This is a genomic window from Pyxidicoccus sp. MSG2 (assembly GCF_026626705.1).
Classification (GTDB): Bacteria; Myxococcota; Myxococcia; order Myxococcales; family Myxococcaceae; genus Myxococcus.
The window spans coordinates 5,108,228-5,165,898 of sequence record NZ_JAPNKC010000001.1; the positions used below are offsets into that span (position 1 = coordinate 5,108,228).

Sequence of the window (57,671 nt, forward strand, 5' to 3'; positions counted from 1 at the left end):
CCGAGGTGGCAGAGACACACGGCGCGGCGTACCGCCAGCTCCCGCGCGGAAAGCCCGGGGCCCGCGCCTTCGATGAGGCCGAGCACACGCTCGTACCGGCGGAACGAGAACAGCACATCGAGCAGCTCGAAGTCCTTCTCGTCCCGCAGCGCCGACAGCGCCACGACGTCCTTCGCCCAGGAGCGATAGATGGACAGGGACAACGGCCAGAGCACGCGCCGACGCGACCTGCGGAGCCAGGCGCGATTGTCGAAGAGGTCCATCCCGCCCAGCCTACCGCTTCGAGACTTCGTGCGACGCCACCCAGCGGCGGGCCTCGTCCAAATCCCTCCGGGCGTACTGGCCGAGCTGCGTGTAGCCCTCCACGGCCTGCTGGGCCAGCGTCATGGCGCGGGGCCGCTCCGCGGGCTTCACCTTCCACAGCGCCTGCGCGAGCGCGAAGCGCAGCCACGAGGACTCCGCGTCGCTCCACCCCAGCGGGGCCAGCACGCGCGCTGCCTCCTCCAGTTCCTTCAGCGCACGGTCGGGCTTGTTCAGCGCCAGCAGCGTCAGGCCCAGGCCCGTGCGCGGGTGGACGGTGGCGGCGTGCTCCGCGCCCAGCGTGCGCACCTTGCGCGCGAGCGCGGCGGTCAGCATCGGCAGTGCCTCGCGGGGACGCTTGCGGTGCAGGAGCAGCAGGCGCCCCACGTCCTCCTCCATCGTGTGCAGCGCCAGGTCCTCCGGCGGGAGCACCTTGCGCTGGAGGGCCAGTCCTTCCTGGTAGTGCGCCAGCGCCGCGTCCTCGCGCTCCAGGCGCTCCTCCGCGTCGGCGAGCGCACGCAGCGCCTCGATGGACTCCAGGCTCTCCGGGCCGAAGACGCGGCGCATTCCCTCCAGCGCCTGGCCGTGGAGCGCCAGGGCCTTGTCCGGCTCACCCGTCAGCTCGTGGATGGTGGCCAGGTCGTTGAGCATCAGCAGCGTCTGCCGGTTGTCCGGGCCGAGCGTGTCCCGCCGCAGCGCGTACGAGCGCTCCATCCACTGGAGGGCCTCTTTGTAGCGGCCCTGCTCCTTCGCGACGATGCCCAGGTTGGCGAGCGTGGAAGCCAGCAGCGGATGCTGGGGGCCCAGCCGCTCCTCGGTGATGGCGAGCGCGCGCTGGTAGAGCGGCATGGCCTCGTCGTAGCGGGCCTGCCGCACGCGGGCCATGCCCAGGTTGTTGAGCACCTTGGCGGTGTCCACGTGGGTGGGGCCCAGCACGCGCTCGCGCAGGGCCAGGGCGCGCGTGTAGTGCGTCACCGCCAGCTCGTAGTTGTCCTCACGGAAGGCGAGGATGCCCTCGTGGCTGGCCAGCTTTCCCTCCAGCTCGGGCGAGCCACCCATGCGCTCCAGCAGCGAGTGGGCCAGGCGGGCCCAGAGGTGCGCCTCGGAGAACCAGTCACGCTCGCTGCTGAGACCGCCCACCAGGTCCGTGGCCACCTGCACGGCGACCTCGTCGTGACGGCCAGCGGTGGCGGCGGCCATGGCGTCCGTCCACGCAGTCATGGAGTCGTCGGTGTGGCTCAGCCGCTGGTGCGCCCAGCCGAGGACGTGGAGGGCCTCGGCCTCCAGCGGGCGGTAACCGAGTGCACGCGCCGCGTCCGCGGCAGCCTTCGCGGCGGGGAGCGCTGGCTGGTAGCGGCCCGAGTCCAGCAACGCCTGCGCCTTCGCGAGGTCCCCGCGCACGGCCTCCACCTTCGCGCGCAGGGCCGGGTCCTCCGCGAGTGGCACCGGGGCAGCCAGCGCCTCCACGTTGGCGCAGCCGGACACGCTTCGCAGCGCATCCACCGCCTCCGTGCTGCGCTTCACCAGGTCCGCGTCCGCGCGCGTGAGCTCCGCGGTGAGCGCGTCCACGGCGCGCAGGCGGCGGTCCAGGCACGCCATGCGCAGCGCGAGGTGTGCCTCGGGCTGCGCACCGCTGACGCGCGTGGCCTCGCACGCCTGCTGGTGCATGGTGCTCCACTGCGTGCCGTACGCATCCAGCGCCTTCGCCACCTGCGTGAAGGCCCCATCCGCGCCCGGGGCGCCGCTGCCGGTGAAGGCCTTCTCCACGGCGGCCCGCTGCGACGGGCTCCACACGTGGGCGAACAACTCGGGCGCACCGACGCACGGCTGCGCTTGCGGCTTCGACACCGTCACCGCGACGCCCGCGGCCAGCGCCACCCCCCCGAGCACCGCCGCCGCACCGCCCAGCCACTTGCGGCGCGCGGCGGACGGGTCCTTGCCGAGCGCGTCCAGCAGCGCGTCCATGGAGGGGAAGCGTGCCTCGGGCGACACGGAGAGTCCGCGCACCAGCAGGCGGTGCACCCAGCCAGGCACGTTGGGGTGCGCGGGCGGCGCCAGGTCGGGACGCTCTGCGACGATGGCGCCTTCCTTCGCGCGCGCGGTGTCGAGCAGCGTGACGGCCATGCGCCGCAGCGTGCCCTCCTCGAAGGGGCGCTTTCCGGCGAGCGCCTCGTACACGGAGACGCAGTAGCTGAACTGGTCCGAGCGCGCATCCGCGGGCCGCCCCGCGTACTGCTCCGGAGCCATGTACGCGGGCGTGCCCACCATGGCGCCGGTGACGGTGAGGGGCGCGTCCTCGCCGGGAGGCAGCGCGTCCGGCACGGGGACGGTGGGCGCCTCGGAGGCATCGCTCTCGCGTGCGATGCCGAAGTCCGTCACCCAGACGCCGCCCTCGGTGCCGAGGAGGACGTTGTCCGGCTTGAAGTCGCGGTGCACGAGCCCGGCCGCATGCGCGGCGGCGAGTCCGCGTCCCATGGACAGACAGATGGGCAGCACCTGGCGGAAGGGACGCGGGCCCTTCTTCAGCCACTGGCGCAGGTTGCCGCCATCCACCTTCGCCATGGCGAGGAAGACGCGCCCGTCATGCGTGCCCACGTCGTGCACGGTGAGCACGTTGGGATGGGACAGGCGGGCCATGGACTGCGCCTCGCGCATCAGCCGCAGCGCGCGCGTGTCGCGGGACTCGCCGGGGAGCTGGCGCTCGTGGAGCACCTTGATGGCCACGGTGCGGCGGAGCTCGGGGTCGAACGCCTCGAAGACCTCGCCCATGCCGCCACGGCCGAGACGTGACAGGAGCACGTAGCGGCCCACGCGCGTGTGGTGCAGCGGCGTGCCGCCCGTGGTGTGTGAGCCGTCATCGCGGCCACCCGTGCCGTAGCCCGCTGCCGGGGGATGGCCGTCGTCCGAACGGCCCGTGCCATCCTGTCTGCCCGTGCCTTGACCCGCGGCCAGGGGATGACCGTCGTCCGAGCGGCCCGCGCCGTCCTGTCCACCCGTGTCGGGGTGACCGGTGCCGTAGCCACCCGCGTCCGCGTGGCCCTGCTCCGTTTCCTGAGTATCCCGCGAGTTCGAGGTCATCGGGTTCATCCTATCCCGAGGTCTGGGAGGGCTCCGAAAGGGGCCCCGGCGGCGACGTTGGCGGTGGACGCTCGGTCTGCCGGCGGGCAGCCGAGGCGGCGCGAACGTTGTCGCAGGCAAGGTCCACGGTCCGAGAACGCACGGGCCCGCCGGGTACTCAATCAAGGCGCGGAAAGAGGCTGCCTCGTTCGGGCGGCGCCCCAGCGGAGACGACAAGGGCCGGGCCCCAGGAGAGGTCCAGCCCATCGTCTTCCGACGTCAAAGTCAGAGGGAGCCCAGCTGTATCAGCACCAGGTGCTCAATGCCTTGCGGCAGTCACGGCAGGTGGGCCTGGCACCCGGCAGGGAGTGGCGAGGAGACCCGGGCGCCGCCCGGGTCAGGTGCTCGCCGGAGGATGGCTGTCAGTCAGCGCAGAGGTTGCCGCAATGGGGCGGAGTATCACCGTAGCCGAGACAGCACGTCTGACCGTACGGGAGACATGGAGTCGAGTCGGGCCAGGAGCAAGGACGGACGCACGTAGTGCCGACGCACACCCAGCCAGGAGAACACGGGTTGAGCCTGCACGAGGGCAGTTCATCCTCCCGGGACACGAACGGGTCATCCATCTCTGGCTCGGCGGCGACGCCGCAGCCCGTAAGCATCGTTCCTACCGCCAACATCACCCAAACAAGCTTATGCATGCATGGCTCCCCGTGAATGTCGCGAGTTCTGCGAGGGGCACACTAGTAGCTCGGCACAGAGGTTTTGAAGGGTTCAGGCGGCAGCGGCGGCGGCCGCCTGGGCCTGGGGGTACGCGCGCCCGAGTTTGGTGCGGGCGCCCTCGACCGTGAAGCGCCAGCGGACCCGAGCCCGCTCCTTGTTTCGCATCCGCTCCCATCGGGCCACCTCCCGCTTCAGGGTGGCCTTGTTGGCAATTCGTCTGTCCAAGCATTGGCGGTTGAGCACGCCTATTTCAATCTCCACCATGTTCAGCCAGCTGGCGTGTTTGGGGACGAAGTGGAACTCCAGCTTCTTCAGAATCCTCCTGGCCTCCTGCGGCGGGAAGGCTTCGTAGAGGGCGCCGGGGCTGTGCGTGGAAAGGTTGTCGAGCACCACTCGGATGGTTTCTGCCTCCGGGTAGTGCACGTCCACCAGCGCGCGCATTTGCGCCGCGAAGTCCTTGGCGGTCCGCTGGTCTGAGACTTCGACGTGGCGCCAGGGACGGTGCACGTCCAGAAAGACGAAGAGGTTGGCCGTCCCGTTGCGCTGGTACTCGTAGTCGTAACGGCGGGGCTTGCCGGGCATGGCCGGCAGGGGCGTACGGACTTCTCCAATCAGCTGGGTGGGCGTCTCGTCGAAGCACACCACCGGCCTCTTGGCGTCTGGTGGCTCGGCGTAGAGTTCCAGCACGTCCTCCATTCGGGCGACGTACTCGGCGTCCACTTTCGGAATGCACCACATGCGCTGCTGCCAGGGCTTGAGTTCGCTCTCCTCCAGCCGTCGTCGGACCGTTTCCCGCGACAGCTCCTCGTGCTCGGTCAGCCGCACCAGCTCATCGGCCAGCAACTGGAGCGTCCACCGCGCACGCCCCTTCGGTGGACTCGAGCAGGCGGTGGCCACCAGCAGCGCCTCCTGCTTGCCCGTCAGCTTGCGCGAGGCCCCCGGCCGCTGCCTCTCGTGCAGGGCGTGCTCCACGCCTCCTTCTACAAACCGCCGCTTGACTCGGTACACTGTCGAGGCGCCCACCCGGACACTCCTGGCGATCTGCTCGTCGGTGACTCCGGCATGGGTTGCCAGCAGAATCTGCGCACGCTTGACGTGGCGCACCCGCTCCGTACCGCCACTCACCAGGGCCTCCAACTCTGACTTCTCCTCGGCGGCCAGGGTGACGAGGTAACGTACATTCATGCGCTCCGACTCCGTGAAAGGGGGAGTCGGACTACCTCGCTGCCGCCGTGTCGATTCCCTCCGCCGCCCCGCCCTTTACCGAGCTTCAAGGCCAATACCTGGCCTTCATCTACGCCTACACCAAGCTCAACCGGCGCCCTCCCGCGGAGGCCGACATGCAGCGCTATTTCGGCACCACTCCGCCCACCGTTCACCGCATGGTGCTGGAGCTTGAACGCCGAGGGCTCATCCGGCGCAGCGCCGGACAGGCCCGCAGCATCGAACTGCTGCTGGCCCCGGAACGCCTGCCCGTCCTCCGCTGAGCAGGTCCAAGGCCAATCGGTCAGAACCTCTGTGCCGAGGTACTAGTCGAGGTGGCCTCAGAAGCGACAAGCGCATGAGGTGGCAAAGTCCCTCAACTCAATATCAATAGGATGGGTGCAAGGACGGAAGCGCCCTCGGGACAAGTGTTCTTCATCAGGGTCGAGACAGGGCCAACGTTCCTTCCACCACGCGGGCGCCCGGGCGCCACCCGCGGCCTGCCTCAGGCCGGGACGAGCGGCTCCCCGGCGGAATGAACGTTCCTTCCGTGAACGCCAGCTCCGGCACAGACAGCCTGCATCCGCGTCCTGCGACCTCAGGCCGGGAGGCCCTGCGCCTGACGGATCTCCTCCCAGAGCGCCCCGTGGTGCTGCTTCAGGTACGCGAGGATGGCGCCGATGGGCGTGCCCACGTTGACCCAGGCCGTCTTGCGCCCCTGGTACTCCACGTCATCCACGTCCACCGAGGCGCGGTGGAGGGCGACGACGCGCCACGCATCATCGAGCACTGGAGAGCCCGAGGAGCCCTGCTCGGTGTCGGTGAAGTAGCGCAGCTCGGTGGTTCCCACGTGGGTGACGAGGTTGTTGCGACAGGCAATCATCTTCGGCCGGCCACGCGGGTGCTGGATGATGTTGACCGGGCTGTGCTTCTCCACGGGCTCGGTGCGCAGCGGGAGGAACCGCCGGGCCGTCTGCGGTGCCGCGAGCCGCAGCAGCGCGAAGTCGAGCGCCTTGTCCACGGCCTCCAGCTTCGTCACCTTCGACTCGTCGACGGGCGCGGTGGTGTGGTCGTAGTCGAACTCGAGCACCGTCCCGCCGGCCTGCAGGTCCAGGTCCGAGCGCGGCGCGTCCGCCTCTCCATCAATCCGCGCGTTGACGACGTGGTGGTTGGTGAGCACGAGGTCCGGCGTCACCAGCCACGCGGTGCCCATGACCCGATACGGGTCGCCATTGGAGAGAGCGCGCTTCGTCCCCGAGTCGTAGCGGGGCACGAGGGCCCGCGCGACACAGCGCCCCGCGCTCTGTCCTCCGAGGAGGAAGCCGAAGGGCAGCATGTCGTTCTCATGGACGATGCGCTCCTTCCGCTCGGGAAGTTGCTCGCGGGCGATGACGGGGCCCGCGGGCACATGGCTGGTGATGGCCGCGAGGGTGTTGGTGAAGGTCTTCGCCGCGGGAGTCGGGCCGGCGAAGGTCGCGGCGTTGCGCAGCCATGAGGCCATGGGCACGCTGCCGTCCGTCAGCTCCGGCGTGGTGTTGAGCTTGTCCAGCGTGAGCTTGAGCTGGGCGATGGGGTGCGGGACGTAGGGAATCGTCCCGACGAAGTACGGATTCATCCCGCTCAGGAGCGCCTGGAGTGACGCCGGATTCGCCAGGTTGGCCTTGATGGCCTCCTGCATCAGCGCGTCGAGCTGCTCATCGGTGAGGAGCTTGGAGAGCGTCTTCATGTCAGGTCCTCCTCAGGACATCAGCTCCAGCAGGAAGCCCAGGGGGCCGAAGCTCATGCCCTCTGGCGGCTTGAGGGTGGGGCCTGCTTCCCCCTGGAATGCACTCCGGTACGGCCCTGCCATCACCTCCGGGGACAGCAGTCGCGCCAGCGGCTCGGCGATGGCAGCGCCGCGCTCCGCTCCTGAGGAAGTCACCAGGACGCGAGGCCCTCTCGGAGAGGCAGCCACCACCGGTACCACCGGCCCGGCGGCATCCCAGAAGTCACGCACCAGGCGCGCAATGCGGCTCCAGTTCTCGAGCTCCGCCATCATCGAGCGCAGTGTTCCGAACGACTCACCGGGCTGCATCGACAGTTCCTCGCGCAGCAGGTCCAGCGCGCGCAGGAAGAGCCGAGGCGCCTTATGCAGGTCATCCGTCGACAGCCGCAACAGCAGACCCGCCAGCTTCTTCGCCACATCCAGGTGGAACGAAGTGCCGTTGCCGCGCATCCGCCAGAGCTGCACGCTGGCCATCAGGGGCAGGACGCGCGCGGGCTCGCAGACGCGCTCCGCCGCGTATCGGTCCGCGTCCTCCAGGAGTTTCACCGCGCCGGGCAGTTCCTGGCGGGCGGCGACCAGCAGCGCCCTCAGCAGGAGCAGCTTCAACACGATGACGGAGTCCGCGGCCCAGCCCGCGCTGTCGAGCCCCTCCTCGATGAGCCGCTCCGCCTCGTCCCGATGTCCCAGCAGGATGTGCACGCGGGCCTCGATGACGTAGAGCACGCTGCCCGGAGTCCGCTCCCGCCGCTCACGCAGGACTTCGAGCGCCCACTGTGGCTCGCCCTTGAGCAGCAGGTCCTTGAGCCTGCGGACCACGTGCCGCTCCCAGTCCACGAGCTGGGCCTGCTCCCAGACCTTCTTCGGCAGGTCCACGCCCAGGAAGGAGCAGGCGTAGGCCTGGACCTCGGCGGGCAGTTCCTCCAGCGACGAGCGCAGGTACGGCTCCACGCCCGGCATCCACCGGGGGTCGATTTCCTCGCGTGACTGGCCACAGGCCATGCGGTGATACAGCTCCTCGGCGCGGCTCACGACGTCTTGCTGTTGCGCGTAGTAACGCACCGCCTCGTCATGAATGGCGGCGACCTTCGCGGGTTGGTCCACGCGCAGCGGCTCCAGCATCACGCGGCGCACGTCGGGCCGGTGATACAGCGCGCCGTCGGGCCCGAGCGAGACGAGGGACACCTCCCGCTGGAGCTGCTCGAACAGCGCCAGGGCCTGTTCGAACGTCAGCTCCCCGAGCCCGCATGGCTCGGCGAGCACCTCCTGGATGACCTCGGGCGTGAGCCGGCGGACGATGAGCCCCGGGTGCGCGAGCTTGCGCACCGTGGGGTCATGCACGTGCTCCAGCACGCGCCGGTAGAGCTGTCCCTGGACCACGGCCTCGCGCGCGGCGAAGAAGAAGAGCCTCCGCGTCTTCAGGTTGCGCAGTCCCCCTGCCTCGGCGCCCTCCTTGCGCGCGACCTCCGCCGCCAGCTTCAGGCTGAGCGGGTTGCCACCCACCTGCGCATGGAGCCCCCGGCGAAGCGCCTCATCACCCACGCCGCTCGCTTCGAGCAGCGACAGGGCGGAGGCCTCGTCCAGCTCCTTGAGGACCAGCTCCGTGGCCTTCAGTCGGGGCTCCGGTGCCCGGCCCGACAGGACGACCCGTAGCTGGGGATAGCCGCGGCGGAGCACCCCGAGCAATTGCTCCAGCTCCCGAATCAGGTCCGTGCTCCGGTACTGGACCTCCTCGAAGGTGTCGAGCAGCAGGAGGAAGGGCCCGCCCTGCTCCGCCCAGCGGTTCAGCACCTGCGTCATCAGCAGCGCCCCGAACTCCTCCGCCAGGGGAACCCAGATGTCACGGGCGCTCCTGCGCGTCCCGTCCGTCCTGCGCTGGCGCTCCTCGCCCAACGCCTTGCGGCACCGGGCCTCGAAGGCGGAGAGCGCCTCCAGTGAGTCCGGGTACTGCAGGGCGAGCTGACGGCTGGCCTCCAGCAACAGCGTCGCGGGCTTGTCGAGGCTGAGCTGGGGATTGTCGAAGTCGAGATAGGCGAACGGGACGGCGCTGTGGTGCTCCAGCACGAACCGGGCGAGCAGCGCCGACTTGCCCATGCCTCCAGGTCCATGGATGAGCAGGGTGGTGCCGTCCCCCATTCCCACGATGCGCCGCGCGTAACTCGACAGCGTCTTGGTCACGGACGAGTCCAGGACGCCCACGTGGACACGGAGCGTCTCCAGCTCGTCCTGACGTCCACGGAAGGTGTCCCCCGCCAGCTTCCGGAAGGGCGCCAGCAGGCGGGCATTCGCCAGGCGCTGGCTCAGGATGGCCTCCAGCCGGGTGGTGCGCTCCGGCCCTTCCACCTGGGGCCCCAGCCAGCGCACCACCTGGAGCAGGCGCGTCACGCGGTCCACATCCTCCGGAGGGACGGGAAGCTTGTCGGTGAGCTTGACCTTGGAGTTGAGCTTGAGAGACGACCACGTGAACTCCATTTCAGGCAGCGGCCCTGTCTCCAGATAGCGCGAGATGAGCTCCTGCAACGGGTCTGGCGCTTCCACGGGGTTGCAGCGGAGGGCTTCCCGCAGCGCGAAGTGCGAACCCAGCCGTGCGATGGCCTCACGTCGTACAGGCTCCTTCAACATCCAACGCGCGGGGCTGGCTGTCCCCGTCACCACCTCGCAGTCGTTCATCAGCCATCGGAGCGCGCCGCCCGGCCCCACCGCTCTGCTCATGGGCTGCAGCGTCTGCGGGTCGAACGTGCTCAGCACGCACGCCGCCATCCGGTAGCTCCACCGCTCCAGAGGAACCTCCTCCTCCGCGGCCTCCTCCTGGAGCGCCTGGAGCATCGCGCGCCGACGCGCCACCTCCTGCCGCGACAGCGGTTCGCTAGAGCTCACGCGTCACCTCCAGGACTGCCTTCGCCACGGCGGCCTGCCACTGCTCGTCGGCGGGCGTCACGGTGAGCTTCGAGAAGACCTTCGCCACGGCCTTGTCGATGTTGTCCTGCGAGGGGTCCGGGTGGACGCGCAGGAAGAACTTCTCCACGTCCGGCTTCTGGATGGAGTCCAGGTTGTCTTCGTCGAAGCCGTAGGGCAGGTCCGCGAGCAACTCCTTGTCGTAGTCGATGAGCACGAGGCGCCCGTCGACATGGTGGAGGTTCGACGTCAGGGCATCCGCCAGGAAGTAGATGAACGCATGCGTCTCCCGGGGCGCATTCCGGAGCCCATCCAGGAAGAGGCAGAAGGCCATGGAGCGCCGGCCCAGCTCATTGATGACCCAGGTGGCCAGGTCATGCGCCCTCCGGTTGTCCGAGCTGTGCTGCGCGGGCATCTGACCCACGTTGCCGTCCACCACGGCCACGATGCCGCGAGCCACCTCGTCCGGCGTGTAGCTCTCCGGCTGCCCCCCTACGGTGGAGAACCACACCGGCGCGAAGCCCGAGCACGCGGCCTTGAGGTGGGTGACATACAGCTTGGAGTACGACTTGCCGGACTTCGGGCGCCCGTTGACCACGAGCAACCGCCGCGTGGGGTTGCGCGCGACGAAGTCCTGGAGCACCTGCCGGAAGTTCCACCGGTTGATGAAGGGCTTGCGCATGAGCAGGCACTGCCCATACGGGTCCGTCTGGACGAGGGTGTCCTTCTTCTTCCGCAGGTCCGCCAGGATGGCCGCCACCTCCGGGTAGATGCGCAGCTCTGGCCGGTCCAGCAGCTTGAGCAGCAGCGGCTGGGGCCCGCTCAGGCCGTCCTTCTCACAGAACCGGAGCAGCTCCTCTATCTGCTCCTTGTTCGTGAGCACGGTGTTGAGGCTGTCCCGGAGGTCATTGCCCATCCACGCGCCAATGAGGGCAAGTGCGTGGCCACCGGTCAGTTCCTGGATGCGTCGGAAGACGACATCCCGCTGCGTGGGTTCCAGGAGCAACATGCCGTCCGTTCCTCCCTACCTGCCATCCACGACGACCTTCGTGGGCTCCGGCAGCGTCTGCTTGAAGAGGAGCTCCTTCTTGCCGTCCCCGTCCCCGAGGACGGTGAGCACCACCGGCTCCTTGCTCACGTCCACGGTGGCCAGCTCCAGCTTCACGAACACCGCGCCGTCCTGCGCCGCCACGCCGCGCGTCCAGCCCAGCACCTTCTCACCCTGGCGCACCTGCAGCTCCACGGGCGTGTGCGGCTTCAGCGCCGAGCCGAGCGCCTCCAGCGTCAGCCTCCCATTCGGCGTGAAGGAGAACGCCGTGCCCAGCGAGGGCTCCGGACGCGCGACGGGCACGGGCGCAACGAGGCCGGTCAGCACATGGACGCCCGCGTCCTTCTCCGCGACGGCCGTGCCCTGGCCCCGCGTGTACGTCGCCAACTCCCACGGACCGTCCTTCGCTTCCAGCTTCGCCACCTCCAGCGTCAGCTCACCGGTGCCATCCGCCTTCACCGTCTGCGAGCCCTCCAGCAGCACCGCCTGCGGCGCGCCCTGCTTGCGAATCCTCGCGCCGAAGACGTCACCGGGCTTCATCGCGGTGGCCTTCAGCACGGCGCTCAGCTTCCCGCTGGCATCCCGTGTGTAGCTCGTCGCCACCTGTGCCACCGGCGCGCTGGAGAACAGCGCCCCCAGCGCCGGGGCCGCACCGGCGAACGCCAACGCCGCCGCGAAGCAGGCCGAGGCGTACTTGAGCTGCCCGCTGCGCTCCGTCGCCCGCTCCTCGAGCGCCTTGAGCATGCTGCTCGGGCTGTCCGGGTTGAAGGTCTTCAGGGCCGGCGTCTTCATGCGCGCGGCGGACGCCATGCTGAGGCCCAGCAACGCCAGGGCAATGGTGAAGAAGAACTGCGAGCCCGCCTTCACCTGGTCGTGCACGGTGTACGCGTAGAAGCCCACCAGCGTGGTGAAGAAGGCCGTGCCTCCGAAGAGCCACGTGCCGAAGGCCTCCAGCCGCTCGGCGGACTTCTGGGGCTCGAACAGGGCCCGCAGCTTGTCGAGCGCCGCGGCCTCCGTGTCGAGGATGGGGCGGCCCTTCATCTCCGCCTCCGTCCGCCGGAGGTCGAACATCTGCCGCGTCTTGCAGTACGGGCAGATGACGTCGACATCGAGGATGCGCGGCTTCGCGGGAGCCTGGGCACGCGCCTCCGCCTCCGGGTCAAAGACTTCCAGGACGGAGGCAGCCGTCTTGCCCGCCGCCACGGTGACCAGCTCGGTCAGGTCCGGACTCGGACAGGTGCTCGTTGCACACAGCCACTTCGTCGTCATGCCAGGCCCCCCAGGTCGGCGCGCGCGACAGCATAGCCGCGCGCGACATCCGAGCGCACATGGAGGGGCCCTGCCAACGAGTCACGCGTGCCCCAGCGGTGCGACTCCTTGCGGCACGGCGTTGAAACAGCCCGGCTCCGGCGGGATGCCGTCCCGCGCCGTCACCGGCCAGGCCCCCCGGCGCTTCTTCCGCGCCACAGAGCATTGCGGACGCTCACGCCCGCGCCAGTTGCTCCCGCACCAGCGCGCGCAGCACGTCCGCGGCCAGCGGCTTGAGCAGGCACCGCCCCGGCGGCAGGCTCTCCAGGAACGCGCGGGCCTCCGGAGTGAAGGCCCCTCCGGTGATGAACACGACGCGCTCGCGCTGGTCCGGCGCCACCTCGGAGAGCTGGTGGAAGAAGGCCTCGCCGCTCATCTCCGGCATCATCACGTCACACAGCATCAGGTCGAACCGCTCGCCCTGGGACAGGCGGTCCAGCGCCTCGCGGGCGCTCGACGTGCTCTCCGCCGCGAACTCGTTCGCCAAGAGCCGGGCCACGCCGCGCGCCACCAGCGGCTCGTCGTCCACCACCAGGAGCCGCGCCTTCGCCTTCTTCGACGCCACCACGCCCTGCTCCAGCGCCCGGACCGCCTGCACCTCCACCCCGGCGTCCGCGGGCGCGGGCGGCAGCACCACGCGGAAGCGCGTGCCCTTCCCCACCTGGCTCTCCACCTGGATGTCGCCCCCGAGCACGCTGACGATGCCGTGGCAGATGGACAGCCCCAGCCCCGTGCCCACGCCCACCGGCTTCGTGGTGAAGAACGGGTCGAAGATGCGCTCCAGGTGCTCCGGGGCGATACCGGCCCCCGTGTCCGCCACCTCCACCACCGCGCGCCCCTGCAAGTCCGTGAAGGTGGTGAGGACAATCTCGTTGCGCTCCACCTGCCCGTCCGGAATCGCCTGCGCGGCGTTGACCAGCAGGTTGAGGAACACCTGCCCCAGCCGCGCCTCGTTGGCCACCACCAGCGGCACGTCTCCCAATTCGCGGCGCACGCGCGCCCGGTGGCGCACCTCGTTGGCGCAGATGGACAGCGCGCTCTCCAGCACGGGTCGCACGTCCAGCGGACGCGTGGACTCCTCGTCGCCGCGGCTGAACGTCTTCAAGTCCCGGACGATGTGGCGCACCCGGCCCGCGCCCTCGCTCGCGTCGCGCAGCGCCTCCGCCAGCCCCTGCAGCGTCGACACCGGCACCTGCGCCGTCTCACCCCGCGAGGCCTCCAGCAGCGGCTCCAGGCGCTCCAGCACGAACTGCTGGTTGCCGATGACGTAGGACAGCGGGTTGTTGATTTCGTGCGCCACGCCGGCCGCCAGCGTGCCCACGCCGGACATCCGGTCCGACAGCCGCAGGCGCTCCTCCATGCGCCGCGCCTCCGTCACGTCGCGCGCCACGGAGACCACCGCCGGGTGTCCCCCGAAGCGCAGCACCACCCCGCCCACCTGCGCGAGCGCCACCGTGCCGTCCCGGCGCATCACCCGCGCCAGCCGCTCCGGGAGCACCGCGCCCTGACGCACCGCCTGCATCCGCTCGCGCCACTGGGGATGCTCCTCCTTGGGCAGGTGGTCGAAGACGGAGTGTCCGACCGAGTCCTCCAGCCGCTCGTAGCCCATCAACTCCAGCGACGCCTGGTTGGCGTACACCGCGCGGTCGTCCTGGTACACGGTGAGGGCGATGGGCAGCCGCTCGATGAGCAACCGCAGGCTGCGCTCTCCCTCGGCGGACGTGTCCAGCGCCGTCTTCAGCTCCGAGTTGGCGGTCGCCAGTTCCTTCGTGCGCTCCTCCACGCGCTCGCTCAGCTCAATCGCCCGCGCGCGCAGCCGACCCACGCGCCAGCGGTAGGTGCCCAGCGCTCCGCCCACCAGCGCCAGCCCCACCGTGAAGAGGAAGCCCGGGGACTCGAAGAAGCGCGCGGGCCGGTGCAGCAGCACGCCCGTCTCCACCGGGCCCCAGCGCCGGTCCGCGGCTTCGGCCTGCACGCGGAAGCGGTACTCCCCCGGGGGCAGGTTCGTGTAGTACGCCACGCGCCGGTCTCCGGCCTCCACCCAGCCCGAGTCGAACCCCTCCAGCCAGTAGCGGTAGCGCACCTTCTCCGGCGCCACGAAGGTGAGCGCCGCCCAGTGCAGCTCCACGTCCAGCACCCCCGGCGGCAGCCCCTTCTCCGGGTCCACCACCTGCCCGCGAGACAGCACCTGGGTGATGTGCAGCGGCGGGGGGATGCGGGGCCGGGGCTCGGCGGAGGCGGGGACGCGCACCGCGCCCATCACCGTGGGGAACCACAATTCCCCCGTGCGGGTGCGCAGGCTGGCGGCATTCGAGTAGCTGTTGCACTCGATGCTGCGCATCCCCTCCGAGCGCCCATACGTCACCGTATGGACGCGCTCGGCGCGGCCGGCGAAGAAGTCCGCGAGCTCGCTCTTGGGCACGCGGTAGAGGCCGCGGTTGCTGCCCATCCACAGGTGGCCGCGGTGGTCATCCACCACGGACAGCAGGTTGTTGACGAGCAGCCCGTCCCGCCCGCGCGCCACCTTCACGCCCTCTGCATTCACGCGTGCGAGCCCGTCGTCGGTGGCCGCCCACAGCGTGGACGGGTCGTCCGCGTCCAGCACCAGCCCGCTCACGTCCCGCCCCGCCAGCACGCGCTCCGGGCCCGCCTTGCGCACCACGCCACTGGCGTCGAGGAAGTCCAGCCCCGAGGCCGAGCCCAGCCACAGCCCGCCCCCGGGCGCCTCGCGGATGTTGGTGACGGTGTCCTTGGACAACCCGTCCTCCGTGGTGAAGACGCGCCAGTGGCCCTCGAAGAGGCGGGCCAGCCCTCCTCGCGTGCCGAACCACAGGGCGCCTTCGCGGTCCTCGAAGAGGGAGTAGACGATGTTGCTCGGCAGCCCGTCCTGGGTGGTGAGCAGCTCGAAGTGGCCGTCGCGGAAGCGGCTCGCCCCCACGCTGGTGGCGAGCCACAGCGTGCCCGCGCGGTCCTGGAGGATGTCGAGGATGCGGCCCTGGGGGAGCCCTTCCGCCGCGCCATAGCGGGTGAGCTGCCCGTCCTTCCACCGGTGGAGCACGCCTCCGGAGGTGCCAATCCACACCGCGCCCTCGCGGTCCTCGTACACGCTCCAGACGAAGTCGTCGGCGAGCCCCTCGGGCGTGCCCACCACGTCCAGCTCGGGGCGGCGCAACTGATGGAGGCTGGCGGAGAAGGTGCCCACCCACAGGCTGCCCTCGGTGTCCTCGAGGAAGGCCACCACGCCCGCGTTGGGCGTCACGGCCTGGGTCGGCGTGTACTTGCCGCGCTTCAGGCGCCCGAAGCCCGCCGTCTCCGTGCCCACCCACAGCCCGCCGTGGCGCGACACGCGCAGGGCGGTGATGCGGGCGGGGACCTCGGGCGGCCCGGGCTCGAAGCCTCCCTCGGTGGTGCGGCGCCACAGCCCGTTGGTATGCGTGCCCACCCAGAGCGTGCCGTCGGCGTCCACGGTGAGCGCCGTCACGTGGTCCAGCGGGCCGGGCGGACTCACGCGCTCGGCGGAGTCCTCGCGCACGTGCCACAGGCCGGCCGTGCGGGTGCCCACCCACATCCCCATCTTCGACGGCACCAGCGAGCTGACATCCAGGTTGGCGAGCGCCGGCACGAAGGTCAGTGGGCGGTCCGCTCCCAGGCGCGCGAGGCCATGGTCCGTGCCCACCCACAGCGTGCCGTCCGGGGTGCGCTCCAGCGCGGAGACGCGATCTCCGCCCTGCCCGGGGCGGGTGGGCAGGTGGGTGATGCGTCCCTCGGAGAGGCGCACCAATCCGCAGCCGGCGGTGCCCGCCCACAGCGTGCCGTCCGGCACGGTGGCCAGGGCCATGACCTCCTCGCACGGCATGCCGGCGGCCTGGTCCAGCACCGTCCAGGTGCGCCCGTCGAAGCGGGCGAGGCCCTCCTGGGTGCCGACGAAGAGGTGGCCGTCGGGCGCCTGGGCCAGGGCGAGTGCGGAGCTCTGCGGGAGCCCGTCGTCCAGGCCCCACACGCGGTGCAGCGCCCCGACGAGCGGCACGTCGGGCTCCTGGGCGCGGGACGTCCCCGCCAGGAGCAGCGTGAGCACGGCGAGCGCCATGAGGTGACGCGGCGTCACCGTCGACCTGTGTTGCGCGGACAAAGAAGAAGCCCCCGGGGAGAAACGGGGGGGTGAGCCTACATCAATCCGGGGGTGGCCAGCCGCCCCCCCACCGTTCGAAGTGATGGACCCATCGAGTCAGGCTCCACCCGTCGCACGCGGAGTGTTAAGAAGGGCCCCCCGCAAGGAGCGTCATGCCCGTCCTCGCCATCGGAAACATCGAGAAGGTCCGTGCGCTCGCGGCCAACGCCCGCGTGCTGTTGCTGGGCGGGGCGCGCGCCTCCGCCTCCAGCCGCGTCACCGCGTACGAGCCGGGCTCCAACAAGGTGCTGTGGAGCACCGAATTGCCCTCCGCAGTGCTCGCCCTCGCCCTCTCCGGCGAGCGCTGGGCCGCCGCCGGTGCCGACGGCACCCTGCACTTCGGCACCCTCTCCGACGGCAAGACGCCCTTCCAGCTCCACGGCGTCCACCCCGGCGGCGCCACCGCGCTCGCGTCCAGCGCGGACGGGAAGAAGCTCTTCAGCGCCGGCCTGGACGGCACCGTGCGCGCCTGGGACTGGGAGTCCACGCGCAAGCTGAACGAGTGGAAGGCGTCGCCCCAGCCGCTACGCGCGGTGGCGGTGGACCCGTCCGGCACGTACGTGGCGTGTGGCGGCGATGACGGCGTGGTGCGCTCCTTCACCGTGGCCACCGGCGCCCGGCGCGACATGCCCGGCCACGAGGGCGCCGTGCGCGCGCTCACCTTCACCCCGCGCGACGGGCGCCTCGTCTCCGGTGGCGACGATGGGAAGCTGCGCATCTGGTACCTCGTCGGCGCGGTGGAGTTCGAGGTGCGCGGCGACAAGGACTCCGGCCATGCCGGCTCCGTGCTCGCCCTGCTCTTCCCGCCCACGCCCGCCGCCGAGCCCGGCGGTGACGAGCCCGCCGACCGCATCTGGTCCGCTGGCAGCGACGGCAAGGTCAAGGCGTGGCGCCTGGACGAGCGCCGCAAGCCGCGCACGCTGGAGGTGGGCAGCAAGGCGGTGAACGCCCTCACCTTCGTGCCGGCGCAGGGCCGGCAGGCGAAGTCGACGCTGGGCTCCGTCTTCGCGGCCGGAGAGGACCGCCGCACGCACCGCTACGGCGTGGCGGTGGACGGCAAGCCTGGCGACGACCACGACTCCTACCAGCATGGCTTCGACCTGCTGACGGAGTCCCTCAAGGCCGGCCGTCCCAAGCGCGAGGCGTCGGTGCGCGAGGCCGCCGCGCTGGACGAGGCCGAGGCGCTCGACTTCGTCCTCCAGGTGCTCGGCTCGGACAAGGAGGCGGAGGTGCGCCGGCTGGCCGCGCAGGAGCTGGCCGCCAAGGGCCGCACCGCCGCGCGCCCGAAGCTGCGCGAGCGCCTCAACGACGACCACCCCATGGTGCGCAAGGCCGCGCTGGCCGCGCTCCAGACGCTGGAGACCGAGTCGCCCCTGGCCGCCCCGCGCGCCGCGCTGGACTCGCGCTTCGCGGACATCCGCGTCTCCGGCCTGGAGACGCTCGCGCTCCTGGGCGGCACGTCCCCGCTGGTGCCGGGCCTCATCGCCGGAAAGCTCGCGGACGGCGAGGCCGCCGTGGGGCTGGCCGCGCTGGACGCCCTCACCGAAGTCACCCCGGGCGGCAGCACCGAGCCCCTGCGCACCGCCTTCGAGCGTGGCCCCGCGCACCTCAAGGTGGAGGTGCTCATCCGCGCCGCCGGGGCCGGCCTGCTGGGCCATGCACAGCTCCAGCCGCTGGCCGCTCGCGCGCTGGACGACTCCGACACGGACGTGCGCCGCGTGGCCTTCACGGTGCGCGTGCTGGAGCGCCGCGCCCTGGCCCACGCGTTGGAGTCGCGCGACGAGGACTTCGCCCGCGCCACCCGCGACGTGGCCCGCCGGATCGCCCAGCGTGCGCGCCGTGCCCAGGGTGTCGCAGCCAACGCGCCGCTCACCGACGCGGAGGTGCAGGCCGCTCGCGACGCGCTGCCCGCACAGGGCACCGTCGGTGGCGCGCTCGTCGAGTCGGATTTGGAGCCACTGCTCGCCGCCATGGCCTGCCGCACGGCGGACACGGCGGTGCGGGGCGCGCGCGGCCTGGCGCAGCTCGGCGATGGCCGGGCGCTGGGCGCGCTGCTCCAGCTCTCCCGTGAGCCGGAGTCCGCCATCCGCCGCCAGGCCGCCACCTCGCTCCAGGCGCTGCAGGACGCCCGGGCCCGTGAGCGGCTGGTGTGGATGCTGGACGACGCGGACGCGGACGTGCGCGCCGCCGCGCTGGACGCGGTGGTGGCGCTCGACGTGGAGGCGCCCCTGTCCGCCGCCGAGGCCGCGCTGCGCTCCGGCCACGAGGACGTGCGCGTGCGCGGCCTCGACAGGCTGGTGAAGCTGGGCACGGCGACGCAGGGCGCGGAGCCGCTGCTCGGAGACGCGCTGGAGGACGAGTCCGCCAAGGTGCGCGGCGAGGCCTTCCGCACGCTGTGGGCGTGGAACGAGAAGGTGCCCGAGAAGGCGCTGGACCGCGCGCTGTCCGGCCGCTTCCCGGACCTGCGCAACCGCGCGGTGGAGGTGCTCTCCCAGCGCGGCACCGAGGGCTGGGCGCTGGAGCGCCTGCGCAAGTCGGTGGAGGACCGCGACGCGGGCGTTGCCACCGCCGCGTACGAAGCGTGGGTGAAGCTGGCTGGCAAGGAGAAGCCGGAGCCGCACCTCGCGGCGCTCGCGTCCACGCATGCCGCCCTGCGGATTGCCGGCGCGAAGGGCTCCGTCCACGCGCCCGTGGAGACGCTGCGCTCGCCGCTGCTGAAGCTGGTGCAGGACGAGAATGTCGATGTCGCCGTCGCCGCACTGGAGGCGCTCGACAAGCTGGTGCCGAACGAGAATGGCCCGCTGCTGGCGGGCATCGCCTCGGCCGCCCTCTACGTGCGCGTGCGCGCCGCGGAATTGCTGGCCCCGCGCGGCGCCGAGGACATCATCGAGCCGATGCGGGTCCTGATTACGGACAAGGACCTGGAGCGCCTCTACCCGCCCGCGTTCCTCAACCCGCTGCGCTACCGCGCCTCGCGCGCGCTGGCCTCGCTGGGCTCGCGGCGGCTGCTCAACTTCTTCGCCACCGTGCTGGTGCCGCACGAACTGAGCGACATCCAGGAGCAGGGCGCCCGCGGCCTCGCCACCGCCAGTCGCCGGGGTGACGAGGGCTACCTGCTGGACGCGCTGGGGCACGCCAACGTGGCGGTGCGCTCGTGGGCCGCGGACGGCCTGTCCCGCCTGGGCGACGCGCGCGCCCTGCCGGTGCTCACCGGCAACCTGCGCAATGACCACCTGCCGATTCGGCTCGGCGCCATCCTCTCCTTCGCGGCCCTGGGCCCCGACGGCGACGGTGGCCTGCTGCACGGCCTGGAGGACCGCGCCCGCGAGGTGCAGGAGATGGTGTTCGCCATCGTCCTTGCCCGGGACTTGCGCGCCAACCGCCGGGGCGAGCCGCCCGACCTGCTCACCAGCGCCCTCTCCAGCGGCAGGCCGGAGGTGCGCTACGCCGCGGCCCGCGCGCTGGAATTGCGCACGGAGGCGGACGCGTCGCGCGGCCACCTGGTGGAGGCCCTGCTGCCGCCGCGCCCGGAGAAGGCCGGCGACATGAAGGAGTGGCCCGCCGAGGAGGACCGCGCCAAGCGCATGGTCGGCCTCGCCGAGGCCCTCTCCAGCGACCAGCCCGAGCAGCGCTACGCGGCGGCCCAGGTGCTGCTGCTGCGCAACAAGCCGCTCGACTACTTCCGCGAGGCGCAGAAGGTGGCCCGCCCGCGCACGCTGGAGGCCCCGTGGAAGCCGGAGACGGCGCCCACCACCTCGCCCGTGTCGGCCACGCCCGCGAAGAGCTGGCTGCGGCGCCTCTTCTCGGCGGTGAAGCCGGGAGTGCCGGGCGCCTCGCCCGAGGCGGCCACCAGCGCGGAGCGGCAGCACCTGCGCCGGCTCGCCTTCGGCGCCTACGTGGGCCTGCTGCGGCAGGTGTCCGCGGGCGACGACGAGGGCCACCGCGTGCGCCGCGACGCCGTGGACCGCGTGGTGAAGCTCACGCAGGAGGGCTACGCCGGCACCCCCGCCGCCGTGGCCGCCCTGCTGCGCGCCCTGGAAGACCCGCACCAGCTCGTCCGCAAGGCGGCGCTCGCGGGACTCAAGGAGCTGTACCCCGCCGGCAGCGACGAGCCGCTGTCGCTCGCCCTGGCCTCGCTGTCCCCGGACGTGGCCCGCGCCGCGCTGGATGAGCTGACGGAGCGAGGCGACGTCGCGAAGCCGCGCATCGCCGCCGCGCTCAACTCGCCGCTGGCGGACGTGCGCCGCTACGCCTTCGAGCTGCTGGAGAAGCTCAGCCCGCCCGGCAGCCTGGAGCCGCTGCTGGCCGCGCTGGGCAGCGAGCACGCGGACCTGCGCGTCGGGGTGATTGAGCGGCTGGCCGGTGCCAACGACTCGCGCGTCACCGAGGCGCTGGGCCGGGCCATGGCCAGCGAGCACGAGGATTTGCGCCTGCGCGCCTCGGAGCTGCTGGCGTGGCGCGGGGATGACCGCGCGGTGGAGGTGCTCGCCGCCTTCCTGCGCTCGGAGAACGTGGCCGCCGCGAAGCGCTCGGTGGAGGCCCTGGCCCGGCTGGCCACGCCCGCCGCCGTGGGCGCCCTGGCCGCTCGGCTCGCGGCCGCTCCGGACGCCAACGAGCGGCAGCGACTGGTGGTGGCGCTCGGCAACACGCACCGCGCGGAGGCCCTGGACGTGCTGGCCCGCCGCTGCCTGGAGGACGAGTCCGCCGCCGTGCGCGCCGCCTGCGTCACCGCCGCGATGAACGTGGCCGGCGTGGACGTGAAGAAGCGCGACGCGGCGCTGGCCGTGCGCTTCCTGCGCCAGGCGGTGAAGAGCCAGGACGCGGCGGTGCGGCAGGCCGCCGTGAAGGAGCTGGAGCACGGCGCCGAGGCCGGCCAGTCCGAGGTGCTGGTGGGCCTCTTCGCCGACCGCGACGTCACCGTGCGCGCGGAAGCGGTGGCCCGCTACGCGAAGCGCGTCATCGAGCACGGCGCCAGCGTGGAGCCCCTGGAGGAGGTGCTGCGCGGCGGCGCCCGCGAGCTGATGCTGCCCGCCGCCGAGGGCGTGGCGCACCAGGGCCGTGCCAGCGCGCTGCGGCCCCTGCTCCTGTACGCCCGCGCCGGCGAGGACGGGCAGCGCGAGCGCGCCCTGCTGGCCCTGGGCACGCTGGGCGACGCGCGCGCCCTCTCCGAGCTGGAGACGGTGGCCGCGGGTGGCACGCCGGAGGCTCCGACCGAGCCCTCCATGGTGGCCGCCGCGATTGAGGGCCTGGGCCGCCTCGCCGCGAAGCTGCCGGACGGAGAGGACCGCCGCCGCGTCGAGGAGAAGGTGGAGACCGTCGCCGTCGAGGGCACCTCCCTGGACCTGCAGCAGGCCGGCATCCGGGGTCTGCGCGCCATCGGCGGTGAGCGGGCTCGCGTGAAGCTGGAGGCGCTGCTCGGCGACCCGGACACGGACACGGACGTACGGACCACGGCGGCGCAGGAACTGGCGAAGCTGAAGGACCCGGAGGCGGAGACCGCCCTCGCCCTCGCGCTGGACGACGACGAGGAGGACGTGCGCAAGGAGGCGCGCAAGGCGCTCGACGTGCTCTTCCCGAACGAGCGCACGCGGGTGGAGTTCCACGCCGTGGCCAGCCGCTACTCGGACGTCTCCGAGCCGGCGGCCGCGTACCTCTCCGACGAGGGCGACCCGGCGCTGCTGGTGCCCCGACTGGCCACGCTCTCCAACGTGGCCCTGCGCCTGAGGCTGCGGCGGGGGCTCGCCCGGCGCGGCGCCCTGCCCGTGCCCGAAACGGTGGCGCTGCTCGGAAACGACAAGCCGGAGGCCCGCGAAGAGGCGGCGTCCCTGGTGGGCACGTGGACGGGTGAGGCGCGAGAGACGGGCAAGGTGGACGTGGCCGCGGTGTCCCGCGCGGTGGTGACGGCCGAGCGCCGCACCGCCACCGAGTGGGCCGCGGCGCCCGCGCCCAGGCGCAAGCCGCTGTCCGCCGCGTGGGAGCGGCTCCTGTGGGCCGGCTCCCGCCTGGGGGCCTCCACCCTCTTCGACTCCGCGCGCACCATCCTCCAGGGTGGTGAGGCCGGAGCCCCCGCCCGCGTCCGGCAGGAGGCCGCGCGCGTCCTCGGTCGGCTGGGCACGCCAGGCGGCACGCTCCAGTCCGCCGCCGTGCTCTCCGACAAGGAGCGCACCGCCGCGGCGGAGACCCTCCGCGCTGCGCTGAGCGACCCGGACGCCCAGGTGCGCGCCGCGGCGGCTGCCGCGCTGGCGAAGCTCGCCCCCGAGCGCGCCACCACGTGGGCGCTGGAGGTGAAGCCCTTCGACCCGGTGGCCCTGGGCCCCACGGGTGTGAAGCCGACGCCGGACGCGCTCACCACCTCCGAGGGCCGCCGCCTCACCGTGCCCGCGCTGCTGGGTACGAAGGCCGTGGAGCCGCTGCTGGCCCTGGCCCGGAGCACGAAGGCCGACGTGAAGCAGGACGCCTGGGCCGCGCTGGGCCGGGCGGGTGGTGACGACGCGGCGAAGCTGCTGCACGATGCCGCCTTCGACAACTCGCAACCCGTGGACGTGCGCAAGGCCGCATGGCGCGCCCACAAACGTGCACGCCGCGCCGCCGAGCGCACCCGGAAGGAAGGGACTCCGTCGTGACGACCGCCACCCGTCATCCCGTCGAGCTGCGCTACGCCACCGCGAGCGACGTGGAGGCCGCGCCGGACGCCTCGCGCGTGCTGCTCTCCCTGGAGGGCTCGCGCGGCACCGTGGGCGTGCGCGGCCGCGTGAAGGACTCCGCCCTCTTCCGCGACGCGCTCGCCGCCACCTTCGGCATCCTCTCCTCGGACTTGCGCTACCGGGGCAAGGACCGCACCGCGTACCTCGCGTACCTCATGAAGCAGGGGAAGCGGGCCAGCGCGCAAATCTGGGAGGCGCAGAAGGCCTTCCTCGACAACGCGCTGGAGGGTGAGGAGAAGAAGGACGCGGTGCTGGACCCCGTCCTCACCGTGGACCCGGACAGCGTGTCGCTCGAGGTCTTCTCCCGCGACGAGAGCGCCTACGCGCGCCTGTCCTTCGACAACGCCCTCTTCGACGGCCGCGAGGCCGCGCACGGCTCCACCTTCCTGGACGTGCCCCCGGAGCTGCCCGCCCGCCTCGACCGGCTGCGCACCTACGTGCCCGTGTCGCTGGAGGCCCACGTCGCCCTGCCCGCGCGTCCCTCGCAGCCCGCGCGTGAGCCGCGCAACGTGGAGGTACCGCACGCGTGGCTGCGCGGCTTCCTCCAGGTGCAGTCCGCCGCCACGCTGCCGGCGAGCACCTGCCAGCTTGCGCCCGTGGACCTCTACAACCTCCTCTTCGCGCTGCGCACCCGCAAGGCGAAGAAGGCCCCGCGCGCGCTGCGCTTCGAGCTCGTCCCCGGCGCCCCGCCCCGGCTGGTGCTGGAGCCGTGGGAGCTGGTGCTGGAGGCCCACGGCGGCACGTACACGGGCAGCGCCCCCGCGGTGGTGCGCACCTTCGGCCGCCAGCGCCTCGCCGCGCTCGCGCGCCTGCTGCCCCATGCGCACTCGGTGCGGGTGCAGCTCCTGGGGCCCGGCCTGCCGGTGTTCTGGGTCATCGACATGGGCGCGGCCACGCTGACGCTCGGCCTCACGGGCTGGACGGAGAGCGGCTGGTCCTCCGCCGCCGCCTTCGACGCCCTCATGCCCCGCGCGGTGCCGGACGGGCTCGCGGAGAAGCTGCGCAACCGGCTGCGCGCGGAAGGGCCTCTGTCCTTCGAGACGCTCGTCGCCAACGCCGGCGCGCCCAAGGAATCCGTGCGCGCCGCGCTCCAGTTGGAGTGCCTGCGCGGGCGCGTCCTCTTCGACGTGGCCCGGGGCGAGTACCGCCCGCGCGAGCTGATGCCCACCCCGGTGGACGAGGCCGTCATCCGCTACGGCAGCGAGCTCGAGGCGCGCGCCCACCGCCTGCTGGAAGGCGCGGGCGAGGTGAAGCTGACCAAGGTGCACGAAGTCGTGGGCGAAGGCACCCGCATCCACGGCGAAGTGGTGGACCGCGAGGCCGTGCGCAGCTTCTTCCCCAGCTTCATGCTGGACGTGGAGGGCCGCCTGCGCGAGGCCAACTGCGGCTGCCCGCACCACCGCCGCTCCGGCGTTCGCGAGGGCCCCTGCGAGCACCTGCTCGCGCTGCGCCTGGCGTACTCTCGCCGCCGCGCGGAGGAGGAGGCGCTTCGCCAGACGCCGGAGGGCCGCAAGCTCATCCGCGCGGAGACGCGTTCCTACGTGCGCCGCGACGCGGAGAGTGGCCTCGAAACCGTGTACCGCGTGTCCCTGGACGGGCAGGTGGTGGCGGTGGAGTGGGGCCCGCGCACTGGCGAGTCGCGTCACCAGCGGCTCTGGTTCGACTCGGATGCAGAGGCGCGCGGGGCCTATTTCTCGCGCCTGGAGAAGTTGGCGGCTGAAGGCTACATCGACGCGGCCTCGGCCTTGGTGTAAACCCCCTATTCACGGCCCGGCTGCCTCAGCGGCGGCCGGCAGGACTGGAGCGACGGAACGACGACGAGATGCGCTTCACGCGCGAGCAGCCGAGAGAGGTCTGGAGTGCATCAGCCTGAGCGCCTCGAGCGCGGGAGCGGTGTTGCGCCGCTCCGGTTGGAATGCAGGACACTCTCCGCAAGGTAGCCTGTTCTTGGCTCTCTCACTCCTAGGCACTGCGCCCGGGGTGGGTAGCTGAGCCAACGACGCGAACGCCGTTTACCCACCCCGGGCGCAGTGCCTAGGAGTGGAGAGCCGGTGAGGCTACCGTGCCCCAGGTAAGATGGTGGTGCTTTCCCGGCCTCCCTCGACTGCTCGCGCCACGTCCCGTCCGATGCCGCCGCGCCCGCCCAAGGTGCTGACATGACCGCCAGGCTGGAGTCGTTCGTCCCCGCAGCTTCGCCGCAGGCCGTCCCCACCCCCGCGCCCTCGGCCCCCGCCGCCAACGCCGTCTCCCAGCGCGAGGTCCGCCGCGCCGCCCACGAGGCGCTCCTCCTTCGCGCCAAGGCGATTGAAGAGTCCGGCGGCGCCGACTCCTGGGTACAGAGCCAGCTCGTCTCCAAGGGCATCGCCGTCAGCGACCTCGACTTCTCCAAGGCGTCGGAGAAGGAGAAGACGGCCTGGAAGGAGAAGAAGAAGGCCGAGGCCACCGAGCGCCGCGCCCTGGAGCGCCAGGCCCACGAGGCGTGGAAGGCCACCCACGTCGGCCACCTGGGCGCGGGCGTGCACTGGGAAGAGGACGCCGGAGCCGACAAGTTCGACGTCGCGGACCGCGAGGAGCGCGCGAAGGCGAACGGCCTGGCGGAGCTGGGCTCGGCGGAGGCGCTGGCGAAGGCGCTGGGGCTGAGCGTGTCCAAGCTGCGCTGGTTCGCGTTCCACCGCGAGGTGGACACGGCCACGCACTACATCAGCTGGAAGATTCCGAAGCGCGACGGCGGCTCGCGCACGATTACGTCACCCAAGCCGGAGCTGAAGGCAGCGCAGCGCTGGGTGCTGGCGAACGTGGTGGAGCGGCTGCCGGTGCACGGCGCGGCCCACGGCTTCATCGCGGGGCGCTCCATCCTCACCAACGCGCTGGCCCATGCCAGCGCGGACGTGGTGGTGAAGGTGGACCTCAAGGACTTCTTCCCCTCCGTCACGTGGCGGCGGGTGAAGGGCCTGTTGCGCAAGGGCGGCCTGCCGGAGAACACCTCCACGCTGCTCGCGCTGATGGCCACCGAGGCCCCGCGCGAGGCGGTGGAGTTCCGCGGCAAGCTGCTGCACGTGGCGAAGGGCCCGCGCGCGCTGCCGCAGGGCGCGCCCACGTCACCGGGAATCACCAATGCGCTGTGCCTGCGCCTGGACAAGCGCCTCTCCGCGCTCGCGAAGCGGCTGGGCTTCGCGTACACGCGCTACGCGGATGACCTGACGTTCTCCTGGACGAAGGCGAAGCAGCCCAAGGCGAAGCGCTCCCAGCGTCCGCCGGTGGCGGTGCTGCTGTCGCGCGTACAGACGGTGGTGGAGGGCGAGGGCTTCCGCCTGCACCCGGACAAGACGCGCGTGGCGCGCAAGGGCACGCGGCAGCGGGTGACGGGTCTGGTGGTGAATGAGGCGAAGGCAGGCCAGCCCGCGGCGCGAGTCCCGCGCGACGTGGTGCGCCGGCTGCGCGCCGCCATCCACAACCGCGTGAAGGGCAAGCCGGCCCGTGAGGGCGAGTCGCTGGACCAGCTCAAGGGCATGGCCGCCTTCATCCACATGACGGACCCGGCGAAGGGCCGCGCCTTCATGGAGCAGCTGTCGAAGCTGCAGGAGAAGGAGCCCGCCCCGGCGGCGTGACGCTCACGGCGCTGCCGGAGCCTCGGGCGCCTGGGGTACCTCGGGCGCCCTGGCAGGCAGCAGCGCCGCATCCAGGAAGGCCCGCAGCCTACGCGGGTACTCCACGGGCTCCGTCGCGGCGAAGTTCCCGTGCCCCGCGCCCTGAATCCGCCACGTCTGCGCGTACTCGCGGACCTTCGCGAACAGCTCATCCGCGAGCGGCTGTCCGGACTCCTCCGTCCCCATGACGATGAGGAGCGGGCGCGGGCGGATGCGCTCCACCGCGTCAATCGTCCGCACCTCTTCCAGCGCAATCCCGCGCCGCCAGAACGGCACCAGCGCGCCCGACTGCGACACGAAGCCGAAGCGCCGGAAGTCATACGCCGCCGCCAGCCATAGCGTGTTGAACGGGGACAGCAGCACCACCGCGCGCACCTTCGGGTCCTTCGCCGCCACCTCCGCCACCGCCGCGGACCCAATCGAGAAGCCGAGCGCCCCCACCCTCTCCGGGTCCACGTCCGGCTGCGCCCGCACGAAGTCCAGCGCGGCCCGCACGTCCAGCCGCTCCTTGTCGCCCCACGTGGACGTCGCGCCCTCGCTCTCGCCATGGGCGCGCAGGTCGAACAGCAGCACGCCATACCCCGCGGCCTTCAGGATGCGCGCCTCCGGCAGCAGGTCCGCGCGCGTCTGTGACAGGCCATGCGCCATCACCACCGCGGCGCCGTTGCGGGAAGGCACGTACCAGCCCCGCAGCACCAGCCCGTCAGCCGCCACCAGCCTCACGTCCCGGGCCTCCGCCAGGTCCGCGGGCTTCTCGGCCTTCGGCTTCGGGTAGTGGAAGTACCCCTCCGAGTGCCGCCACGCCCGCCCGAACACGGCCAGGGCAGCGAGCAGCCCCAGCGCCAGCACTCCACCCACCAGCCACCGCCACTTCATGTCCGCCTGTCCTCCTCGAAGCGGCGCCCGGCCGCCTGTCCACTACCCGCCGGGGGGCTCACATCCGAGTCAGGTCAGCTTACACTCGCTCTTCTTTTCACAGGGCCCCCCGGCCCTGTCGCACCAGGGATGCTGTGAGCTCGTCCAGGATGAACTTCGATGCGGTGGTGGTGGGCTCGGGCGCGTGTGGCGGTTGGGCCGCCAAGCAACTGACGGAGGCCGGGCTGCGCGTGCTGGTGCTCGAGGCCGGCCGCACCGAGCGCGCCGACAAGATGCTCTGGACGTGGCACCGGCTCCGCCAGAAGGTGCTGCGCTACCGCACGGAGACGGATGAGCGCCGCAAGGAGCGCCAGCCCATCCAGTCCACCACCTTCGCGTGGCCCTTCCACCCCCACGCCTTCGTGGACGACGTGGACAACCCCTACACCACGCCGGACGACCAGCCCTTCACCTGGATTCGCGCGCGGCAGGTGGGCGGACGCACCTCGGTGAAGGCGCACGGCCGCCAGTTCTACCGGCTGTCCGACTTCAACTTCAAAGCCGGCAGCCGCGACGGGCAGGGCCCGGACTGGCCGCTGGCGCTGACGGACCTGGTGCCGCACTACGAGACGGTGGAGCGGTGGATGGGCCTGCGCGGCAACGCGGACGGGCTGGACACGCTGCCCGACTCCGTCTTCGCCGAGTCCATCTCCATGATTCCCGCGGAGCAGCGCCTCAAGGAGCGCGTGGAGCGCCGCTGGCCCGAGCGCCGCGTCGTCGTGCGCCGCACCGCCAACGCGCCCGTCACCCTCCCGGCCGCCATGAAGACGGGCCGCCTCACCCTGCGCACGCACGCGGTGGTGAGCCAGGTCCTCTACGACGCGAAGACGGGCCGCGCCACCGGCGTCGCCTTCGTCGACGCGGAGTCGGGCAGGACGTACGAGGCCCATGGCCGCATCGTCGTCCTCGCGGCGGGGACGATTGAGTCCACGCGCCTCCTGCTCCACTCGCGCAACAGCGCATTCCCGGACGGGCTCGCCAACTCCTCGGGGCAGCTCGGCCGCAACCTGATGGACCACACGTACCTGCTCGGCCTGGAGGCACGGATGAACCTGCCCGCCGAGCAGCAGCGCAACGAGCAGAGCTGGGCGTACATCCCCCAGTTCCGCAACGTCGCCGAGCGCGCGCCCGACTTCGCGCGAGGCTACGGCGTGCAGGTCTTCACCTTCGGGGACAACTGCCACTTCGTCCCCTTCGGGGAGATGGTGCCCAGCGCGGACAACCGCGTGACGCTGAGCCCCACCGTGAAGGACCGCTGGGGCATCCCCGCCGCGCACATCGACTGCAAGCACTCGGACAACGAGTTGAAGATGAGCCGGGACGCCGTGGCCACCTGCCAGGAGATGATGAAGGAGGCCGGCTTCACGGTGGAGAAGGTCAACGACACGCTGTCCACGCCGGGCATGGCCATCCACGAGGTGGGCACCGCGCGGATGGGCACGGACGCGAAGACGTCCGTGCTCAATCCCTTCAATCAGAGCTGGGACGTGCCCAACCTCTTCGTCACCGACGGCTCCTGCTTCGTGTCCCAGGGCCCGCAGAACCCCACGCTGACGATGATGGCGCTCACCGTGCGCGCCTGCGACTACATGGTCGGCGAGCTCAAGTCCGGAAGGCTGTGAGCCCCACCTGCGCCGGGCGCTAACGCCGCGCCCGGCGCCCGTGGAGCGACGCGCCCACGAGCAGCATGGACGCCAGCACGAGCGCCACCGGCCCGAGCCAGTTCCCCCAGGCCAGCGCCAGTGACGACAGCGGCGCGGTGACGGGCACGCGCATCACGAGCCCGGAGCGCTGGTTGTCATCCACCTCGGCCACCACCGCGCCGGTGGCGTCGATGAGCGCGGACACGCCCGAGTTCGTCACGCGCACCTGGGGCCGCCGCGTCTCGATGCTGCGAAAGGCCGCGTGCGCCAGGTGCAACCGGGGCGCGGGCGTGCCGGAGAACCACGAGTCATTCGACAGCGTGAGCAGCAATTCCGCGCCCTGGCGCACGCTGTCCGCGACGTACGAGGGGAAGATGGACTCGTAGCAGATGAGCGGCGCGACGGTGAGCGAGCGTCCGTCGCGCAGCCGGAAGCTCACCGCCTTCGGGCCGGGGCCGCGCTTCCAGCGGCCGGTCCACGGCAGCCACTCGCGCAGCGTCGGCGTGTCGATGGAGTCGGGAACCCACTCCGTCAGCGGGAAGAGCATCGTCTTGCGGTACGCCGTGTGCTCCAACCGCTCGCCGCGCGCATCCGGGCCCAGGAACATGGCGGCGTTGAACTCGCGCTCGCCGTCCAAATCGTAGGTGCCGAAGACGAGCGGCACGCCGCGCTGGGCGACATAGCCGGCAATCTCCGCGTCCAGCTCCGCGCCCGCCTCGCTGCGAGGCGTGCCGAAGGTGGTGGGGTACACCGTCTCCGGCCACACCAGGAAGTCCACGGGCCCCGAACGCAGCAGCCCGTCGGACAGCTCGTAGTGCGTGTCGAGAATCATCCGCACCACTTCGTACGTGCCGCGCTCGGCCTTCAGCTTCTCGTAGTTGGTGATGTTGGCCTGCACGGCGCCCACCACCAGCCCCGGCTCACGCCGCGTCGCCTCCGTCACCTGCGCGTGGCGGAAGGCGCCATACCCCGTCAGGGCGAGCACCAACGTCACGGCCACGGCCACCGGAACCCCCGCGCGGCGGCGCTCAGCAGGGGCGCGAAGGGACTGGAGCGCCGCGAGCACGCACTCGTTGACGAGCAGCAGCACCAGCGTGAGCCCGGGAGCGCCCGCCACGTCCGCGCCCTGCCGCAGCCACTCCTGGGTCACCAGCCCCAGTCCGAGCGAGTCGGCGAAGAGCTTCGGCGCGAACCACTCCACGCCCACGTACACGAGCGCGGTGACCACGGGAGGCAGCCACGACAGGCGCGGACTCGCATCCACCGCACGCCGCGCGACATACCGGGCCAGCGCCGCGAGCGGGAACTGGAGCTGCACCACGGGCGACATCAGCAGCAGCGCAAGCCAGCACACCCACAGCGGGGCCTGCGAGTACGACTGCACCGAGCCCGCGAACCAGCCAAACACCGCCGCCGAGAACACCGCGCCAAGCGCCAGTCCCAGCCCCAGCGCCTCGCGCCGCGAGCGTGCCCCATCAACCACCGCGAGCCACGGCACCAGCGCCACCCAGCCCAGCAGCGTCCACGGCATCCGCAGCCCGGAGAACAGCGCCAGCATCCCCGTGGCGGCGACGACACCGAGCAACGCCACGGCCAGGCGCCGCGTACGGCCCGCTCTCGCCTCCGTCACGGTGCGGCCCCGGCCTCGGCGCCCTCGGGCAGCTGCAGCATCTGGATGGGCAGACCCGGCGGCGCCATCTCCGCGGGCACCACGCGGTTCTCCGGCAGGGGAATGGGCTCGCCGCGCTCGTCCTTCATCTCGAAGTCGGGATGGAACATCAGGATGGCGGCCACGCGCTCACCGTTGTCGGTGGACTGGTAGTGGCGCACGAAGCCGGGGGGCAGCTCGAAGTCCTCGGGCACGACGATGCCGCGCTTCATGGGCTTGGTGCCGGGCCGGTAGAGCTGCGTGCCCGTGGGCCCGGTGTAGGGCTGCTCCGGTTCCTCCACGGGAGTCGGGTTCCCCGCCAGCTCGGATGGCGGCGTGGCCACGGGCTGCGGGCGCTGAGCGACTGGACGCCGCACGGGAGCCTGGACCGCCATCGGCGGCGGCGCCTGGACGACGGGAGGCGGCACCTCGAGCACCGCCTCCACCTCCACTTCCGAGGAGCTCAGCCAGACACTCAGGCCGATGCACGCAACGAGGAAGACGAGCGCGCCGCCCACGAGCCACACGCCCATGCCGCGGCCGGAGCGCGTGGGAGCAACATGCGTGACGCCATCGCTGTCGACGCGTCGTCCAGGAGCTGGGTGCTGCGGCTTCATGCTCGCCCTCGCCCGCGAACCACCGGGCTGCGTATGCTACGGAGCGCCATCCCCCGAGGCAATGCGGCCCCCACCGGTCGACGCAGCCCGCCACTCTCGCTCGCCACCATGAGTCCCACGTCCACCGCCACGGCCTCCGGCACACCCTCGGTCACGACTCCTGACAGCGCACCCGCCCCCGAGCGCTTCACGGTGCACGCCTGGACTCCGCTCGTACGAGGCGTCGGCCTGGCGGCGCGAGGGCTGATGCTCGGCTGCCTGCTCTTCTTCAGCGGCTGGCTCATCCTGGACGCCGTGCTCCCGGGCCAATACCCCCTTCCCCCCGGACCGCTGGTGTGGGGCCTGGGGCTCGGAGTGCCGCTACCGTGGCTCCTCTCCACGGTGCTCCGCTGGAGCACCCGAGCGACGGCGGAGGTGGATGACACCCACCTGCTGCTCACGCTGCGCAGCGGCGCTCGGATGGAGCTTCCCTACGAGGCCGTGGAGTCCGTGCACCCCTGGAAGCTGCCGCTGCCGGGTCCCGGGCTCTCGCTGCGCATGAAGTCGGGGCGCACCTTCAGCCACGGCCTGGAGGTGGAGGACGCGGTGCCGCTGCTCACGGCGCTCGGCTGGCATGTCCCACAGCTGGGCACGGCGCGGGAGCACCCGCTGGTGCGCTACGCCCAGGCGAGGCACACGTTCTGGCGTCGACGCTGGTACCACTTCGTGGGCAAGCTGGTGCTCTACCCCATGCTGCCCACGGGCATCTTCTTCCAGCTCGGCCAGCGCATCACCTTTGGTAGCCCCTTCGGTGAGTACAAGATGTACGGGCTCGCGGCCTGGCTGCGCTCGTTCGGGCGAGACTACTCGCAGGTGTTCGTGAACTTCCTGCTCTTCGCCTGCTTCTTCCGAGCACTGGTGGAGGGGGTGTCCTTCGCGGCGGCCTGGCTCACGCCCTCCTACGCACGAGGCGTGCGGCGCGGCGCCGAGTGGCTGAACCGGTTCGCCTACTACGGGGTGCTGATGGCGCTGCTCCTCGTGCGCATCCTCGTGGGCTACTGAGCAGCACGAAGTCGTCCGTCCGGAAAAGACAAAGGCCCCCGACCCGCGTGTGGAAGGTCGGAGGCCCTGTCGAAGCGCTCACCCGCGGTGTGCGGGTGCGGGCATCACGGCGTGGCGGGATTGAACTTCGAGGACTCCCAGCCCATCTTGTCGTGGCCGTTCTTGTTCCACTCGGGATTCTTGCCGCCGGGCATCTGCGCGTCGGTGAACTGGGGCGCGGCCGTGCCGGAGCCGGTGCCGCCGAAGATGCCCACGCTGACGGTGGTGCCGAAGTAGGTCGGGTGCGTGTTGTCCGACTGGATGTAGTCGTAGCTGGTGCTGGCGTTCACGAAGTGCGTGTTCGCATCGCGCAGCGTGGAGCGCAGCGTGGAGGAGATGCGCGTGACGTACGCGTCCTCCGTCTCGCCCGCGCGGTAGCGGAGGGCGTCGGAGTCCACCTGCCCGTCACCGTTGGAGTCGTACTCCGCGCCCATCATCTCCGCGAACGAGTCCGCGCACTGGAAGCCGTACTGCGCCGCCAGGTTGCAGGTCCGCCAGTTGCTGCGCGCCAGCAGCGGCAGGAACTTGGTCTGCTTGTTGATGGTCGCCCCGGTGGCCGAGTCACGGCAGGCGGTCTGCACGTTGTCCGCGGCAAAGCCCGGGTAGAAGATGTTGGAGACGATCTTCACCTTCGCCGTCGTCGCGTACTGGTTGATGGCCTGCATGGCCCGCTCGGTGTACGTGGTGCAGGCGGTCAGCGCGCTCTCCAGGACGGAGTAGTTACAGGTGCCCGTCTGGTCCGTGAAGGCAGTGCGGGCCTGCAGGTAGTCGTTGCCGCACATCTCGAACATCACGACGCGCGTGTTCGTCGCCTGCATGTACGAGCGCTCGGAGACAATCTTGTTGTTGTAGATGTCGTCGGCCTTGGCGCCGGACTTGGTGCGGCGGTACACCTCGATGTCCGCGTTCCACTTCTGCGCCAGGTACTCGCCCTGCACCGTCGGAGCGGCGCGACGGGCCACGGCGCTGAGGCCGCCGTTGTAGCCGGCGTAGATGGAGTCGCCGTACGCCACCACGCGGTACTTGGTGGTGGCCGTGGACCGGTCGATGGTCCACGAGACGTTCTGGTTGATGGTGCTTGCCATCGCGCTACCGCTGACCGTGAAGGCCGCGCACATGGCGACGAAGGACATCCCGCTGCGACGGAAGGACATGCCCCGCTCCTTTGATTTCTACCCGTGGGGGTTTTTGGGGGGAGCAGGACCGTACACGCAGTTGATTCGAGAATCACTCCGAATCCGGAATAACGCGTCATGTCAGAAAACACCGGTGAACTCAGACTCCGACTTTTGTCGCAGTGCGCTGTTGTCCAGATGACGCAATGCAACGTTTGACGCAATGTTTCACCATGTCTCATGGGGACCTAGAGTGCGCGGCGTGAGTCCTTCGCGTGGTGCCCGAGCACTGGCGCAGTGGCTGCTGCTGGGCGGGGTGGTGGGATGTGTGTGCGGGGTGGCATCGGCGGTGTTCCTGTACCTGCTGGACCGGGCCACGCACTTCCGCGAGTCGCACGAGGCGCTCGTCTACGCGCTGCCTCTGGCGGGGCTGCTGCTGGGCGCGGTGTACGGGCGGTGGGGCGGGCCCGTTCGCGGGGGCAACAACCTGGTGCTGGACGCGGTGCACGAGGACGACGCGCAGGTCCCGCTGCGCATGGCGCCCATGGTGCTGGTGGGCACGGTGCTGACGCACCTGTTCGGAGGCAGCGCGGGCCGCGAGGGCACGGCGGTGCAGATGGGCGGCAGTCTCGCGGACGTGCTGGCGCGCCGCCTCGGCGTGGGGCCGGACACGCGGCGGGAGATGCTGGCGGCGGGAATCGCGGGCGGGTTCGGCTCGGTGTTCGGCACCCCGGTGGCGGGCGCCGTCTTCGGACTGGAAGTCGTGGTGGTGGGGCGCCTGGGCTACGAGTCGCTGCTGCCCGCGCTGGTGTCCGCGGTGGTGGGCGACCTGGTGACGCGGGGGCTGGGCATCCACCACACGGTGTACCCGGTGCCCACGGCGCTTCCGCTCACGGCGTGGGTGCTGGCGAAGTGGCTGGTGTTCGCGGTGGCCGTCGCCGTCGTGGCGGTGGTGTTCGTGGAGCTGACGCACCGGCTGAAGAAGGAGTCCGAGAAGCGTGTGCCGTGGCTGCCGGTGCGGATGGCGCTGGGCGGCGCGGCGGTGGTGGCGCTGTGGAAGCTGTCGGGGACGAGCGAGTACCTGGGTCTCGGCGTGCCGGGAATCCTGCGCGCCTTCGTGGACCCGGCGCTGCCCGTGTCGGCCTTCGCGTGGAAGCTCGTCTTCACCGCGGTGACGCTGGGCGCGGGGTTCCTCGGCGGCGAGGTGACGCCGCTGTTCTTCATCGGCGCGGCGCTGGGCAACGTGCTGGCGCGGTTGCTCGGGCTGCCGGTGGACCTGGGCGCGGCGGTGGGGCTCGCGGCCCTGTTCGCGGCGGCGGCCAACACGCCGCTGGCGCTGTCCATCATGGCGGTGGAGTTGCTGGGCGCGAGCGTCCTGCCCCACGTGGTGATTGTCGCCACGGTGGCGTACCTGCTCACGGGACACCGGGGCATCTACCCCGCACAGCGGATTGCTCGGCTGAAGCACGGCGGGCCGCTGCTGCGGAGGCTGGTGCCGCTGCGCGAGCTGCCCGGGGAGGACACCGCGAACCCCACGCCCCCCGGGCCGCGAGCGCCCGAATAGGACGCCGCGAACCCCACGCGCCCCGAGCCACGGTGCCCGGAGCGCGCGGTGAGGCGTGACGCAGGCCTGAGCGCACCGGAGCCCGCTTCACGCGCGGGCCCCGGCGCCCTCACCTCACTTGCAGGTGAACGACCAGCGGCACGTCCCGGACTGGCATTCGCGGTCCGCCGAGCACACCGCGCCACGGCCCTTCTTGTTCTGGCACTTGCCGGAGTTGAGTCCCCAGCCGCAGTACTGGTTGGTGCCGCAGTGCGAGTCGCTGTCACACAGGCAGCTTCCCGTGGGATTCACGTAGCAGTCCGCGCTGCAGCGGTCCGTGGTGCACTCGCGGTCCGCCTTGCAGGTCTGTCCATACGCCTTGGACCTGGGCGTGTAGCACCAGCCCACCAGGTTGGCGCAGCCGCCGCACGCGCCGGACTGGCACTGCCCGTCCCGGCTGCACGAGTCCCAGTTCCCCTTCTTCGCCACGCAGTCGTTGTCGCCCGGGTTGCCCGGAATCTCGTCCTGGCAGTACGCCGCGCCGCCGCAGTCCCCGTCGTCGTTGCACACGCAGCGGCCGTCGAAGGTGTTGCACAGCACGGAGGTGCACTGGTCGCTGATGCACTCGGCGTCGAAGCGGCAGCCCTCGTTGAGCGTCTTGCTGTCCGGGGCGTAGTGCGCGCCGCACACCGTGGGGTACGCCTGCTCGCGGTCCTCCGGCTTCACCCACGGCGCCACGCCGCTGGTGTCGATGTCCTGCGCCGCGTCCGCCATGCCGGTGCGCGGCCCGGATGCGCGCTCCCACATGCGGATGAACGTCTCCGCCGAGCTCTCCAGCGGCGCGGTGTTCGCCCCCAGGTTGCGCACGTCGCGAATCAGGTCCGGCAAGAGGCCCACGTGCGCCAGGCCCTGCTCGTCGAACGCGGTGCCCAGCCGGCCGGGGCCGGACAGCTCCTGCTCGTGCTCCTGCGCGTCGGCCTCCGCCCTGAAGCCCGCCGAGCACGCGCCGTTCGGCCCGAAGCGCGGCCGCGTCTGCTGGATGAAGCCGTTGAAGTCCGCGCCGAAGGCCATGGGCACCTTGAGCCCCTGGCGGCCGAACTCGTAGGCCTGCGCGAAGGAGCGGCTGGAGCCCTGGCAGTTGTTGGCGATGCCGGACTTCGTATACGCGCGCGTCTCGTCGTGCGCGGTGCGCAGGCCGAACATGCCGCCAGTGCGGCGCAGCATCTGCACCACCCACGCGGGCGTCGTCTTCTCGTTCTCCGCCAGCTTGCCGTTCATCACCTCGCGGAAGTGGCCGTGGCTGACGTAGAGCGGGTAGTACTGTCGCTGCTCGGCCACCGCGTAGGCGTCACGCACGCCCTTCTCGGACAGGTGCGCCAGGTCGATGAGCATTCCCTTGTCCATCATCGCCCCGATGAGCTGCTGCCCCTCCGCCGTGAGGCCGCGCACGTTGCGGCACTGCGAGTCCACGTCGAAGCCCAGGGTGAGCCCGCCCACGGTGAGCCCGCAGTCCGAGTCGATGTGACAGTTCTCCAGGAACTGCGCCGCCTGGAAGATGGCGTTGTGCGGCGCCGCGCCGCCGAAGCGGTTGTCCAGTTGGTGCACCGGCTGCAACGTGCGCACGCCCAGCGCGTGGAAGCGGTTCAGCTCCGCGCGCCAGTCGGCGGAGCCGAACAGCTTGCTCGTTTCAATCGAGAGCACCATGGCCAGCTTGCCCTCGGAGATGATGCGGCGTGCGTCCGCGGGCGTGAGCGCCAGGTCCACCCAGTCGCGGGTGGCGGCGAAGTCGCGCGCCTTCTGGAGCTGCACCTCCACGTCCACCATCTCGTCGCACGGGCGCGTGCGGTTCTGCGGGGGCAGCGCCTCGCAGAGGAACTTGTTGCTCACCGCGGACACCACCACCAGCGACATGCCGCCCTGGTGTGCCTGCCTGAGCCAGCCCTCCCACGACTGCTGGTGGGCGATGGTGTCCCAGCGCGGCCATTCCGTATTCGGGTTGCGGCGGCCGTCATGCAGGCCGGTGTCGCCCTGAGTGCCCTCAATCTTGCCGAGGAACTCCGAGCCCACCGCGCCGCCGATGCCGAACAGGCCCGCGAGAATCGGCACGCCGCGCAGGTCCACACCGCCGGAGTTGGGGCACAGGTTGAGCAGCCCGCTCAGGTCCATGCGGACGCGGGCGTGGTCGCTCTCCGGCCACCCGCCATCGCACCGGGACAGCGCGTCCGTGACGGTGCCGTGGAACCAGCCGCCGCCGAAGGCCTCCTCCGCGAACATGTGGTGGTGCAATTCCGCGAAGCCGCCCACGCCCAGTTCCTGCGCGGTGGCGGCCGTGGGCTCGGGCCGCGCTTCGGCGGGCTCCTCCTGCACGGGGGTACAACCGAGGGCCAGCGCCAGGGCCAGCGCGGAACAGCGTCTCCAGAAACGGGGATGGGACACGGGGGCTCCCTTCGAAGGTGAGCCGACCAGTTAGCGTCAGCCCACACCCGGAGTTCAAGCCATGGCGCGTTGAAACGTAACCCCGTTACCGGGAGCGCGAAGCCCTCACTGCACGGTCCGCGAGGCCCTCCGGCCGCTGACGCTCACGGGGCCGACTGCGACGCCATCCGTCCGCCGCCCCCGGGGCCGGGCGTCTGGGGCAGCACGCTCGCCTCGCGCTGGCGCAGCTCGGGCGAGGCCACGGCGAAGCCCGTGGGCAACATGCGGAGGATGCGCTCGCGCCGGTGCTGTGCGCCGGCCAGCCGCCGCTCCAGCAGCGCCTTCTCCGCGCGGGTGGCCTTGTCCAGCGGCGCGGGCCGGGCCGCCAGCGCGGCGAGGCGCTCCGACACGGCCTCCACTTCCCGGTCGATGAGCACCGGCTGGATGTTGCGGGCCTCCTTGCGAGCGCGGCCCACGGCGTTGTTCTCAATCCACACCGGCAACACGGACACGTCCTCCAGGACCACGGGGGCGCCGGACTCGGGGCGCACCAGCGATACGCGCAGCAGCATGGAGTCGCGCTTGTCGCCCGCCGCGCCCTTCGTGCCGGGCACGTGGCGGTAGAAGCGGTCCTGGTTCGCGACGAGATTGCCCAACGAGTACGCGATGAGCCCGCGCCGTCCGTCGGCGGTGGCGTAGGCCTCCAGCGGCTGGAGCACATGCGGGTGGTGGCCGATGACGGCCTTCGCGCCCGCGTCCAGCAGCGCGCGGCCCAGCTTGCGGTCATCCGTATGCGGCGAGTCCTTGTACTCCATGCCCCAGTGCACCAGGACGATGAGCGCGTCACAGCGGGCCGCCGCCGCGCGCACGGCCTCCACGGCCTGCTCGGGCTCGAGGCCGCGGAGGTGGCGGTGCTGCGGGTACGGCACGAAGGCGACGTGCGGTGCCGCCTCGTCCTTCGGGTTGCTGAAGCCGTTGAGCCAGCGGGTGAAGGACAGGAAGCCCAGCCGCATGCCGCGCACGTCCATGAAGACGGGCTCCCACGCAGCGGACTTCGACGGGCCCGTGCCCGCGTGGCGCAAGCCCGCCGCGTCCAGATGGCCCAGCGTCTCCACGAGGCCGGCGGGGTGCTGGTCCCTCGCGTGATTGTTCGCGGTGGACACCATCTTCACACCGGAAGAAGCGAGCGCCCGCACCATGGCCGACGGCGCGTTGAAGAGCAGCTCGCGCGTGACGGCCTTCCGGTTGTCGGTGACGGGCGTTTCCAGATTCACGACGCCCACATCGGCGGTGCGCAGCACGTCGGTGATGGGCCCGAAGACATGGTCCCAGCCCTCGTGGTTGAGCGACGGCGCGGCGCTTCCGTCCGCCGGCTTCGCGCCCGTGCGCGCGTGCAGCGTGGCCACCTTCTTCACCTCGCCGTGGGGAATCACGTCCCCGCCGAAGACGAGCTCCACGTGGGTGGGCGTGGCGGCGCACAGCACGGGCACGAGCAGCAGCGCGGGAAGAGTCACGCGGAGGACATTAGTCCAGCCACCCGACTCGGACGGAAGCCCTGGGTTGCGACGGCCCCAGCCCTCAGGGCGAGCTGGACACGGACGCGTCGCAGTCCGGGCCGGTGCACCTGCCGGAGCACGCCACCTGGGCGGGGTACGACTCGAGGATGACGCACTCTGTTCCGCCGGTGCAGGAAAGCAATTCCTCGCAGACGGTGGAGCCGTTCACACAGCGCGCCTGGGACACGCCCTCCAGCTTGAAGGAGATGCAGCTGAGGCCCTGCGCGCACTGGGGCAGGTTCACACCGCACGCCTGCGCCTGGTCGAGCGACTGCCCGTCCCGCAGCGTCAGCCGTCCCTGCCGCAGCGCTCCCTCGTCGTCCGCGGAGCCACAGGCCCCCAGGCCCAGGACGGCGAGGCAACCTCCCAGCATCAGCGTCCAGCGCATCGGTGCTCCTTCACGAGAGTGGCAGGAGCAACCCGATAGCAAGGCACGGACCAGGGAAGGTGACCCCACAATCCGCGCACTTGGCGCGGGAAGAAGCCAACGCCCCACTCGGAAATCTGAGAGGGGCGCCGAATCCTCACATCGCCAGCGGGCCACCCCCTCGGAACCTGAAGGCATGGCATGATGCGGGAGCGAGGGATGCGGGGGGCTGCACGGGCAATCGCTGGATTGTGGAGGCCGCTGCATGCAACGGGCACCTGCCGTTCCAGGAACTGTTGCGCTCAGTGCCATGGGAGCCGCCACGTCCCTGGGCGCGCATATCCAGGCAGCAGCCGCGGCACGGGCCGGCATCGTTCGGGCCCAGGAGCTGGTGGACAGCCCCTGCGTCGATGACGAGACACGTGAGTTCGTCCCACTCACCGGCCACACCGCGGGCCCGCTGACGGACGGTTTCGAGGGACTCGGCCGGCTCGTGCAGCTGTGCCTCGCGGCGCTGGAGGACCTGCGTGCCTCCGCGCCTGTCTTGCGGCAGGAGCGGCTCGAATGGTTCCTCTGCCTTCCCCGTGACTTGGGGCTGGGGACTTCCCCGCCCTCGTCCGCGGAAGAAATCGCGCGGCTGCTGGTCGCGCGGATCCAGGAGGAGACGGGCCTGGCGCCGCGGCCACAGTCCATCCACATCCTCCTGGAAGAGCGCGGGGGCACTGTCAAAGCCGTGGCCGAGTCCACTCGTCTGCTCCGTGAGCGGCATTGCGACCAGGCCCTGGTGCTGGCGTGTGACTCCCTGGTGTCGCCGGAGCGCACCGAGCCCCTGCTGAGCGCGCGTCGCCTCAAGACGCCCGACCATCCGGTGGGCTTCATGCCGGGAGAGGCGACCGTGGCGGTCCTTCTCGAGCGTCACGACACGCTGAGCGAGCGCGGCCAGCGCCCTCACGCATACCTCTTCGCGCCTGTCACCGCCCAGGAGCCCCAGTGCTTCAACGCGAAGGCGCCGCCCATGGGCCGCGCGCTGGTGGAGGTCCTCACGAAGGCCCTCATGCAGGCCGAGGCCCATGAGCTTCCGGAAGGCAGCCTCTACCTCGACCTCAACGGAGAGGAGTTCCGGGCGCGCGAGTGGGGCCAGACGTTGCTGCGGGCACGGGACACCTGCCGCATTGGCGGCTGGGCTTCCTACCTCCCGGCCCTGAGCTTCGGCGAGACAGGGACCGCCTCACCGCTGCTCGCGCTCTGCCTGGCCGCGCGGGCCTTCGCCCGTAACTACGCCCGGGGACACCACGCATTGCTCCTGGTGTCCGGCGATGACGGCCACCGCGCGGGAATGATGCTGGGGCGGGTCCACGAGCAGCGGGAACGACTTCACCCAGACACCGGGAGATAGGCCATGAGCCTGGAAGAACACATCGTCCAGACGCGCGAACGGGAAATCGTCACGGAGCGGGTGAAGGGCTATGCCAACAACTGCGCTTCGGGCTTCAAGCGCGAGGGCTTCTGGCAGGCCCACCACATCGTGTGTGTGTCCTCCGTGGGCAAGCGCAAGGCGGACTACCCCAAGGAGCCTCCCGAGCTGCCCGACTACCTGGAGGCCTGTCTCTGGGTGACGCCCTGGAACATCAACAATCCGCAGAACCTCATCGGGCTCCCCACCAACAGGCAATATGTGGACTCGAAGGGCCAGGAGCCTGAGAACCTGCCGTCCCATCAGGTCGACCACAACACCCGGGATGGCTTCACCGACGAAGTCTCGCAGTACCTCGCGGAGAACGTCTGGCGCTCCCTCACCGCCAAGAAGGAGGTCCACGACGTCGACATCGCGAGGCTCAAGAAGGAGCTCGAAGACGCCAGCGACACGTTCCGCCAGATGCTCACGGACCGCGGTGAGCGGAAGGGGGGAACCAGGCTCTGCTGGGGGAAACGATACGAGGAGGACTACAAGAGCAAGTGGTACTACCCGTTTTCGATGGGTAAGAATCCCAGCCGCCGCTCTCCTGGAGTGTCCCTGCAGCAACTGGCGGGCATCTTCAAGAAGATCAAACTACCGTTCTGAACCCTGAGGTTGACCGTGAGTACCCTGCCTGTCGTCTGGGAGTGGGATGTCGGAGACCGCTTCTGCGTCCTCGAAGGCCTCCAGCATGTCCGGGACGAATACCAGCTCAGCAAGGGCATCAGCCGCGCCCAGGACTTCCCGAAGGATGCGTGCTTCCACATGTCTGCCCGGCACCGGAAGTACGTGGCCCTGGCGGACAACCTCAGCAACCTGGGCAGGTCGCTGGTCGTCTCCCGGAAGCTCAAGGAGTTCGTCGAGGCGCGCAAGCCCCGTGACGTCGAGTTCCTGCGCGTCTCCCTCTTCGACCACAAGCAGAAGCTGGCCAGCGACGAGTACTTCATCATCAACCCGCTCCGGGTCGTGGACTGCATCGACAAGGACAAGTCCCGGTACAAGTGGAACAACATCGACCCGGAGAAGATGAGCTCCTGCAGCAAGATGGTGCTCAAGCCAGAGGCCCTGGACCCCGAGCTGCTGATGTTCCGCCCCCGGCACGTCGAGTACTACGTCATGGTCCACCCGGAGCTGGCGAAGGCCCTGGAGGGCGAGGGCTTCACGGGGCTCCGCTTCACGCCCATCGACGAGTTCCAGACCTGAGCGACACGTTCAAGGAGGTGCTCCGGTGAGCCTGCACGCCCTGCAGCAACGCCTGATGGAGGAGCTCCAGGAGCACCTCGCGGTCATCGCCACGGGCCATCCCGCCGCCGAGGTGGGCGAGGTCTACGAAGAGGTGGAGCAGTACTTCCAGGCGACCGCCTCCTGCGCGCTGCTCGTCGCCGCGGACAAGGCGAGCTTCCAGAAGCACCTCTGCTGGTCCGCCCTGGCCCGTCGGGACTTCCTCCGCCGCAGCCGGGACGAGGGCAGCACCGGGAACTTCCGCCGCGCCCGGAGCCGCGGCGACGCCCTCTTCTGCGCGGCGGCCGCGGGGGACATGAGGCTCGCCATCGAAATCGGCGACCTCTCCCCCAGCACGTGGAACCCAGAGGGCGAGTACGAGGACGACTTCGCCTACCACTTCTTCCTCCACCAATTCATGAAGGGCGCCCCGTCCTCTGAGCGCGAGGTGGCCCTGCTGCAGCTCGACAAGGCCCTGAGCGGCCCCGCCTCGCCCCGCCTCGAGGTGTGCCAGGCCCTCCACGACGGCGCGCTGGAGGCGTTCGAGATGGCCCTCCAGGCCGTCATCGACTCCTACGCCGCCGAGCAGGAGAAGGCCCGCGCCCACTCCACGGACATCCCCACATTCGAGCCGCGAAGCCGCCTCTTCATCGAGGGTTTCGCACTGCTGCGCATCGCGGCCAACGCGGGGCTCCAGCCCGCGGAGCGCGACTACCGCCTCTGCCCGGTGCTCGGCCGCGTGAAGCCGCTGCGCGACCGGCCCGACGACATCTTCGCGGAGCTGGCTTCACTGTCCCCCGCCCGGCGCGGCCCACCGTCCACCTGAGGCTCGGCGCGCCACTTCCTCTCACATCGCCAGCCCCGCGCCCGTCCACTGCTGCGCCGCCCAGCCCAGCGCGCTGAGCATGGCGACGAGGGCGCCGTACTCCACGGTGGCGCGGGTGTCGCCCTCCTCGGCCGCGGGCATGGCCACGGCCTGGAACCCGGCGCCGAGCAGCAGCAGCACCAGCAGCCCCTCCGCCGTGAGGAACCACGCCGCGCCGATGACGGCCACCGCCATCCACCGCTGCTTCCGAGACAGCGCCCGGAAGCCACGGCCTCCGTCGAGCGTCCACACCGGCAGCAGGTTGAAGAGGTTGAGCCACGCGGCCGCATGGGCAATCGCGCCCAGGCTCTTCCACCCGGTGAAGAGCGCGGCGACGAAGAACGCAGCCGCGGCGACGAACCCCCAGATGGGCCCCGCGAGTCCCACCCGCGCATCCTCGCGCGCATCCACCGGCGACTGCTTGAGGCGCACGAAGGCGCCCAGTCCCGGGATGAACATGGGCGCGCTGGCCTGCATGCCGAAGCGGCGCAGCGCCGCCACGTGCCCCATCTCGTGCACGTAGATGGATGCAATCAGCCCGAGCGCGAACACCCAACCCCACATCGCCCAGTACACGCTCAGCGCGAGCAGCATGGAGAAGAACGTGCTCGCCTTCGTCAGCCCGAGCAGCAGCAGCTTCCCCTTGCCCAGCAGGAAGACGAGGACGAACTTGAACTTCCACAGCAGCAGGCCGAACGTCCCCAGCGCGGCGAGCCACTTCGGCATGCCCGACTTCTGCCGCTCCCGCGTCGCCGCCGCGCTGACCTCGCGGAGCCCGGACGCATCCACCTGCTTGCTCAGCGCCTCCACCCGGGCCGTCACCTGGGCGTACTGACTGGAGGCCGGAGGCAGCAGGTCCAGCGCCCGGCGCCAGGTCTCCAGCGCCACGGCCGGCTCGCCGCGCGCGGAGGCGGCGTCGGCCTCACTGGCGAGCCGCTGCAATTCGCGCGCGTGGACCAGCCGGTGACAGGAAGGACAGGTGAGCAACCGGGGGCCCAGCTCGGTGCCACACCCCTGGCAGCTCGTGACGACCGCGAGGGCTTCAGCCAACGGACTGCTCCCGTGCGGCGCCTTCCTCCGAGGACTCCTGCGCGGCGGCGGGAGCGAGCTGGAAGGGGCCGGCGATGTTCAGCACAGCGCGGGTGTTGCGGCGCCACGCCTCCCACAGGGCAAAGCCGTAGATGAGCAGGGAGAGGGGGCTGTTGAAGCCCACGATGAAGGGCGCGGCCAGCGAGACGATGGCCGACACGATGACCCGCACCGCGACGGAAGTCTCTTCCACCGCGGGCCCGTCGGTGTCACCCGCGGCGGCGGCCTCGGGAGCCGGGGCGGCGGCCTCGCCCGTGGCTGCCTCCGGGACCGGAGCGGCGGCGGCGCCCTCCGGCGTGGCACCTGGAGCTTGCGCGGCGGTCGTGGGCGTCGCGGCGACCTCGGTGTCCGGCGCCGACATGCCCTCATAGACATCCGGCGCGAGCGAGGCGCAGATGGACAGGTACGTCAGGCCCACGGCGAGCAACTGGTAGAACGTACCCCCGCGTCCCTCCGAGCCCTTGTTCACGGCGGTGCCCACCAGCCACCCCACGGCGACCGCGATGAGGCCGAGGTTGTAGCCGGTGGCCGCGGAGACGCCGAAGTACACCAGGGCGCCCGCCGCCGCCGCGCCCGTACCGAAGGCGAGCGCGCGGAAGAACCGGCCCGACTTCGAGCCGCCAGTGAGCGACGCCGCTACGGTATCCCGGCACGAGGGGCAGAGGAGGTGGCCGTTCACCTCGAAGTAGGTGTCGGTGATGGAGCGCTCGCACGCCTTGCACTGCGGCGCGGCGCGCGGCTCGGTGAACTCGGCGCGCTCGAACTGGAGCGGCGCGTCCGAGGCGGCCGGGGAAGCTGGGTCTGTCATTGGATAGGGATTGCGGTAGGGGACGGCCCCGAGACTAGCCGATCATCCCCGGCGCACGAAAACCGGCCCGCCTGTATCCGAGCCCGAGGCCCGGCTGGTAGACGGAAGCCACCGTGAGCGAAGTGCCCCCGCCAGCCGTGACGTACTTCGAGCCTCCGCCATCACCGGCCGAGCTGCCGTCGCGACTCGCGAGCCCGTTCGACCCGAGCCCTCCGCATCCGCTCGCGCGCCGCGCCGCCGAGGAGCTCCAGTCGCTCCTGCGCCGTAGGGACGTCGCGAAGGACGCCGGCCTCGACGCGCCCGGGGGCGGGAAGATGTTCGGGGTGCTGGTCGTCGCTTCGGACGACGGCCGCATCGGCTACCTCCGCGCGTTTTCCGGCATGCTCGGGGGACGCTGGCACGTCGAGGGCTTCGCACCGCCGCTGTTCGACCCCATCGCACGCGACACGTTCTGGCCCACGGGTCAGGAGGAGCTGCGCGCGCTGGAGCTGCGCCATGCGGACCCGAAAGGCCGCGACGAGGTCGAGCACCTGCGCGCCGAGCGCTCGCGCCAGCTCTGGCGGCAGCTCACCGACAGCTACGTGCTCCCGAACGCGCGCGGCGAGCGCCAATCCCTCACGGCCCTGTTCGAGCCCGAGGCACCGCCCGGCGGCGCGGGTGACTGCGCCGCGCCCAAGCTCTTCGCGTGGGCGTATCAGCACCGCCTGCGCCCCCTGGCGCTCGCGGAGTTCTGGTGGGGCGCGCCACCGGTGACGGGCAGGTGGCTCGCGGGTGGGTACTACCCGGCCTGCCAGTCCAAGTGCGGTCGGGTGCTGCCGTACATGCTCGAAGGGCTGGACGTGGACCCGGCGCCACCGGGGAGCACCGGCCCCGTACCGCTGGAGGAGCCACGGCTCGTGTTCGAGGACGCGTGGCTGCTCGTCGTGGACAAGCCGCACGGGCTTCCGTCCTCGCCCGGCCGGCATGCGAAGCAGCGGGACTCCGTCCTCGCCCGCTTCCAGCAGCGGAGTCCCTCGAAGCTCTCGGTCGTGTTCGCGCTCGAGGCCGAGGCCTCGGGCCTGCTCCTGCTCGCCAAGGACGAAGAGACCCAGGCAGCACTCCGCCGTCAGTTCGCGCGCCGGGAGGCGGACCTCCGCCACGTCGCCTGGCTCGACGGGTCCGTAGCCGGCGACCACGGCAGCATCGAGCTTCCGCTCCGGACGACCATGGATGGCCACCGCGTGGACGCGGTCCACGGCAAGCGCGCGGTCTCCGAGTGGCGCGTGACGGAGCGAACCGGGACGCGGACGCGCGTCACCCTCCTGTCCCGCACCCGGCTCGCGCACCAGCTCCAGGTCCACACCGCGCATCCGCTCGGGCTCGGCGCGCCCATCGTCGGGGACGCACTGTACGGCCGTGAGGACACGCGACTGCTGCTCCACGCGGAGTCGCTGACCTTCACGCACCCGCGGACCGGCGAGCGACTCACCTTCGAGAGCCGCCCGCCATTCTGAGCATCACTGCCGCCGGCGCCACCGTGCCACGGGCACCGTCAGCAGCAGCACGCCGAGGGCCGCCAGTGCGCCGGGAGCGGCGGCACAGCCCTCCGGTTTCTCTTCGCTCCAGAAGGACTCGCACGTGACATCCGCGGAGACGGTGAAGTCCTGTTCCGCTCCGTCGCCAATCTTGACCCGGTAGGTGGCCTCGGAGGTGCCGTTCACGTCCCGGTTGACCGTGCTGTAGAAGTGGAAGAGCGCCTCCTGCCAGGGCGGGAGCTCCGCAGTGCACTTCGGGCTATTGCACAGTGCGTCCTTGAGTGGCCAGTCCACCAGCCGCACGGGCACGCCGCAGGTGTTCCGCACGATGCTCTCGCCGCAGTACGCCCTCGTGTCCACGATGAGGCATGAGCCGGCGGGCTCCACATGCTGGTTCTCGACGGTGCAGTTACACGGCTCGCTCTCCGCCGTCGCCGCTCCCGCGAATCCCAGTGCCGCCACCAAGCCGAGCCCCGCCGCCAACCCGCGGGCCCGAAGACGCATCCAACGCATGCACAGACTCCCTGCTCCTGGCGCGCCGGCCCTCGCGGAAGGCGCATCCTGCCTCAGCGCCCCGCCGAGACCAAGAGACTGCGCCACCAGGAGCGGGAGTCCCCGCGCGTCTACTTCGTCCCGAACAGCCGGTCGCCCGCGTCGCCCAGGCCGGGAATGATGTACCCGTGCTCATCGAGCTTCTCGTCGATGGCGGCCGTGTACACGTGCACGTCCGGGTGATGCTCGCGCAGGTTCGCCAGGCCCTCGGGGCTCGCCAGCAGGCACACGAAGCGCACCGAGCGGCTGATGCTCCACGCGGAAGCGCTGACCTTCACGCACCCGCGGACCGGCGAGCGACTCACCTTCGAGAGCCGCCCGCCATTCTGAGCGTCACTGCCGCCGGCGCCACCGTGCCACGGGCACCGTCAGCAGCAGCACGCCCAGCGCCGCCAGCGTGCCGGGAGCGGTGGCACAGCCCGGCTGCCTCTCGTCGAACGAAAGGGACCTGCAATTGACGTCCGCGGAGACGGAGAGGGACTGTTCCGCTCCGTCGCCAATCTCCACCCGGTAGGTCGCCTTGGGGGTGCTGTGCTCGCCCTGGATGACATTGCTGTAGAAGTTGAAGCGCGCTTCCTGCCCGGGCGGGAGCTCCGCGGTGCACGTCGGGCTGACGCACGGGCCTCCCCTGAGCGGCCAGTCCACCAGCAGCACGGGCACGCCGCAGGTGTTCCGCACGATGCTTCCGCCGCAGTAGTCACCCATGTCCACGATGAGGCATGAATCAGCGGGCTCCACGCGCTGGTTCTGGACGGTGCATTCACACAGGGGGCTCTCCGCCCCCGCCGCTCCCGCGAATCCCAGCGCTGCCACCAACCCGAGCCCCGCCGCCAACCCGCGGGCTCGAAGACGCATCCAACGCATGCACAGACTCCCTGCTCCTGGCGCGCCGGCCCTCGCGGAAGGCGCATCCTGCCTCAGCGCCCCGCCGAGACCAAGGGCCTGCGCCACCAGGAGCGGAAGTCCCCGCGCGTCTACTTCGTCCCGAACAGCCGGTCGCCCGCGTCGCCCAGGCCGGGAATGATGTACCCGTGCTCATCGAGCTTCTCGTCGATGGCGGCCGTGTACACGTGCACGTCCGGGTGGTGCTCGCGCAGGTTCGCCAGGCCCTCGGGGCTCGCCAGCAGGCACACGAAGCGCACCGAGCCGGGCTTGTTCTTCTTCAGCCGCTGCAGCGCCGCCACCGCCGAGTTGCCCGTGGCCAGCATCGGGTCGCACACCACCACGTCGCGGTCCGCGAGCTGCCCCGGCACCCGGTAGTAGTACTCCACCGCCGCCAGCGTCTCCGGGTCCCGGTACAGGCCGATGTGCCCCACGCGCGCGGACGGCACCAACTGCAACATGCCGTCGAGGATGCCCTGCCCCGCGCGCAGAATCGCCACCAGCACCAGCTTCTTCCCGTCCAGCACCGGCGCCATCATCTTCGCCATCGGCGTCTGGATTTCCTCCTCGCGCAGCTTCAAGTCGCGGAAGGCCTCGTACGCCAGCAGCAGCGAGATTTCCTGGAGCAGTGCCCGAAAGGAGGCAGTGCTCGTCTCCGCCCGACGCATCAGCGTCAGCTTGTGCTTCACCAGCGGATGGTCCACCACGGTGCAGTTCGGGAATTGCATTGCATCCTCCGTCGGTTCAGCCGTTCTCAGAAAACCGTGCCGTCACTGTCCACGCGAATCGGCGGCACACCACCGGGCCGCTTTTCCGCCGCCACCCGCCGCCCCGCCGTCCATGTCCCCCCTTGCAGCACCTTCCCCAGCGGCAGCTCCTCCGCGTTCATCCCCAGCCGGCCGCGCACCAGCGCCGCCACCCGGTCCAACAGCGCCACCGTCAGCGCGCGCCACTCCACAATCGGCTCGTCACCGGGGTGCAGCGCCACCGTGGTGATTTTCACGTCGCGCGGCACCAGCACGCCCAGGTCCACGAAGAGGCCGCCGTTGCGGTACTCGGGCAGGCCGGTGAGGCCATCCAGCTCCGTCACCTGCACGCCGGCCTCCGCCAGCGGCTCCACCAGCGAGTACGTCAGCCACTGCGACAGCTTGTGGAAGGGCACCAGCGCGTCCACGCTCTCCACCGGCCCCAGCGCCGAGTGCGGCCACACGTCGCCCAGGTTCACCGCGTCCACCATGACGCGGCCCGGCCAGATGGGGCCCAGCACCTCCAGTACCAGCCCCAAGAGCTCCGCGGCCCGCACGCTGCGCCGCTGCGCGGTGACGATGTCCAGCAGCGCCCCCGGCCGGGGCAGCACCTTCGCCAGCCCGTGCAGGAGGTGCAGCCGCCCCTCCAGCCCGTCCAGCGGGTTGGACTCCGTCACCTGCATGCCCTGCGCGAGCCCCTCGCGCGTCATCCGCCCCAGCGCCTCCGCGTCCGCGCGCAGCGGCCGGTCCGGGTCCGACGAGAAGAGCCCGTCCATGAACATGCGGAAGCTCGCGACGGCCAGGCCCTCCGAGCGGGCCCACGTGCCGCCGCCCCGCTCGCGGTAGCGCCACTTCGGCCCGCTGCCCGCGTCCAGCAGCACGCTCACCACCACCAGGTCCAGCTTCGCCCGCGCCCGCTCCTGCGGCGTCGCGTCCTTCAGCCGCTCTTCCAGTTCCTTCACGCGCGCCACGCCGCCCGCGTCGAAGTGGCCCCAGCGGCTGTGCAGGGGAATGTCCAGGTTCGGGTACAGCTCGCGCGTCACGTTCAGCACGGTGTCCACCACCACCGGCAGCCGCGAGGGCTCCACGCGGAAGTGTGGCAGCCGGCCGGCGAGGCCCAGGTCCAGCAACTGGTGGCAGCGCTCTCGGATGGCGGCCGGCGTGCGCAGCCAGGCCACGGCGGGTGAGACGTGCGCCCTTGCCAGCTCGCTCTCAGACATCGAGCCCCCGTCCCTTCACCTGGGCCAGCGACGCCGGGTCCGCCACGGGCCCCTTGGTGAAGTAGCCCGCCGCCTTCTTGGCCTCCATCTCCACCTTCGCGTCGGCGGGGATGAGCTCCTCCGGAATCGGCACGCGCTCCAGGATTTCGATGCCCGAGCGGGTAATCGCGTCGTGCTTCATGTCGCTCATCGACACGAAGCGGTGGATGCGGGTGATGCCCAGCCAGTGCAGCACGTCCGGCATCAGCTCCTGGAAGCGCATGTCCTGCACGCCGGCCACGCACTCGGTGCGCTGGAAGTAGGTGGCCGCCGAGTCGCCGCCCTCCTGCCGCTTGCGCGCGTTGTACACGAGGAACTTCGTCACCTCGCCCAGCGCGCGGCCCTCCTTGCGCAGGTAGACGATGAGGCCCGCGCCGCCGTTCTGCGCGGAGCGCACGCACTCTTCAATCCCGTGCGCCAGGTACGGCCGGCACGTGCAGATGTCGCTGCCGAACACGTCCGAGCCGTTACACTCGTCGTGCACGCGCACCGCCAGCGGGATGTTCTTGTCCGCCAGCGAGGCGATTTCGCCAAAGACATACAGCGTGAGCCCGCCGATGGGCGGCAGGAAGACGTGCAGGTCCGGGCGCGTAATCAGCTCCGGGAACATGCCGCCCGTCTGCTCGAAGAGGCCGCGGCGCAGCGCGCTCTCCGTCAGCCCGAAGCGCTTGGCGATTCCCGGCAGGTGCCACACCGGGTCCACCGCGGCCTTCGTCACCTTGATGTCGCCGTTGGCCGTGAGCAGGTCACCGTCCGGCTTCAGCCGCCCGGCCACAATCGCGTCGCGCAGCTCGGGCAGGTTGATGTGGGCCTTGGTGACGGCGATGGTGGGCCGGAAGTCGATGTCCTGCTCCGAGTAGGCGCGGAACACCTGCGGCGCCACCGCGCCCCACGGGTCCAGCGAGACGATGCGCTCGGGGTTGCTCCACGAGGGGTACGGCCCCACCTGCGCGGCGGGCGAGGTGTTCTTCAGGTCCGCCTTGTGGTCCTGGGGCAGCTGGCCCGCGGCCACGGCGAGCGCGCGGTAGACGGCATACGCACCAGCGTGCGTGCCAATGACGTTGCGGTGCGCGGGCTCGGTGAGCGTGGCCACCACGGGGCCGCGGCGCAGCGGCTCGGCGTCGCCCCAGCGCAGGGCGACGCTCTCGCCGTCCGGGTGCGAGGTGAGACGGATGTGATTGACGGGCTTCTTGTCTGCCATGGGAGCGCCCTCCTTGCGGGCGCGGGAGTCGTTCGAGCGCGAGGAGTTGAAGCGGGAAGCGGATCAGCTCATCCACGAGCCGTCGGTGCGAGCCGACCACTTGCGGGTGACCTTCTTCAGTGCCGTCCAGAAGTCGAGGCTGGACGGGCCGGTGATGTCGCCGTGTCCGAAGCGCGAGTCACCGGTGCCGCCGAAGGAGAAGGGCTCGCGCGGGACGGGGACGCCCACGTTGACGCCCACCATGCCGGCGCGCACGCCCTCCACCACCGCCTGCGCCACCGCGCCGTTGGTGGTGAAGATGGACGCCGCGTTTCCGTATGGCGACGCGTTCTCGATTTCGAGCGCCGCGGACAGCGTGGGCACGCGGATGATGGAGAGCACCGGGCCGAACAGCTCGCGCTTGGCGGCCTCCATCTCCGGACGCACGCCGTCCAGCAGCGTGGGCCCCAGCCAGTTGCCGCCGGTCCACACCTCGCCCGCGGGCCGCTTGCCGCGCCCGTCGAGCACCACCTTCGCGCCCTCCGCCTCCGCGCGGGCGATGGCGGTCTCCAGCCGGTCCACCGCACCCCGGTCGATGAGGGCGCCCATGCCGGGCCCCATCTGGAGGCTCGCGGCGCGGCGGGTGATTTCCTTCAGGAGCGGCTCCACGTCACCGACGGCGAGCAGCACGCTGGCGGCCATGCAGCGCTGGCCCGCACAACCGGTGAAGGAGTCCACCACGGCCTGCGGGGTGAGGGCCGGGTCCGCGTCGGGGACGACGATGACGTGATTCTTGGCGCTGCCCAGGGCGAGCACGCGCTTGCCGCGCTTGCAGCCCTCCGCGTACAGGTGCCGCGCGACGGCGGACGAGCCCACGAAGCCGATGGCCGCCACGTCCGGGTGCGCCACCAGCGCGTCCACGGCTTCCTTCCCACCGTGGACGACGGAGAAGACGCCGGGCGGATAGCCCGCCTCGCACATCAGCTCGCCGAGCGCGCACGCGGTGAGGGGCACCTTCTCGGACGGCTTGAGGATGAAGGCGTTGCCCAGCGTGACGGCGATGGGGAACATCCACATCGGCACCATCGCCGGGAAGTTGAACGGGGTGATGCCGGCGACGACGCCGAGCGGCTCGCGGCGCAGCTCACAGGTGACGCCGCGGCTGACCTCCATGTGGCCGCCGGTGTCCAGGTTCTGGAGGGACAGCGCGAAGTCGCAGACCTCCATGCCCTTGAGGAGCCCGGCGCGGCCTTCGGCCACCGTCTTGCCGGCCTCGCTCGCGGCGAGGTTGGCGAGCCGGTCCAAATCCCGCTCGAGCAGGGCGCGGAAGCGGTGCAGGAGCTGGGTGCGCTCACGCAGCGCGGTATTGCGCCAGAGGGCGGCCGCGGGCTTCGCGGCCTCCACGGCGTGGGCGACTCCGGCGGCGGGCGTCAGCGGGACACGGCCGATGACCGTGCCCGTGTACGGGCTGCGTACGTCGAGAAGGGTGGCGCCCACCGGGGACTGCCATTCACCTCCCACCAGGTTGCGACAAGGAACTACGCTCTCAGGAAGCTGGATGAAGGACACGCGCACCCCCCAGGCGGAGCGTGATCGAGGAGCGCCCCATCATAGCCGCGAGCGAGGAGAGACCGGCAACCTGGGGGCGGTACGGGTCATTCGTGAATCGGTTGACAGTCCGGTATCCAGGCAAGCGGAGTGCCGGATAGCGGACCAATGCAGAGCGTCATTTTTAAGGCTGGAGATCAGGTCCCGGCCTCTTCAGGACTCACACCACAGCTCGACTTCATTCGAGCGCAGGGTGGGGTGGCTCGCATTTCCAGGCCGTTGCACCGCCGCCCGGATGTCCGCCGGGTTGATGGGGCCAATCGCCGGGTTGTGCCCTTCGCCGGTGCCGTCCAGACGTCCCACCACCTTGTTGTCGGCGTCACACGTCAGGGTGAAGGTGAGGGTGCCATCGTAAAGACCCGGCGAGCGCCCGTTGGCGCTCTCCACGAACTGACGCTGGTCCAGCACGTCAGCCGGGTTGGCGCTGCCGTCATCGTCGAACAACTGGACGGCGGGCGCGACGTTGCCGCCCGCGCGGTGCAGCTCGTAGACGATGCGAACCGTCACATCCCCCGCGCCGGGCTGCGGGGGCGGCGGGAGGACGCTGATTTGCTGGATGGTGTAGTCCGCGTCATCCACCACGCCTCCCGAACGGATGATGAGGGGGCCTCCACCGCACCCGGTGGTACTCCAGGCGAAGAGCAGGGCGGCCACGCCCGCCAGGGCATGACGGCGAGCCCGCGTTGCCTTCTCGCGCGGACCACGAGCTCCGGGGTCGACGGTCGATGCGCCGCCCGGTTGATGACGAGTCCGTGTCTCCTCCATGTGCACTCCCCCTCGATGATGCATTCAATATCCGCATCGGGAGGGCAGCTGTCCGGAGGTCAGCCGCGAGCGACAGGCTCCAGGGCCGCACGGAGGAGGGCAAGGGCAGCGGTGTCCTCCGCGTCGGGAGGGAGGCCGTGGTTGCGGGCCTCGTCGTACAGCGCGAGCGCGTACTGGAGGCGGGCGGAGGCGGTGGCGGTGTCGCCCTGCTGTTGGAGGAGCGCTCCGTCCTCGGCCACCAGGCGGGCGAGGACCTTCACGCGCGCGGGACTGCCGAGCAGCCGCGCGGTGGACGCGGGGTCCGCGAGCAGCAGGGCGGCGTATTCCATGCCGAGCGTGGACAGGGCCGTGTCCTGGATGAGCCGCTGCGCGTCCGCGAACTTCTGCTCCCGGCGGGCCTTGAGGATGCGGGCGAGCGCGGCGGCGAACTCCTCGATGAGCCGCTCGATGTAGTCCTTGCGGATGGACATGGCGCCTGGAGGGTAATCGCGGCGCGGGGTGGGTGCACGCCCCCCGTGGGCGCTGCTTCACACCCGGCACATGTGCAACCCCTTCCGACAACCGCCCCGAGGCGCGGTAACGTAGGTGCCCTTCACGACACAGGGTGGGAGCGGTCCATGAGTCAGAGCGGAAGCAGTGCAGAAGGTGCGCGCGTGCGGTGGCTGGTGGCGGGAGCCTTCTCCCCCGCTCCCTCCGGCCGGCGCTTCCACATCACCCCCGAGTCCTTCGGTACCGAGCTCGCACGCGTCGCCACCGGCCTGCGCGTCACCGTGCCCGACCGCCTCGGCTCCGGTGACACCCGCACCGTCGAGCTGACCTTCGACAAGCTCCGCGCCTTCGGCCGCGCCGACCTCATCACCACCGTCCCCGAATTGCGCGCCCTCCAGGCCCTCCACTCGGACCTCTCCAACTCCGACCCGCTCCGCCCCATCACCGCCGAGGAGGCCGCCTCCCGCGTCGCCACCATCACCGGCCCCGGCCGCCTCCCCGACGCCGTCGCCGAGGCCCTCCGCGCCGCCGTGCTCCCCCTCCCCACCGTCCCGCCGCCCCCGGAGACGGGCGGCGATGAGCTGGTAGACGCCTTCCTCAACCGCGCCGACCCGGCCTCGCCCGCCGCCGCGTCCCGCGCCGTGGACGCCTTCCTGCGCGCCATCAACCCCCGCGCCCCGGCCTCCGCGGCCTCCGCGTCGACCGCGGCCTCCCCGTCACGCAAGACGGCGAGGGACATCATCGAGGAGGCCCTGCTCGCCACGGCCCGCGACATCCTCGCCGCCGAGCCCGTCGCCCGCCTCGAGTCCGCTTGGCGCGGCCTGAAGTGGCTGCTGGACCAGTGCCCCAAGTCCTCCGGCCTCGCCGTGGAGGTGCTCGACGTGGCGCCGCCCGCGCTGCTGGAGTCGCTCCAGGGCGCGCTCGCGGGCGAGCCGTTCGACCGCCCCGACGCCGTCTTCGTCGTGGACGCGACGAGTGACGTCGGCCTGCTCGGCCGGCTCGCGGCGCTCGGCGAGCGCTTGCAGGTGCCCGTGGTGGCAGCGGTGTCCCCGGCCCTCCTGGGCGTGGCTCCGGAAGAGCTGCCCGTGGCGCTGGAGGAGGAGCGGGAGCAGGTCCCCGAGGCGTGGACGGAGCTGCGCCAGGACGAGTCCTCGCGCTGGCTGTGCGCCGTCCTCAACCGCGCGGTGGTGAACAGCGAGGGACGTGGCGCCGCGCGGCGCACGAGCTTCACCAGCCCCGCGCTCGCCCTGGCGGCGATGCTCGCGGCCAGCTTCCGCGACACCACCGCCTTCGCGCGCATCATGGGCCAGGCCGGCGGCCTGCGCGCACCGACGACGTGGGAGCTGCCCTCCGGCCGCGACAAGGGCCTGGGCATCCCCACCGAGCTGTTCCTCCCCATCCGCGCGCAGGGGCGTCTGGAGGAGCGGGGCATCCTCGGCCTGGGCAGCGGGCGCAACGCGGACGCGGTGCTGCTGGCCGCCGCGCCCACGGTGTACGGCGGCGGCTACGCGGTGCCGCTGCCCGCGCAGCTGCTCACCGGCCGCATCGTCCGCTTCGCCACCTGGGTGAGAGATCAGCTCCCTCCCGGCTCCGGCAACGACGAGGTCTCCGCCATCTTCGCCCAGGCCGCGGAGGTCTTCCTCTTCCGGGGCGCCACCGAGAACGGCCAGGTCCGCGCCGAGCTCGTCAACACCGACAACGGCCGGGGCGTCCAGGTCAGCGCCACCGTCCGGCCTGAGCACGCCGGCACGCGGTTCCAGCTCGCCTTCGTGTTGCCGCTGCGCGGATGACCGACTCCCTTCCCGAGCCCGTGGTGGACCTGCTCGCGACGTACTTCGTCGGCGGCGCGAGCAGTGCCGACCTGTCCGACGCGGCGGTCCGCGCGATGGAGGCAGGGCTCGACTCGCCGGCACTGCGCATGCTGGCGGGGCTCTCCGGCGAGACGAACGCCTGGGAGCTGGAGAGCCTCATCCAGCGCATGCTCCGGGAGCTCGGGCTGCCCATGCCGGACCGCTCCTCCATGGTCCGCATGATGGCGCGACCGCTCGCTCGCGGGTTCCTCGCGGGCCGCATCACGCCCGATGCGTTCGTCGACGAGCTGTACGCCTTGTCGCGCCATGACGTCCGGGAGGGACACCATCCGTGGTGCCAGCTCCAGGACGACTGGATGCTCGCGCGCGACGGGACGGCGGGCACGGTCGCCGAGGCGACGGCCGCGCTCCGCGAGGAAGCCGAGCGCCTCGTCGGCCTGCGAAGCTGACCTGGGACGTGGACGGGCCCGGCGGCGCGCAGCAGGCATGGCAGGTGCAACCAGCATCCTCCCGGTCAGTCCCCTCCGCGCCCGTGCCGCTTCCGGTACGCGCGCGGCGAGACACCGAAGGCCCGCGCGAAGCTCGTCGTGAAGTGCGACAGGTCCCCGAAGCCCGCCTCCAGCGCGACCTCGGTGATGGGCGTGCGTGTCGCGCGAAGGGAGGTCGCCGCCATCCGCAACCGGGTGGCGATGACGAACTGACGCGGCGTCTGCCCCGTCATCGCCTGGAAGACGCGCAGGAAGTGGAAGCGGCTCAGCCCCGCGTGCGCGGCCAGCGTGTCGAGAGAGCAATCATCCGCGCTGTGCGCCTCGACATACCGCAGCGTCTTCGCGACCCGGCGCTCCTGCGCTGAGGTCGGCGCCGTCACGGAATAGGCGCCGCCCCGGTCCTCCGTCAACGCGACGGCTGCCACCGTGAGCGCGGCCTCGCGCACCACCTCCGGCTCGCCGGTGCACAGGGCCCGGTGCGCGAGGACCACCGCATCCGCGGAGGCCGCGGAGGCCGGAATGCTGGCGCGTCCGAAGGCCCGCGTGTCGCGAAGCCGGACGCCGAGCGAGCCGCCCACCTCGTCGAGGAACGACTCCGCGTAGTCGAAGACGACGGAGCGGTCCCCGCCGTCATCGACATGCCGATACGCGTACCCGTCGGTGGCATTCCCGAGCAGCAGCGAGCCCGGGCTCGACAGCACCTCGCCCCGGCTCGACCGGGCATGGAAGACGCCGGCAAGGGTGACGCTGATGTGGACGCGGGGATGCTCACCCTCGGAGACGGTGCTGCGCGCGCCCTTGTGGCAGACGCAATCCCACGCACTGAACGTCTCGTCCTCCGCGAGCAGATGCATCCCGCACGGCCTGACGGGAAGGACCGGCACCGCCGCAACATTCCCCAAGTTTCGCGCCACATCCGGATGCTACTGCAACGCGCCTCAGGAGGCTTACAACCCATGCCCCAACACCCTCTGCTCACCTCGCTGGTGCTGAGCGCCCTGCTCGTCGGCTGCCACGCATCCTCCAGCCGGACTCCACGCGAAACGCATGCCCCCGAAATCTACGGGGCCGGCCTCTTCACCACCGGCGCGTGGGACTTCTTCCTCGCCTTCTCTCCAGACCAGAAGCGCGTGCTCTTCTGCCGCGCGGACGAGCAGTTCGAGCAATACGAAATCTTCGAGACGCGGCTCGGTGAAGACGGGCACTGGTCCACGCCCGTGAAGC

41 protein-coding genes and 1 pseudogene (2 of these 42 running past the window's edge) are annotated in these 57,671 nt (G+C 71.3%); 15 read left to right on the forward strand and 27 right to left on the reverse strand.

The genetic code is table 11. The features are described from left to right. The 3 genes from OV427_RS19820 to OV427_RS19830 all read right to left on the reverse strand — a co-directional run. Positions 1-263, reverse strand: partial view of a hypothetical protein gene (locus tag OV427_RS19820; RefSeq protein ID WP_267857690.1) — the 5' end (the start) only. The gene continues 1,000 nt to the left of window position 1, outside the view; only the first 263 of its 1,263 coding nucleotides appear in the window; it begins with the start codon at positions 261-263; its stop codon lies off the left edge, out of view. A gap of 10 nt (positions 264-273) precedes the next feature. Beyond that, positions 274-3,378, reverse strand: a complete 3,105-nt coding sequence (locus OV427_RS19825; RefSeq protein ID WP_267857691.1) for a serine/threonine-protein kinase — start codon at positions 3,376-3,378, stop codon at positions 274-276. 753 nt (positions 3,379-4,131) lie between these two features. Next, positions 4,132-5,265, reverse strand: coding sequence for an IS630 family transposase (locus OV427_RS19830; RefSeq protein WP_267857692.1), 1,134 nt, complete (start codon positions 5,263-5,265; stop codon positions 4,132-4,134). A gap of 47 nt (positions 5,266-5,312) precedes the next feature. On the opposite strand from OV427_RS19830, the gene OV427_RS19835 reads away from it, so the two are divergent. After that, a complete protein-coding gene (locus OV427_RS19835; RefSeq protein ID WP_267857693.1) occupies positions 5,313-5,567 on the forward strand; it encodes a LexA family protein in 255 nt (84 codons plus the stop codon). 314 nt (positions 5,568-5,881) lie between these two features. Here the strand turns inward: OV427_RS19835 and OV427_RS19840 are convergent, their stop codons facing one another. From OV427_RS19840 to OV427_RS19860, 5 genes are all read right to left on the reverse strand, one after another. Next, a complete protein-coding gene (locus tag OV427_RS19840; protein ID WP_267857694.1) occupies positions 5,882-7,009 on the reverse strand; it encodes a trypsin-like peptidase domain-containing protein in 1,128 nt (375 codons plus the stop codon). 12 nt (positions 7,010-7,021) lie between these two features. Then, positions 7,022-9,922 (reverse strand): ATP-binding protein, encoded by a 2,901-nt coding sequence (locus OV427_RS19845; RefSeq protein ID WP_267857695.1) that lies wholly within the window; start codon positions 9,920-9,922, stop codon positions 7,022-7,024. Then, on the reverse strand, positions 9,912-10,949 hold the full coding sequence (locus OV427_RS19850; protein WP_267857696.1) for a hypothetical protein: 1,038 nt from the start codon (positions 10,947-10,949) through the stop codon (positions 9,912-9,914). Before OV427_RS19850 ends, OV427_RS19845 begins: the two co-directional genes overlap by 11 nt. A gap of 15 nt (positions 10,950-10,964) precedes the next feature. Further along, positions 10,965-12,257: a hypothetical protein gene (locus OV427_RS19855; protein WP_267857697.1), complete on the reverse strand. Its 1,293-nt coding sequence runs from the start codon at positions 12,255-12,257 to the stop codon at positions 10,965-10,967. Positions 12,258-12,471: 214 nt separating this feature from the next. Beyond that, entirely contained in the window at positions 12,472-16,401 is a 3,930-nt protein-coding gene (locus OV427_RS19860; protein ID WP_267857698.1) for a two-component regulator propeller domain-containing protein, read from the reverse strand. 176 nt (positions 16,402-16,577) lie between these two features. Here OV427_RS19860 and OV427_RS19865 point away from each other — a divergent pair, with 176 nt between their 5' ends. The 3 genes from OV427_RS19865 (at position 16,578) to OV427_RS19875 (ending at position 26,776) form a co-directional block, all read left to right on the forward strand. Beyond that, on the forward strand, positions 16,578-23,087 hold the full coding sequence (locus OV427_RS19865; protein WP_267857699.1) for a HEAT repeat domain-containing protein: 6,510 nt from the start codon (positions 16,578-16,580) through the stop codon (positions 23,085-23,087). Continuing rightward, on the forward strand, positions 23,084-24,922 hold the full coding sequence (locus tag OV427_RS19870; RefSeq protein ID WP_267857700.1) for an SWIM zinc finger family protein: 1,839 nt from the start codon (positions 23,084-23,086) through the stop codon (positions 24,920-24,922). Before OV427_RS19865 ends, OV427_RS19870 begins: the two co-directional genes overlap by 4 nt. Before the next feature lie 402 nt (positions 24,923-25,324). After that, positions 25,325-26,776 (forward strand): reverse transcriptase family protein, encoded by a 1,452-nt coding sequence (locus OV427_RS19875; RefSeq protein ID WP_267857701.1) that lies wholly within the window; start codon positions 25,325-25,327, stop codon positions 26,774-26,776. 3 nt (positions 26,777-26,779) lie between these two features. On the opposite strand, the gene OV427_RS19880 is transcribed toward OV427_RS19875, so the two are convergent. After that, a complete protein-coding gene (locus OV427_RS19880; protein ID WP_267857702.1) occupies positions 26,780-27,691 on the reverse strand; it encodes an alpha/beta hydrolase in 912 nt (303 codons plus the stop codon). A 149-nt stretch (positions 27,692-27,840) separates the two neighbouring features. On the opposite strand from OV427_RS19880, the gene OV427_RS19885 reads away from it, so the two are divergent. Continuing rightward, positions 27,841-29,352: a GMC oxidoreductase gene (locus tag OV427_RS19885; RefSeq protein WP_267857703.1), complete on the forward strand. Its 1,512-nt coding sequence runs from the start codon at positions 27,841-27,843 to the stop codon at positions 29,350-29,352. 19 nt (positions 29,353-29,371) lie between these two features. Here OV427_RS19885 and lnt read toward each other — a convergent pair whose 3' ends face one another. Together lnt and OV427_RS19895 are read right to left on the reverse strand one after the other, a co-directional pair. Beyond that, the gene (gene lnt, locus OV427_RS19890; protein ID WP_267863451.1) at positions 29,372-30,931 is read right to left on the reverse strand and encodes an apolipoprotein N-acyltransferase; all 1,560 of its coding nucleotides are present in this window, start codon (positions 30,929-30,931) and stop codon (positions 29,372-29,374) included. Positions 30,932-30,999: 68 nt separating this feature from the next. After that, complete coding sequence (locus tag OV427_RS19895) at positions 31,000-31,638, reverse strand: hypothetical protein (RefSeq protein WP_267857704.1); 639 nt, start codon at positions 31,636-31,638, stop codon at positions 31,000-31,002. A gap of 108 nt (positions 31,639-31,746) precedes the next feature. Between OV427_RS19895 and OV427_RS19900 the strand changes: the two genes are divergently transcribed. Further along, positions 31,747-32,679 carry a hypothetical protein gene (locus OV427_RS19900; RefSeq protein ID WP_267857705.1) on the forward strand — a complete coding sequence of 311 codons (933 nt, stop codon included), beginning with the start codon at positions 31,747-31,749 and terminating at the stop codon, positions 32,677-32,679. 104 nt (positions 32,680-32,783) lie between these two features. Here the strand turns inward: OV427_RS19900 and OV427_RS19905 are convergent, their stop codons facing one another. Beyond that, entirely contained in the window at positions 32,784-33,872 is a 1,089-nt protein-coding gene (locus tag OV427_RS19905; RefSeq protein ID WP_267857706.1) for an SGNH/GDSL hydrolase family protein, read from the reverse strand. 184 nt (positions 33,873-34,056) lie between these two features. Here OV427_RS19905 and OV427_RS19910 point away from each other — a divergent pair, with 184 nt between their 5' ends. After that, positions 34,057-35,397: a chloride channel protein gene (locus OV427_RS19910; RefSeq protein ID WP_420718270.1), complete on the forward strand. Its 1,341-nt coding sequence runs from the start codon at positions 34,057-34,059 to the stop codon at positions 35,395-35,397. A 114-nt stretch (positions 35,398-35,511) separates the two neighbouring features. Here OV427_RS19910 and OV427_RS19915 read toward each other — a convergent pair whose 3' ends face one another. The 3 genes from OV427_RS19915 to OV427_RS19925 all read right to left on the reverse strand — a co-directional run bounded on the left by OV427_RS19915 (position 35,512) and on the right by OV427_RS19925 (position 39,735). Next, positions 35,512-37,812, reverse strand: a complete 2,301-nt coding sequence (locus OV427_RS19915; RefSeq protein WP_267857708.1) for a membrane dipeptidase — start codon at positions 37,810-37,812, stop codon at positions 35,512-35,514. A 143-nt stretch (positions 37,813-37,955) separates the two neighbouring features. Further along, complete coding sequence (locus OV427_RS19920; protein ID WP_267857709.1) at positions 37,956-39,305, reverse strand: CapA family protein; 1,350 nt, start codon at positions 39,303-39,305, stop codon at positions 37,956-37,958. Between the two features lie 64 nt (positions 39,306-39,369). Then, a complete protein-coding gene (locus OV427_RS19925; protein WP_267857710.1) occupies positions 39,370-39,735 on the reverse strand; it encodes a hypothetical protein in 366 nt (121 codons plus the stop codon). A gap of 289 nt (positions 39,736-40,024) precedes the next feature. Here OV427_RS19925 and OV427_RS19930 point away from each other — a divergent pair, with 289 nt between their 5' ends. From OV427_RS19930 to OV427_RS19945, 4 genes are read left to right on the forward strand one after another with little or no spacing between them, the layout of a single operon-like run. Further along, a complete protein-coding gene (locus tag OV427_RS19930) occupies positions 40,025-41,110 on the forward strand; it encodes a hypothetical protein (RefSeq protein WP_267857711.1) in 1,086 nt (361 codons plus the stop codon). Between the two features lie 3 nt (positions 41,111-41,113). Next, the gene (locus OV427_RS19935) at positions 41,114-41,776 is read left to right on the forward strand and encodes an AHH domain-containing protein (protein WP_267857712.1); all 663 of its coding nucleotides are present in this window, start codon (positions 41,114-41,116) and stop codon (positions 41,774-41,776) included. 15 nt (positions 41,777-41,791) lie between these two features. Next, entirely contained in the window at positions 41,792-42,373 is a 582-nt protein-coding gene (locus OV427_RS19940; protein WP_267857713.1) for an imm11 family protein, read from the forward strand. A gap of 25 nt (positions 42,374-42,398) precedes the next feature. Then, a complete protein-coding gene (locus tag OV427_RS19945) occupies positions 42,399-43,217 on the forward strand; it encodes an Imm49 family immunity protein (protein ID WP_267857714.1) in 819 nt (272 codons plus the stop codon). A gap of 21 nt (positions 43,218-43,238) precedes the next feature. Here the strand turns inward: OV427_RS19945 and OV427_RS19950 are convergent, their stop codons facing one another. Beyond that, complete coding sequence (locus OV427_RS19950) at positions 43,239-44,306, reverse strand: site-2 protease family protein (protein WP_267857715.1); 1,068 nt, start codon at positions 44,304-44,306, stop codon at positions 43,239-43,241. Next, entirely contained in the window at positions 44,299-45,153 is an 855-nt protein-coding gene (locus tag OV427_RS19955) for a hypothetical protein (RefSeq protein ID WP_267857716.1), read from the reverse strand. Before OV427_RS19955 ends, OV427_RS19950 begins: the two co-directional genes overlap by 8 nt. Before the next feature lie 113 nt (positions 45,154-45,266). Here OV427_RS19955 and OV427_RS19960 point away from each other — a divergent pair, with 113 nt between their 5' ends. After that, positions 45,267-46,646, forward strand: coding sequence for an RluA family pseudouridine synthase (locus tag OV427_RS19960; RefSeq protein ID WP_267857717.1), 1,380 nt, complete (start codon positions 45,267-45,269; stop codon positions 46,644-46,646). Positions 46,647-46,649: 3 nt separating this feature from the next. Here OV427_RS19960 and OV427_RS19965 read toward each other — a convergent pair whose 3' ends face one another. The 9 genes and pseudogenes from OV427_RS19965 to OV427_RS20005 form a co-directional block, all read right to left on the reverse strand. Next, positions 46,650-47,180, reverse strand: a complete 531-nt coding sequence (locus OV427_RS19965) for an MXAN_0125 family MYXO-CTERM protein (RefSeq protein WP_267857718.1) — start codon at positions 47,178-47,180, stop codon at positions 46,650-46,652. 110 nt (positions 47,181-47,290) lie between these two features. Next, a pseudogene (locus tag OV427_RS19970) lies at positions 47,291-47,461 on the reverse strand (uracil phosphoribosyltransferase); the annotation flags it as partial. 91 nt (positions 47,462-47,552) lie between these two features. Then, positions 47,553-48,083 (reverse strand): MXAN_0125 family MYXO-CTERM protein, encoded by a 531-nt coding sequence (locus OV427_RS19975; protein ID WP_267857719.1) that lies wholly within the window; start codon positions 48,081-48,083, stop codon positions 47,553-47,555. Between the two features lie 110 nt (positions 48,084-48,193). Continuing rightward, on the reverse strand, positions 48,194-48,829 hold the full coding sequence (gene upp / locus OV427_RS19980) for a uracil phosphoribosyltransferase (RefSeq protein WP_267857720.1): 636 nt from the start codon (positions 48,827-48,829) through the stop codon (positions 48,194-48,196). A 26-nt stretch (positions 48,830-48,855) separates the two neighbouring features. Further along, complete coding sequence (locus tag OV427_RS19985; protein ID WP_267857721.1) at positions 48,856-50,067, reverse strand: DUF1688 family protein; 1,212 nt, start codon at positions 50,065-50,067, stop codon at positions 48,856-48,858. After that, positions 50,060-51,307, reverse strand: a complete 1,248-nt coding sequence (locus tag OV427_RS19990; RefSeq protein WP_267857722.1) for a GTP cyclohydrolase II — start codon at positions 51,305-51,307, stop codon at positions 50,060-50,062. The genes OV427_RS19985 and OV427_RS19990 overlap by 8 nt, the downstream gene beginning before the upstream one ends. Before the next feature lie 63 nt (positions 51,308-51,370). Further along, positions 51,371-52,855, reverse strand: coding sequence for a CoA-acylating methylmalonate-semialdehyde dehydrogenase (mmsA, locus tag OV427_RS19995; RefSeq protein ID WP_267857723.1), 1,485 nt, complete (start codon positions 52,853-52,855; stop codon positions 51,371-51,373). Between the two features lie 192 nt (positions 52,856-53,047). Next, positions 53,048-53,548, reverse strand: a complete 501-nt coding sequence (locus OV427_RS20000; RefSeq protein WP_267857724.1) for a hypothetical protein — start codon at positions 53,546-53,548, stop codon at positions 53,048-53,050. 170 nt (positions 53,549-53,718) lie between these two features. Further along, a complete protein-coding gene (locus tag OV427_RS20005; protein ID WP_267857725.1) occupies positions 53,719-54,129 on the reverse strand; it encodes a hypothetical protein in 411 nt (136 codons plus the stop codon). A 147-nt stretch (positions 54,130-54,276) separates the two neighbouring features. On the opposite strand from OV427_RS20005, the gene OV427_RS20010 reads away from it, so the two are divergent. Together OV427_RS20010 and OV427_RS20015 are read left to right on the forward strand one after the other, a co-directional pair. Then, positions 54,277-55,938: a type VI secretion system contractile sheath small subunit gene (locus tag OV427_RS20010; RefSeq protein WP_267857726.1), complete on the forward strand. Its 1,662-nt coding sequence runs from the start codon at positions 54,277-54,279 to the stop codon at positions 55,936-55,938. Next, positions 55,935-56,408: a hypothetical protein gene (locus tag OV427_RS20015; protein WP_267857727.1), complete on the forward strand. Its 474-nt coding sequence runs from the start codon at positions 55,935-55,937 to the stop codon at positions 56,406-56,408. Before OV427_RS20010 ends, OV427_RS20015 begins: the two co-directional genes overlap by 4 nt. A 65-nt stretch (positions 56,409-56,473) precedes the next feature. Here the strand turns inward: OV427_RS20015 and OV427_RS20020 are convergent, their stop codons facing one another. Continuing rightward, complete coding sequence (locus tag OV427_RS20020) at positions 56,474-57,301, reverse strand: helix-turn-helix domain-containing protein (protein WP_267857728.1); 828 nt, start codon at positions 57,299-57,301, stop codon at positions 56,474-56,476. 102 nt (positions 57,302-57,403) lie between these two features. On the opposite strand from OV427_RS20020, the gene OV427_RS20025 reads away from it, so the two are divergent. After that, positions 57,404-57,671, forward strand: partial view of a TolB family protein gene (locus tag OV427_RS20025; protein ID WP_267857729.1) — the start only. The gene runs 707 nt beyond the window's last position; 268 of the gene's 975 nt are visible here — the first part of the coding sequence; the start codon lies at positions 57,404-57,406; the stop codon falls past the right edge of the window.

Excerpts from the sequence above, each read along its gene's own strand:
- OV427_RS19895 (WP_267857704.1), bottom strand. The coding sequence starts at position 31,638 with ATGAAGCCGCAGCACCCAGCTCCTGGACGACGCGTCGACAGCGATGGC.
- OV427_RS19975 (WP_267857719.1), bottom strand. The coding sequence starts at position 48,083 with ATGCGTTGGATGCGTCTTCGAGCCCGCGGGTTGGCGGCGGGGCTCGGG.
- OV427_RS19930 (WP_267857711.1), top strand. The coding sequence starts at position 40,025 with ATGGGAGCCGCCACGTCCCTGGGCGCGCATATCCAGGCAGCAGCCGCG.
- OV427_RS19955 (WP_267857716.1), bottom strand. The coding sequence starts at position 45,153 with ATGACAGACCCAGCTTCCCCGGCCGCCTCGGACGCGCCGCTCCAGTTC.
- OV427_RS19885 (WP_267857703.1), top strand. The coding sequence starts at position 27,841 with ATGAACTTCGATGCGGTGGTGGTGGGCTCGGGCGCGTGTGGCGGTTGG.
- lnt (WP_267863451.1), bottom strand. The coding sequence starts at position 30,931 with ATGCTGGCGCTGTTCTCCGGGCTGCGGATGCCGTGGACGCTGCTGGGC.
- OV427_RS19880 (WP_267857702.1), bottom strand. The coding sequence starts at position 27,691 with ATGAAGTGGCGGTGGCTGGTGGGTGGAGTGCTGGCGCTGGGGCTGCTC.
- OV427_RS19825 (WP_267857691.1), bottom strand. The coding sequence starts at position 3,378 with ATGACCTCGAACTCGCGGGATACTCAGGAAACGGAGCAGGGCCACGCG.
- OV427_RS20005 (WP_267857725.1), bottom strand. The coding sequence starts at position 54,129 with ATGTCCATCCGCAAGGACTACATCGAGCGGCTCATCGAGGAGTTCGCC.
- OV427_RS19925 (WP_267857710.1), bottom strand. The coding sequence starts at position 39,735 with ATGCGCTGGACGCTGATGCTGGGAGGTTGCCTCGCCGTCCTGGGCCTG.
- OV427_RS19990 (WP_267857722.1), bottom strand. The coding sequence starts at position 51,307 with ATGGCAGACAAGAAGCCCGTCAATCACATCCGTCTCACCTCGCACCCG.
- upp (WP_267857720.1), bottom strand. The coding sequence starts at position 48,829 with ATGCAATTCCCGAACTGCACCGTGGTGGACCATCCGCTGGTGAAGCAC.
- OV427_RS20010 (WP_267857726.1), top strand. The coding sequence starts at position 54,277 with ATGAGTCAGAGCGGAAGCAGTGCAGAAGGTGCGCGCGTGCGGTGGCTG.
- OV427_RS19855 (WP_267857697.1), bottom strand. The coding sequence starts at position 12,257 with ATGACGACGAAGTGGCTGTGTGCAACGAGCACCTGTCCGAGTCCGGAC.
- OV427_RS19840 (WP_267857694.1), bottom strand. The coding sequence starts at position 7,009 with ATGAAGACGCTCTCCAAGCTCCTCACCGATGAGCAGCTCGACGCGCTG.
- OV427_RS19985 (WP_267857721.1), bottom strand. The coding sequence starts at position 50,067 with ATGTCTGAGAGCGAGCTGGCAAGGGCGCACGTCTCACCCGCCGTGGCC.
- OV427_RS19935 (WP_267857712.1), top strand. The coding sequence starts at position 41,114 with ATGAGCCTGGAAGAACACATCGTCCAGACGCGCGAACGGGAAATCGTC.
- OV427_RS20015 (WP_267857727.1), top strand. The coding sequence starts at position 55,935 with ATGACCGACTCCCTTCCCGAGCCCGTGGTGGACCTGCTCGCGACGTAC.
- OV427_RS19900 (WP_267857705.1), top strand. The coding sequence starts at position 31,747 with ATGAGTCCCACGTCCACCGCCACGGCCTCCGGCACACCCTCGGTCACG.
- OV427_RS19905 (WP_267857706.1), bottom strand. The coding sequence starts at position 33,872 with ATGTCCTTCCGTCGCAGCGGGATGTCCTTCGTCGCCATGTGCGCGGCC.
- OV427_RS20020 (WP_267857728.1), bottom strand. The coding sequence starts at position 57,301 with ATGCATCTGCTCGCGGAGGACGAGACGTTCAGTGCGTGGGATTGCGTC.
- OV427_RS19850 (WP_267857696.1), bottom strand. The coding sequence starts at position 10,949 with ATGTTGCTCCTGGAACCCACGCAGCGGGATGTCGTCTTCCGACGCATC.
- OV427_RS19830 (WP_267857692.1), bottom strand. The coding sequence starts at position 5,265 with ATGAATGTACGTTACCTCGTCACCCTGGCCGCCGAGGAGAAGTCAGAG.
- OV427_RS19965 (WP_267857718.1), bottom strand. The coding sequence starts at position 47,180 with ATGCGTTGGATGCGTCTTCGGGCCCGCGGGTTGGCGGCGGGGCTCGGC.
- OV427_RS19865 (WP_267857699.1), top strand. The coding sequence starts at position 16,578 with ATGCCCGTCCTCGCCATCGGAAACATCGAGAAGGTCCGTGCGCTCGCG.
- OV427_RS19910 (WP_420718270.1), top strand. The coding sequence starts at position 34,057 with ATGTTTCACCATGTCTCATGGGGACCTAGAGTGCGCGGCGTGAGTCCT.
- OV427_RS19875 (WP_267857701.1), top strand. The coding sequence starts at position 25,325 with ATGACCGCCAGGCTGGAGTCGTTCGTCCCCGCAGCTTCGCCGCAGGCC.